Source organism: Herminiimonas contaminans, from assembly GCF_015645465.1.
In the GTDB taxonomy this organism is placed as follows: domain Bacteria; phylum Pseudomonadota; class Gammaproteobacteria; order Burkholderiales; family Burkholderiaceae_D; genus Oxalicibacterium; species Oxalicibacterium contaminans.
This window is the reverse complement of record NZ_JADOEL010000001.1, coordinates 1-57,671: the sequence shown is the minus strand read 5'-3', so window position 1 is coordinate 57,671 and position 57,671 is coordinate 1. Positions and strand designations below refer to the sequence as shown.

The window sequence follows — 57,671 nt, the reverse complement described above, 5'->3', positions numbered from 1 at the left end:
GGCCTTGCGGCGTGCGAGGTCGAGCACCAGGTCGGCGATCTGCAACTGGTCTGATTGGGCGGGAACATTCCTGCGTCGTAACAGGGTTCTGACATGTGCCAGCAATTCAGAAAAGGCAAACGGTTTGATCAGGTAGCTGTCCGCCCCCAGCTCCAGTCCTTTGACGCGGTCATCGACGCTGCCACGTGCGGTCAGGAACAGTACCGGCACCTGGTGTCCGGCATCGCGCAGTGATTTGACGATATGCCAACCATCCACATCGGGCAGCATTACATCCAGCAGTACCAGGTCGTAGGACTCGTTCATGGCCATGTGATGACCGTCGAGGCCATTCCGTGCCACATCAACCACGAACCCGGCTTCCCGCAGGCCTTGCCGGATGTAGTCCGCAGTCTTGTTCTCGTCTTCCACGACCAATATTTTCATTGCTTCCTCTGTTGGTAGTCCGGCTAAGCCGACGCACAGGCGTATTTTTACACGTCAAACCGGCTACTTGATGGAATCCGGCATGAAGATGACATCAACATTACAGGAATGTAATGAAGTGGTAATTTCCCTGACAGTCGTTGCCCCCTAGGATAGCTACCATCGCGTTTTTGATCCGCCGTTTGATTTATTGAGGAATTACACATGTCACGTCGATTACCCATCATCCTTCCTTCTGCCGGCTTGAGCCGCAGACGGTTTGTGCAGGGCCTGGCTGCGGGCGGGGTGCTGGCCAGCCTGTCGGTACCGGTCCTGAGTGCCGTCGCACGGGGGGAGCAGGTGAGTCGCGGCGCAGCGCCGGTACTGCGTGGCAATGAATTTGACCTGGTAGTGGAAGAGTTACCAGTCAATTTCACCGGCAAGCCGGGTCTGGCGGCCACCATCAATGGTTCATTACCCGCACCCACACTGCGCTGGCGCGAAGGCGAGACCGTCACCATACGGGTGCACAATAAGCTGAAAGAAAGCACCTCTATACACTGGCACGGCATTATCCTGCCGTATCAAATGGATGGCGTGCCGGGCATCAGCTTTGCCGGTATCCCGGCCGGCACCACTTTCACTTATCGCTTCAAGGTCCAGCAAAGCGGCACTTACTGGTATCACTCGCACTCCGGTATGCAGGAACTGACTGGCATGTATGGCGCCATCATCATCGATCCGGCAGGTCCCGAGACCATACGCGCCGACCGCGATCATGTCGTGCTGCTGTCCGACTGGACCGATGAAGATCCTATGCGTGTCTTCGCCAAACTGAAGTCGCAGGGCGATTACTACAACTACAACCAGCCTACCGTGATCGACTTCTTCCGCGATGCCGCACGTGATGGATTTGGTGCAGCCTTTGACAAACGCAAGATGTGGAACGAGATGCGCATGAGTCCGACTGACCTGGCGGACCTGTCTTCGAAGACTCTCACTTACCTCACCAATGGCATCACACCCGCCGGTAACTGGACCGGCTTGTTCCGTCCGGGCGAACGCGTGCGTCTGCGCATGATCAACGGCACAGGTAATACTTTCTACGACGTGCGCATACCCGGCCTGAAGTTAAAGGTAGTGCATGTCGATGGTCTAGATGTTGAGCCGGTGACGGTAGATGAATTCCGCTTCGGTCCCGGTGAAACCATAGACGTCCTGGTGGAACCCAAGGACGAGGCTTACACCCTGTTTGCGCAATCGATGGACAGAACCGGATTTGCGCGCGGCACGCTGGCAGTACGCGAAGATCTGCAAGCTCCCGTTCCTGCATTGGACAAGGCTGAATGGCTGACCATGCGCGACATGATGGGGGACATGCAGCATGGCTCGGGCGGTCATGGCGGCATGAATCACGGTGGCATGGCAGGTATGGACCATAGCGGCATGGCTGGCATGGGCGGCATGAACATGGATCACAGTGCGATGTCCGGCATGGATGATGGCGGCATGATGAGCATGGATGGCATGAGCATGATGGATGGCGACTCCAAGTCAGCCAAGTCCGGACTGGCAGTGCCGTCCAAGACCGCGCGGCACGCACGCACCGAGTATGGTTCGAGTACTGATATGCGCGTCGATATGGCGCGTACCAATCTGGATGATCCGGGCATAGGCTTGCGTAACAATGGTCGTCGCGTGTTGACACTGGCTGACTTGCGCACGCCATCAGGACCGATAGATAAACGCGAACCCGGGCGCGAAGTTGAGCTGCACCTGACTGGCAATATGGAGCGCTACAGCTGGTCGATAGACGGGCTGGAATTCGGTAGTTCTACACCCATCCATTTTCGTTATGGCGAACGTCTGCGCGTCATCCTGCATAACGACACCATGATGACGCATCCCATGCATTTGCACGGTATGTGGAGCGACCTGGAAAGTCCCGACGGTGAATTCCTCGTACGTCGCCACACCTTGCCGGTACAACCGGCACAGCGCATCAGCTTTTTGGTGACGGCCGATGCGCTCGGACGCTGGGCCTGGCATTGCCACCTGATGTTCCACATGGACGCGGGCATGTTCCGCGAGGTCGTGGTGTCTGAGAAATGATGGGGAAGCAAATGATATTGAAAGCAAAAAATCTGCAGGTCGTAGTGCTGGTCTGCGCGTCCTTCGGCAGTGTCGCCGCATATGCGCAGAGCACAGACCCGCACGCAGGACATGGCGCAATGCAAATGGATGCTGCTGATCCACATGCTGGTCACGATATGAAAGCAAAGCCGGCAGCGGCCGATCCGCATGCAGGCCACGACATGTCAGGTGGTGCTGCACCCGAGCCTGCGATGGATCACGGCGCTATGCAAATGCAGGGTGGTTCGGCTCCGGCAGATGCGCGTGATCCGCACGCCTATTCCAATGGCATCAAGCTGGGCGACGGCGATTACATGGTGCCTGGTGTTGATCGTCTGATGCTGGCAGACGAACATACATTTGCATCCCTACGCGGTGAGCAACTGGAGCGCAGGTTTAACGACGGTGGCAATGACGCGACCGCATACAGCTTGCAAGGCTGGTACGGCACCACTTACAACCGTTTTGTCATCAAGGCCGAAGGCGATGCGGAAAAACGTCGGATCCAGGAATCACGCACCGAGTTGCTGTGGAGCCGTGCAATTGCATCGTACTGGGATGTGCAGGCGGGTGTGCGTCTGGACTCCAGTCGCGAAGGCCCGGATCGTCAATGGGCTGCGTTTGGTATCCAGGGGCTGGCACCGTACTGGTTTGAAGTGGATGCCACGGCCTATATCGGTAGTGGTGGACGTACCGCATTGCGAGTCGAAGCCAGCTACGAGCTCCTGATCACGCAAAAACTGATACTCGAACCCAAAGTAGAACTGCAAGCATTTGGCAAACGCGATCCGGCACTCAGGCTCGGCAGTGGTTTAGCCGAAGCGTCTGCGGGCTTGCGTCTGCGCTATGAATTCACGCGTCAATTTGCGCCTTACATCGGTGTCGAGCGCGCCGGCAGCTTTGGCGAAACGGCAGATTTTGTACGTGCTGAAGGCGGCAAGCCAGTCAAAACACGCTTTGTTGCCGGTTTGCGTTTCTGGTTTTAAGTCTGGCTTCATTAACTATTAAAAGAAAGGAATACTCATGTCTTTCTCCCGTCTCTCTAGCAAAATTACTTTCGCTGCAGCAGCGATGTTTTTTGCGGCATCGGCCTTTGCGCATCCGGAACTGGTGTCGTCCACTCCGGCTGACAAGTCCGAAGGTGCAGCGCCTGCAACTATCGAATTGAAGTTCAGTGAAACGCTGAACAAGAAGTTCTCCGGTGCCACACTCACCATGACTGAAATGCCGGGCATGGCGGATCACGGTGCGATGAAGATAAGCGCCGGTGTAGCAGGTGGCAGCGATGACAAGACTATGGTGATCACACCGGCTAAGCCTTTGGTCGCTGGTACTTATCGCGTCGACTGGCGCGCAGTCTCTGCCGACACGCATCCGATCAAAGGCAGCATCTCCTTCCAGGTGAAATAAGCCATGGCTGACGACGGACTCAATATCGCATTGCGATTTGGTCTCTACGTCAGCATGGCAGCGCTGTTTGGCATTGCCGTATTCGGACTGTATGCGCTACGGCTAACAGTCAAGTTCGCTTACTTTGACAGGCAGTACGCCATCTTCACAGCGGCCGCCGCTGTGCTCAGCCTGATGCTGTCGGTCGCGTCCATGCTGGTAATGGCCAAGGCGATGTCGGGTGCCGAGAGTTACAGCGAGTTGTCCATGCATATAGTCGGTATGGTCATCACTGGTACCAATATGGGGTTGGCATGGATGCTGCGCATGGTGGCCTTGCTTGCATGTGTCATCGTGGTGGCGAGGTCAGGGACGCGATTCCGTTATGGTTTGCTGGCAGTATTATCGGCACTCGCGCTGGCGACACTGGCCTGGTCAGGTCATGCTGCAATGAATGAAGGCGTGCAAGGCTGGATCCATCTGGTTTCAGATATCGCGCATTTGTTCGCTGCTGGTGCCTGGGTCGGCGCGCTGTTTTCTTTTGTGATACTGGCGCTGATGAATCCCGGATTACATCCCGATGCGCCCGCAGTGCTGAGCAAGACGGCAAACGGATTTGCCCGTTTCGGCACCGTGATCGTGGTGACCTTGATGAGCACAGGTATCGCCAATTATCTATTGATCATAGGGCCATCGATCAAAGGTTTGATCACCACGCAGTACGGCATGTTGCTGTCTGTGAAGCTGGCACTCTTCATAGGCATGCTGGCACTCGCGACGGTGAATCGCTTCTTCCTCGGGCCACGTGTGGAGCAGGCGATGCAAGCGGGCAATCAGGACGAAGCTGTCAGCTTGTTGCGCAGAAGCCTGCTGACGGAGACCGCGCTGGTGGTGCTGGTGATCGCCTGTGTAGCGTGGCTGGGAGTGTTGTCACCTACGCAGCTACGTCCTGTTTAACTTGGGGTATTAGTCCAGTCGGATAGAAGGACGTACCTTTTTATTCAGCTGGTCCACCATCCACAGCAGACTCCCGCGCCAGAATCCATGCAAATTGGATTGATGGCTACGGTACAGCATCGCGTGGCTCAATTGCGCAATCTTGCCGCGTATAAAACCGTTCTTGAAAAGACCAAACTGGCCGAGGGAAGCATAGGCGTCGTATTCGCCCAGCGCGACCAATGCGCCGAGATTACGGTAACGGAAGTCGGGGAATTTTTGTTCGTTCAGTATCTTGCTGAAATGGCGGATCAGATAAACGGCCTGCTGGTGCGCCACTTGTGCGGTTGGCGGTAGCGCCCGCGTTGCACCCGGCAGCGTCAGGCTGGCGCAATCACCCACCGCGTAGATGGAATCATCCAGCGTGGTTTGCAAACGATTATTGACTATCAACTGGTTGTTGCGATTGCACTCCAGTCCGTCCAGCTGGCTCATTACTTCAGCCGCCTTGACGCCCGCTGCCCATACCAACATGGCCGCAGGTATGAAGTTGCCGTCAGCCGTGTTCAAGCCGTCCGCGGATGCAGACTGCACACGTGTATTGGTCAGTACCTTGATGCCCAGTGCTTCCAGCTTTTCCCTGACGGCTTGCGAAATCGATTCCGGGAAGGCATCCAGCAAGCGCGGGCCGCTTTGTATCAAAGTGATGTGGATTTTTGATCCGAGGCCGACGGCGCCGTAGCTCTCTGCAATTTCAGCCAGTTGAATCAACTCCGCCGCCAGCTCAACCCCGGTCGCACCACCACCGACGATGGCGATCGATAGCTCCTGATCCAGACCCAGGCACTGGAACATACGCAGGCGCACTTCGCGATTAAAGGCATCGGCCTGTACTCTGGAGTCGATCATGTAGCAATGTTCCTGCACGCCGGGCGTGCCGAAATCATTGGCCTGGCTGCCAACTGCCAGTATCAGTTTGTCATAGGGAAGCGTGCGTTCCGGGATGAGCAAACGTCCGTCCGGCGCGTAGAGCGCAGCGATGGATATCTGTTTGCTGGCGCGATCCAGGCCGTTCAACTCGCCCGGTTGATAGGCAAAGCTGCAATCCCTGGCTTGGGCTGCGTAGGTAGTTTGTTGTTGTGAGATGTCGCGCGTACCTGCTGCAATCGTATGCAGCATGGGTTTCCAGATGTGTGCTGAATCGCGATCAAGTACGCTGATCAGCGGGGAGTTTGCATGGCCGGATTTAAACTTTCGACCTAATGAACTCGCGATTTCCAGACCGGCGATGCCGCCGCCGACCACTACTATGTTTGCTTGCTTCAAGTTGCTCTCCTGCGCTACACCCGGCCACTGCTACCTTTTTTGCCTATTCCTACAACATGGCGTGCGGGTGGAATTCGCAACAGCGGCTGAAAAATAGTGTGGGTAACAGAAGGAAAGCGGGTGAAATTGAGTAAAATATTTGCACTAAGTGCAAATATTATTGCGCTAAGTGCAGAATTGCAAGGAGCCCTGGTGAATACGAATAAGCAAACTGATACCTCGGCAACGCTCGGATTACGCGAACAGAAGCGGCGCGACACCTATCTACGCATAGTTGATGCGGGTATGCGCTTGTTTGTCGAGCATGGCTATCACGCGACGACACTGGATGCGATCGCGGTAGCGGCCGGAATTTCACGCCGTACTTTCTTTTCTTATTTCGCGGGCAAGGAAGATCTGCTGGTCGCCTGGCACCGGGGCTGCTGGTCACCGTTGCTGGAAGATATCGCTGTCGCGTCGCGGGATGAGATTCCATTCCAGCTCATACGCAGGGTATTCAACGACCATCTTTCCAGGCATGCGAACGATGAAATCGTCGCGATGGAAGAATTGATGCACATTACCGAGAAGTTACGGATGAGTTTCCATGCATCGTTTATAGAGTGGGAGCGCGCACTGCTTCAGACCCTGATCATGGTGTGGCCAGAACCCGAGCGTCGTAGCGAGTTGCGCATGGTGGCAACGCTATGGGTGGCTACCTTCCGATCCGCGATGGAGGAGTGGCAAGCCAATTCCCGGCATGTGCATCTGGCGCAGCATCTCGAAGAAGCTTGTCAGTTGTGTGAGCAGATACTGGCGAGTATGAAGAAGTCATAGTGCAGCATTTGGTGTGATATCACCGCGAGGCTTAATAAGGAAAGGGCGATCAATGATCGCCCTTTTTTATTTGTGTATGTCGCGACCATTGGCCTCGGCCATGCGTTGCCTTATATGCAATATTTTTTAAGTGCATGATTACAAGCACTTATTTCTGAAATCGGATGGGGCCAACTCGTTCTTATTAATAGTGAACGCTGATTTCTATATACGTTTTTCTTCTAACAAAATGCAAAAAGATTCGTTTTCTTTATAACGTCTAAGTGTAATTATTGCAGCCTGTTAGCCATATTTGTAATAAGAGAGCATATGTCAGCCGTCCTTGCCCTTCCTGTCAGGAAACAAACCGCGTCCAGGGTTTTACCCGGATTCAATTTGTCGCTTGGCTTCACGATCTTTTATCTCAGCCTGATCGTCCTGATACCGCTGTCGGCCGTGTTCCTGAAAACATTCACGATGACGTGGGATGCATTCGTGACTGCGGTGACTTCGGATCGCGTGGTGGCTTCTTATAAGTTGAGTTTTGGCGCATCGCTGATAGGTGCGTTCCTGAATGCCGTATTCGGCGGCATCGTGGCCTGGGTGCTGGTGCGTTACAAATTCCCTGGCAAGAAGATTATTGATGCGATGGTCGATTTGCCATTCGCATTGCCGACTGCGGTTGCCGGTATCGCACTGACCGCTTTGTATTCGCCGAACGGCTGGATCGGTCGCTATCTGGAAGCGATCGGCATCAAGGTCGCGTTCACCCCGCTGGGTGTGATCATCGCGCTGACGTTTATTGGTTTGCCTTTCGTGGTGCGTACCGTGCAGCCTATCCTGGAAGACGCGGAACGTGAGCTGGAAGAAGCTGCAGCCAGCCTGGGTGCGAGCAATTGGCAGACGTTTACCAAAGTGATTTTCCCGACTGTGTTGCCAGCCTTGCTGACCGGTTTTGCGCTGGCGTTTGCACGTGCAACCGGCGAATACGGTTCCGTTATTTTCATCGCCGGCAATATGCCTATGGTGTCCGAGATTACCCCACTATTTATTGTGACCAAGCTGGAGCAGTACGACTATGCAGGTGCGACCGCGATTGCGGTGGTGATGCTGACAGCTTCGTTCCTGATGTTGTTGACGATTAATTTATTGCAAGCCTGGACCCGCAAGCGTGGTCAGGCGGAGAAGGTTTGATATGTCCGCTATAGCTCCTCCAGCCAGTGCTGTATTCCCGGCTGCGACCGCACGTGCACCGCGCGTGCCAGCCGCGACGCTGGAACCGGTCTGGGTACGCACCATACTGATTATTGTTGCGCTGGCTTTCCTGACGCTGTTCCTGTTTGTGCCGCTGGCGTCGGTATTTGCCGAAGCATTGAAAAAAGGCTGGGACGCCTATATCGCCGCCATCCTGGATGAAGATGCAGTATCGGCGATCAAGCTGACCTTGCTGACGGCTGCGATTGCGGTGCCGCTGAACCTGGTGTTTGGTGTGGCTGCTTCGTGGTGTATCGCCAAGTTTGATTTCCGTGGCAAGAGCATTTTGCTGACTTTGATCGATTTGCCGTTTTCGGTTTCACCTGTTATCTCCGGCCTGATTTATGTGCTGTTGTTCGGCGCACAGGGTTGGTTCGGTGGCTGGTTGCAGGAACACAATATCAAGATCCTGTTTGCGGTGCCTGGCATCGTACTGGCGACGGTATTCGTGACTTTTCCGTTTGTGGCACGCGAATTGATCCCACTGATGCAGTCGCAGGGCAGCGAAGAGGAAGAAGCGGCGCTGGTATTGGGTGCTTCGGGCTGGAAAACCTTCTGGCATGTGACCCTGCCTAATATTAAATGGGGTCTGTTATATGGCGTGATTTTGTGTAATGCCCGGGCGATGGGTGAGTTTGGTGCGGTTTCGGTGGTGTCCGGTCATATCCGCGGCCAGACGAATACGATTCCTTTGCAGGTCGAGATTCTGTATAACGAATACCAATTTTCGGCGGCATTCGCGGTAGCATCGTTGCTGGCAATGTTGGCACTGGTTACACTGGCGCTCAAATCATTCATCGAATGGCGTTTAAGAGATACACACGAACAGTTTCAGGAGCAGGGATCATGAGCATCGAAGTCAAGAATATTCAAAAGCAATTTGGCAATTTTGTCGCACTTAATAATGTGTCACTGGACTTTCCGGCCGGCGAACTGACCGCGCTGCTGGGACCTTCCGGCTGCGGCAAAACCACCTTGTTGCGCATCATTGCCGGTCTGGAACAACCGGATCACGGCCAGGTGCTGCTGGATGGCGAAGATGCTTCGGCGCGCCACGTGCGTGAACGCCAGGTCGGCTTCGTGTTCCAGCATTACGCATTGTTCAAGCACATGACCGTGTTTGAAAACATCGCTTTCGGTTTGCGTGTACGTCCATCGGCGACTCGTCCGTCGGAATCGCAGATCAAGGAAAAAGTCACCAAATTGCTGGAACTGGTGCAACTTGACTGGCTGGCTGACCGTTATCCGCCGCAATTGTCCGGTGGCCAGCGTCAGCGTATTGCGCTGGCACGTGCACTGGCAGTTGAGCCACGCGTATTGCTGCTGGACGAACCGTTCGGTGCGCTGGATGCAAAAGTCCGCAAGGAATTGCGTCGCTGGCTGCGTCGCCTGCATGACGACCTGCATGTCACCAGTATTTTCGTGACCCATGATCAGGAAGAAGCGCTGGAAGTTGCGGATCAGATCGTGTTGATGAACAAGGGCAATGTCGAGCAGATCGGTGCGCCTAAGGATGTGTACAACAACCCGGCTTCGCCTTTCGTCTACGGCTTCCTCGGTAACGTCAACCTGTTTCACGGTCGTGTGCATGAAGGCATTTTGCAATCGTCGGGTATCGCATTCGATGCACCTGAACATGCAGAAACCCAGGATTCCAAAGGTATCGGCTATGTCCGTCCGCATGACCTGGAAGTGGATCGCTACACGACTGGCGCAGAAGGCATCGTGGTGCAATTGCGCCGTGCCCATGCGATCGGCCCGCTGGCCCAGCTGGAACTGGAGCGCGACGACAACGGTGAATTGATAGAAGCGGTGATCTCGAATGAGCGCTTCGGTCATTTGAAATTGAAAGAGGGCGAAACACTGATTGTTCGTCCTAAACGTTTGCAAGTGTTCGTTGACGAATCGGTATAAGCGATAAACGCTGACCGTTAGTCACCGAGCTATTGCGCAAGTATAGATAGAGGTGCCTGGATATGAATTTTCAACAACTACGATCGATCCGCGAAACCGCACGTTGCGGTTACAACCTGACGGAGGTGGCGAATGTGCTGTTCACATCGCAACCTGGCGTCAGCCGCCAGATTCGCGAGTTGGAGGAAGAGCTGGGCGTCGACATCTTTGAACGCAATGGCAAACGCCTGACCGGCCTGACCGATCCCGGCCGCGGCATCCTGCAAATCATCGATCGCCTGTTGTTGGAAGCAGAAAACCTGCAACGTGCGAGCCAGGAATACGCAGGGCAGGAAATCGGCACACTGGCAGTGGCGACTACCCACACGCAGGCACGCTACATGCTGCCGAAGGTGGTGCAGGTATTCCGTAAAGAATTCCCGAAAGTACGGATCGCCCTGCAACAAAGCACGCCTGAACATATTGCCGAATGGGTATTGTCCGGCAAGGCAGACATCGGTATTGCAACCGAGGGTTTGAGCCAGTTTGAAGACCTGGTGTCTTTCCCTTGCTACCGCTGGCATCACTCGGTGGTGGTACCGGATGGTCATCCATTGCTGGACAAGAAACTGATCACGCTGGCTGACCTAGCGCAGTATTCATTGATTACCTACGACCTCGGCTTTACTGGTCGTGGTCATATCGATGACGCGTTCAAGCAGGCTGATATCACCACCGATATCGTTTTGACCGCGATGGATTCGGACGTTATTCAGCAATACGTGTTGCTGAATCTTGGTGTCGGCATCGTTGCTTCGATGGCACTGCAACAGAATGGCAGCAACGGTCTGAAGGTGATCGATGCGTCGCATCTGTTTGCGCAGAACGTGACACGTCTGGCGGTGCGTCGTGGTGCTTATCTGCGCCAGTACACGTATGACTTCATCCAGCAATTTGCGCCGGAGCTGACACGTGCGGATATCGATGAGGCGATGAAGATACATTCCTGATCGCGTTAAGCCAGGCCAAATAAAAAGGAGCGCATTGCGCTCCTTTTTTATTTCAGGTGCTATCTATTGATCACGGCACCAGGTTTTGTTTCGCCGCCTGCTTGGCTTTGATTTCGCTGACTGTCTTGTCGATCACGGTGATGCGATACGCAGTCGCTGGATGTATCGCGGTGTAGCTATTGGTGACGCTGGCTGGGTACTGTGTTGCCAGGCGTTGCCAGAAGCTGCTGACGCCATCGATGCTGTAGCCGCCACGTACCAGCATGTAGAGCGCGAGGCGATCCGCTGCTGCATCGGTTTCTTGCGGTACCGCCTTGATGCCGCCGCTGCCACCGAGTGGACCTGCATCCGGTGTGATGCGGATCATGTTGTCGATGACGCCGCCTACAGTCGCGCTCATTCTTTGTTGTGCCGGATGACCAAGTGCGTTGTGTGCCAGTTCTTTCGCCAGTACGTAAGCGACTTCATTGTCATTGCGTGCGAAGTTGAGCATGCCGCGTGTGACCAGGACACGGCGACCATCTGCGTAGGCACTGACATTGTCGGTGTTGCCCAGTTCGATGCCGAAGCCGCAGGCGCGGGTCAGCGGTACGGTGACGGCGACGTTGCTGCCGTTACGAATCAGGCCGAGTTTGACGTTGGAAACCGAGTTGACCAATGGGCCGAGCACCGCAGCGGCCTGGCGCTCTGCATTCGGTCCTTGCGGCATAGGTTTGTCTTGCACTGTCGCCAGGATGTCGCCACGTTTGACACCGGCACGAGCTGCGCCGCTATTGTTCAGGACGCCGGTGACTTGCAGGCGTTCATCGAAGCCCAGCGATTGCGCTGCTTCTACATAATCTTCCGAGAATGAATATTTGGTCTTGGCGCTGAAGCCGATCAGGTTGCGCGCATTGCCCTTGCACAATGGCGCATTGTTGACCAGCAGCGGTGCTGCCAGGCGGTACAAGCGATCCTGTTGTGCGGTGACGCTGCGCAAGGCTTGTTTTTGCGCTGATTCGGTAACCGGCGCCGGAGCGACGGTGCCGGGGCGGGCGCTGGGAGTATCGAGCGAGACAGTGCTGCAACCGGCCAGCAATAAAGCGATAGGGAATAAGGCGGTGGTGGCTTTCGTTTTACGTAGTACGGGTTGCAGCAGGGCATGCATAAAAATTCTCCTAGATTCAGTGTTTCCCGGTGCTGCCGAAGCCGCCAATACCGCGTTCGCTTGTATCAAATTCTTCAACTACATTGAAGCCGACTTGCAGGACCGGAACGATGACCAATTGCGCCAGGCGTTCCATAGGGTTGAGCGTGAATTCTGTCTGACCGCGATTCCATGTCGACACCATCAATTGGCCCTGGTAATCGGAGTCGATCAGGCCCACCAAGTTCCCAAGGACGATGCCATGTTTATGGCCCATGCCACTGCGTGGCAGGATCATTGCCGCGTAACCCGGATCAGCCAGGTGGATTGCGAGGCCGGTTGGTACCAGATGGGTTTCGCCCGGTTTGATGACGATAGGTGCATCGAGGCAAGCACGTAAATCCAGGCCGGCACTGCCAGGAGTGGCGTAGGCAGGCAGTTGTTCTTTCATGCGCGGATCAAGGATTTTTACTTCGATAGTCTTCATGGGCTCAGGGAAGGTGAGAGAGTGATTCGGATCAGGGCAGGCGCTGCGCGATTTCATGCACCAGCTGGCGCGCCAGTTTTTGCTTGTCGGCCAGTGGCAAGGCGGTATGGCCTTTATCGTCGAACAGTACCAGTTCGTTCTGGTCCTGGCCGAAAGTCTGATGGCCGATATTGCCTACAAGTAGCGGAATATTCTTTTTCTTGCGCTTGGCTTCGCCGTACTCGAGCAGGTTTTCCGACTCGGCGGCAAAGCCGACGCAGTACGGCGGATTTTGCAGTGCTGCGACGGCCGCGAGGATGTCGGCGTTTTGTTCAAACGCGAGCGATGGTGCATCACCGGCCGCATTCTTTTTCAGCTTCTGCGCGCTGACATTCGCGACGCGCCAGTCGGCCACGGCAGCGACGGCGATGAAGACATGTTGCGAGCTGATGCGCGACATGACGACATCATGCATTTGCTGTGCGGTCTGTACGTTGATGCGGTGTACGCCATACGGTGTTGCCAGTGCGGTCGGACCGGATACCAGTGTGACGTCGGCGCCGGCTTCGCGTGCAGCGCGTGCAATCGCATAGCCCATCTTGCCGGACGAGAGATTGGTGATGCCGCGTACCGGGTCTATCGGTTCAAAGGTCGGGCCAGCTGTGATCAGTATGCTTTTGCCTACCAGCAGATTGGGCTGGAAGGTGGCGATGATTTCTTCGAGTAATTGCTCCGGTTCCAGCATGCGTCCCATGCCGGTTTCGCCGCAAGCCTGTTCGCCGGCGTCGGGGCCGAGTACCGCGATGCGGTCCGCTTTCAGTTGCGCGACATTGCGGCGGGTTGCCGGGTTTTGCCACATCTCTACATTCATTGCCGGTGCCACCAACAGCGGCAGGGTGTCAGGACGGGCGATGCATAACGTGGAGAGCAGGTCATCGCAGGCGCCATGCGCGAGCTTGAAGATGAAGTCAGCGGAGCAGGGCGCGATTACGATAGCGTCGGCATCGCGTGTCAGGTCGATGTGCGGCATGTTGTTGGAAACGCGCGCATCCCACTGGTCGGTGACGACCGGATGACCGGACAGTGCCTGCATCGTGACTGGCGTGATGAAGTGGGTGGCGGCATCGGTCATGACGACTTGTACCTGTGCGCCAGCTTTGCCGAGCTCACGTGTCAGTTCCGCTGCTTTATAGCAGGCGACGCCACCAGTTAATCCCAGTACGATTTTTTTACCGGCAAGATCCATGAAGGACTCCTGAAAGATGTGCGGGCTAGTGTATCAGCTTACGGTTGTGAATCTGTAGATACGCTGGAGATACTGGCTACTTTCCGACACGCCTTAATTCATCGTAGATAAACAATATTGCGCCGATGCAAATCGCGCTGTCGGCGATGTTGAAAGCAGGCCAGTGCCAGCCACCGACATGGACGTCGAGGAAGTCGATGACGTGGCCGTACAGCACGCGGTCTATGACATTGCCTACCGCGCCGCCAAGTATGAGCGCCAGCGCCCAGCAAAACAGGCGTTGACCAGCGTGTTTTTTCAGCAGGTAGATGATGAAGATGGCTGCGCCTATCCCCATGATGGTAAAGAAGTAGCGCTGCCAGCCGGTCTCCGACGCGAGGAAGCTGAACGCTGCGCCCTTGTTATAGACCAGTACCAGATTGAAGAACGAAGTCACCGCGTGTGATTCGCCGTAGACGAAGAGGCGGGTGATCGTGATTTTGGTGATTTGATCGAGCAGGATCAGGATGGCGGCGATGCCTAACCATGGAACCATGCTGCTGGAGGATGAAAAATATCGTTTGTTAGAAGCCATCGCTATCTTTGCCCGTAAATGTCATGGAAATCACTCCGGCCGGAGCCGGAGCGAAGTGTGGCGCAATGATGCCGTGTTACGCAAGTCTTATGCAAACCGACGTGCTTCGCCTTTGCCGAACAAATTGGCGACGCAGCGGCCGCACAGACCTTCGTGTTCTGCATGGCTGCCGACGTCGGCGCGATAGTGCCAGCAACGTTCGCACTTCTGCGCTGCCGATGGTGTGACTGCTACGCTTTCTTCTTCTGCCGTGGCGACCTTGCTGACGCTGGCTTGCGAAGTGATGAGCACGAATTTCAGATCATCCTCAAGGCTGGCCAGTGCATCGAACTTGTCGCCGCTGGCTTGCAATGCCACTTCTGCCTGCAGCGAAGAACCGATGCTGCCTGCCACGCGTACTTCTTCCAGTTGCTTGGTGACGTTGTTGCGCACTTCGCGCAGCAACGCATACTTGCTTAGCAAGGCTGCACCGTCTGCCACTTCCGGCAATTGATAGAAGGTGTGCGTGAAGATGGTGCCGTCGGCATTCATCTCCGGGCTGGCAAATACTGCCCATGCTTCTTCTGCAGTGAAGGACAACATAGGTGCCATCAGGCGCAGCAGGGAGTGCGTCAGGTGCCAGATCGCGCTTTGTGCGGAACGACGTGCATGTGAAGTCACGCCGCTGGTGTAGAGACGATCTTTCAGGATGTCGAGGTAGAAGCCGCCCAGGTCTTCCGAGCAGTACATCTGCAATTTCGATACGACCGGGTGGAATTCATAGACCTGGTAATGCGCCTGGATTTCCGCTTGCAGCGCGTTCATCTGCGCTATCGCATAGCGATCGATTTCCAGCATGTCGGCGACCGGTACCAGATCTTTCGCTGCATCGAAGTCCGAAGTATTCGACAACAGGAAGCGCACCGTGTTGCGGATACGGCGATAGCTTTCGGTCACGCGCTTGAGGATTTCATCCGAGATCGACAGTTCACCGGAGTAATCGGTAGATGCGATCCACAGGCGCAGGATGTCGGCACCCAGCGTGTCCGAGATTTTTTGTGGTGCCAGCGTATTGCCGAGCGACTTCGACATTTTCTTGCCTTCGCCATCGACGGTGAAGCCGTGTGTCAGCAATGCCTTGTAGGGTGCGCGACCATTCATCATCGACGAGGTCAGCAGCGACGAATGGAACCAGCCGCGATGCTGATCCGAACCTTCGAGGTAGAGATCAGCCGGGAAGGCCAGCTCTTCCTTGTGCGAACCGCGCAAGACAGTCTGATGGGTGCAGCCCGAATCGAACCAGACGTCCAGCGTGTCTTTATTCTTCAGGTACATATCTGCATCGGCACCGAGCAATTCTTTCGTGTCCAGTGTCAGCCATGCTTCTATACCGTCTTTTTCCACGCGTTGTGCGATCTGTTCCAGCAACTCGGGTGTGCGTGGATGCAGGTCGCCGGTTTCCTTGTGCACAAAGAACGCCATCGGTACGCCCCACTGGCGTTGGCGTGACAGTGTCCAGTCCGGACGATTCGCGATCATGCCGTGCAGGCGGGCTTTGCCCCAGCTCGGGAAGAATTCGGTTTCTTCGATGGCTTGCAATGCGGTTTCACGCAGGGTTGCGCCCTGGTTCTTCGGCATCACATCCATACCGGCAAACCACTGCGACGTAGCGCGGTAGATGATAGGTGTCTTATGGCGCCAGCAATGCATATAGCTGTGGTCAAACATTACCAGCTTGAACAGCGAGCCGACTTCATCCAGCTTGGCGCAGATCGGTTTCGATGCTTCCCAAATGGTCAGGCCGCCGAACAAAGGTAACCACGATGCGTATTTGCCGTCGCCCATGACCGGCGCGATGATTTCATCATCGCGCATGCCGTGCGATTTGCAGGAAATAAAATCTTCGATACCGTAGGCCGGTGCCGAGTGCACGATGCCGGTACCGCTGTCAGCAGTGACATAGGTGCCAGTGTAGATCGGCGACAAACGGTTGTAGCCCGGATCGACATCTGCAAACGGATGCTTGAACTTGATCATGGCCAGCGCTTCACCGACGCAGGTTGCGATGACAGTACCGCTCAGGCCGTAGCGTTGCAGCGTGGCTTCGACCAGGTCGGCGGCGAGGATCACGAGGATGGTTTCGCCATTGCGTTCGGTTTGCACCAGCGCGTAGGTGAATTCAGGATGGACGTTGAGTGCCTGGTTGGCCGGGATGGTCCACGGGGTGGTGGTCCAGATGATGGCGTAACCTTTGTCGGTCGGCAGCTTGGCCAGCCCGAATGCTTTCGCTACTTTTTCCGGTTCAGCAAACGGGAAGCCGACGTCGATCGCCGGATCGCGCTTGTCCTGGTATTCAACTTCCGCTTCAGCCAGTGCTGAGCCGCAATCGAAACACCAATTGACTGGTTTCAGTCCGCGATAGACATAACCTTTTTCCATCAGATTGCCGAGCGCGCGCAACTCATCGGCTTCGTTGCCGAAGTCCATGGTTTTGTATGGCTTGTCCCATTGACCCAGTACGCCGAGACGGATGAAGTCTTTCTTTTGGCGTTCGACTTGTTCATTCGCGTAAGTGCGCGCCTTGGACAAGACTTCTGCGGTTGGCAAGTTTTTGCCGAATTGCTTTTCGATCTGGATTTCGATCGGCATGCCGTGGCAATCCCAGCCTGGTACATACGGTGCGTCAAAGCCAGCGAACTGGCGCGTCTTGACGATCATGTCTTTCAGGATCTTGTTGACGGCGTGTCCGAGGTGGATGTCGCCATTCGCATACGGTGGGCCGTCATGCAGGATGAATTTCGGGCGGCCTTTGGAAGCCTTGCGGATTTTTTCGTAAACCTTTTGTTCTTGCCATTGCTTGACCCATTGCGGTTCGCGTTTGGCGAGGTCACCGCGCATAGGGAATGGTGTGTCGGTCATATTGACCGGGTATTTACTTTGCGGCTTTGCTGCTGGCTTGCCAGGTTTGTTTTGATTGTCGGACATAATATTTTTTCGAGGATGATCGGTGTAACAACGGTCGTGATACTTCAGCGGGCCATCGTCAAATTCGGTCGGTCGCGGAAGTGGCCGCGTCGGTCAGTTGCTTGAAATAGGCACGTGCTTCCACGGCGTCGCGGTTGATCGCGGCGGTCAGCGTAGGCAGGTCTATGTATTTCTCTTCGTCGCGCAGCTTCTTGAGGAATTCCACGCGGATCAGGCGGCCATAGCATTGTTGCGAGTAATCGAACAAATGCGTCTCCAGCAGCACGCGGCCGCTATCGTCTACCGTTGGGCGCACGCCTATGCTGGCCACGCCGGGCAAAGGATGGTCATCGAGGCCATGCACTTGCACTATATATATACCGGACACGGCCGGGTGTTTGTGCGCGACGCGTACATTCAGTGTCGGGAAACCTATGGTGCGACCCAGTTTCTTGCCATGGATGACATGGCCGGACATCGCATACGGATGGCCGAGCAATTCTTCGGCACGGGCAAAGTCGCCTTGCAGCAAAGCCTCACGCACCGCCGATGAAGAGATACGGGTGCCGGCGCTGCTGGTCACGGTAGGCTGCGATTCGACGTGGAAGCCGTATTGCTTGCCCGCCTCGATCAGCGTCGCGACATTGCCTGCGCGTTTGGCGCCGTAGCAAAAGTCATCGCCGACGATCAGCCATTTGACGTGCAAGCCCTGCACCAGGATTTTTTCGACGAACTCTTGCGGCGACAACGAAGCGAAGTGCGCATTGAAATGTTCGACGATGACGCGGTCGACCCCGGCTTTTGCCAACGACTGTAATTTGTCGCGCAGGGAGGCGATGCGGGTAGGGGCCTTGGATGGATCACCGGCACGCGCGGCAAAGAATTCACGCGGATGTGGCTCGAAAGTCATCACGGCTGATTCCAGCCCCATTTTCGACGCGACTTCGCGCAGGCGTCCCAGCAGGGCCTGATGCCCGCGATGCACGCCGTCGAAATTGCCGATCGCCAGCGCGCAGGGCGCACGGGATGCAGCATTGGGAAGTCCGCGAAATACCTTCATGTAATGAGTGAGTGAAACTGTCGCAAAACCTTGAATTATAAATGCTTTCGTCAGGTTTCCCTGCGACTAAGATGGCAGAAGGGGACAAACCGGCCTGTGATTAGCTGATTTTCCGCATAAGGGGCTGGCGGAAATGCCTGTTACATCTCGCCCCAGACCGCATTCAGGGCGGCCAGCGCCGACAATCCGGCGGTTTCGGTGCGCAGTACACGCGGCCCCATCGCCAGCATTAATACGCCCTGCGCCAGCGCCAGGTCTTCTTCCTTCTCGGTAAAGCCACCTTCCGGGCCTATCATGATCGCCACCGATTGCGGCGGGTGATGGCGCGCCCAGTCAGACAGCGACTGCTCGGCACGCGGACTGAGCAGGATGCGCTTATGTAAATCCTGCTGCTGTATCCACTGATTGAAATCGACCGGCTCTGCCAGTGCCGCCAGGCGATTACGCCCGCTTTGTTCGGAGGCGGCGACGATGACACCTTGCCAATGCTGCATCTTTTTGGCGGCGCGTTCGGCCGACAGCCGCACCACGCAACGTTGTGCTGCCAGCGGCTGGATCGCATGGACGCCGAGTTCGACCGCTTTTTCGATGATCCAGTCCATTTTGGATGCTTCCGGCAGTGCCTGTGCCACGGTCACTGCGTAGGGCAGCTCGACTTCACGTGGCTCAAACAGTTTGATTTCAGCTGTCACCCGCTTCTTTTCTATGGTGGTGATGGTCGCGGTGTATTCGCCGCCTTCGCCATTAAACAGGGTGATATGGTCGCCGCTACTGAGGCGCACCACCTGGATATGGTGGGCGACATGCTCGGGCAGGGTGATTACCGCGCCGATGGCGAGCGGCTGCGGGCAATAAAAACGAGGCATCTGTGATCCGTTGCTTGTCTTTTCGACATGGTTTTGCGACACAATTGGGCATCGCAATGTTTAATTTAGGTGAAACTTCGACCAAAGGCCGGAATTCGATTTTAGTCTGAGCGCGCCACTCTGGTAAAATATGCGGCTTCGCAGCAATAGGTTTTTTATTTGCTGGTGCACCAGTATTTTGTTCTGGGTTTGATTCTATTCCATTCGACTCGCCATCTACACAAATCACATGACTTCCACGCTCCCGACTACCAAAATGGCCAACGCAATCCGTGCGCTGGCAATGGATGCAGTACAAAAGGCCAATTCCGGTCATCCCGGTATGCCTATGGGGATGGCAGATATTGCCGTCGCTTTGTGGGCGAATCATTATTCGCACAATCCGGCCAACCCTAAATGGGTCAACCGCGATCGCTTTGTGTTGTCGAACGGTCATGGCTCGATGTTGCACTACGCTTTGTTGCACCTGACCGGTTACGACCTGTCTATGGATGAAATCCGCAACTTCCGTCAATTGCACTCGAAAACTCCGGGCCACCCTGAAGTTGACATCACCCCAGGTATCGAAACCACCACTGGTCCATTGGGCCAGGGCATCACCAACGCCGTCGGTATGGCATTGGCAGAAAAACTGCTCGCGGCTGAATTCAATCGCCCGGGTTTTGATGTCGTTAACCACCACACCTATGTTTTCCTCGGCGACGGCTGCCTGATGGAAGGCATTTCGCACGAAGCATGCTCGCTGGCTGGCACCTTGCGCCTGTCCAAGCTGATCGCTTTGTATGACGACAACGGCATCTCGATCGACGGCCACGTAGAAGGCTGGTTCACCGACGACACCCCTAAACGTTTTGAGTCCTATGGCTGGAACGTGATCCGCGCAGTGGACGGTCACGACGTTAATGCAGTCGATGCAGCGATCAAGCAAGCCAAAGCATCCGACAAGCCAACCCTGATCTGCTGCCGTACCGTGATCGGTAAAGGTTCGCCGAACATGGAAGGCACACACAATGTGCACGGCGCAGCGCTGGGCGACAAGGAAATCGCAGCAACCCGCGAAGCAATGGGCTGGACCTATGCGCCGTTCGACGTGCCTGCTGATGTCTACGCAGCATGGGACGCGAAAGAAAAAGGCCAGGCGCTGGAATCCAACTGGGATACCTTGCTGAAATCGTATAGCGAAAAATTCCCGCAAGAAGCAGGCGAGCTGGCACGCCGCATGGCTGGCGAATTGCCGGGCGACCTGAACAAGGCGGTTGATGCTTACATCGCTGCATGCGTAGAGAAAAAAGAAACCATCGCGACTCGTAAAGCGAGCCAAAACGCGATCCAGGCACTGGCACCGGTATTGCCGGAATTCCTCGGCGGTTCGGCTGACCTGACCGGTTCCAACCTGACCAACTGGAAAGAATGCGTGGCAGTCCGCGCTGACCAGGCCGGTAACCACATCAACTACGGTGTGCGCGAATTCGGCATGAGCGCGATCATGAACGGTATTGCCCTGCACGGCGGCTACATCCCGTTCGGCGCAACCTTCCTGACCTTCTCTGATTACAGCCGTAACGCATTGCGCATGGCGGCATTGATGAAGCTGCGCTCCATCTTCGTATTCACGCACGATTCGATCGGCCTGGGCGAAGACGGTCCTACCCATCAATCGATAGAACACGTATCCAGCCTGCGCCTGATTCCTAACCTGGACAACTGGCGTCCATGCGACACCGTTGAATCCGCGGTGGCATGGGAGCAAGCGGTTAAACGCAAAGACGGTCCAAGCACACTGATCTTCTCGCGCCAGAACTTGCCGTTCCAGGAACGCACAGCAGAACAAATCGCCGACATCAAGCGCGGTGCTTACGTCTTGCGTGATGCACCGAACGCCAAAGCCATCCTGATCGCAACCGGTTCCGAAATCGAACTGGCGGTCAAGTCGGCAGACGAGTTGGCCAAGCACGGCGTGGCAGTACGCATCGTTTCGATGCCATCGACCGACGTCTTTGATCGCCAGGATGCAGCATACAAAGCCAGCGTCTTGACCAAAGGCGTGCCACGTGTCGCGATCGAAGCTGGCGTCACCAGCTTCTGGTACAAATATGTAGGCCTCGAAGGTGGCGTCATTGGTATCGATACCTTTGGCGAATCGGCTCCGGCTGGCGTGCTGTTCAAGCACTTCGGCTTCACCGTCGAGAACGTCATCGCTGCAGTCAAAAAGACACTGGCGTGACCGAGATCACTTTCCGCCGCGCGACGGCTAGCGATGCCGAGGCCATAGCGGCCTTGCGTGTAGAAAGCTGGCGCACGACTTATCGTGGCGTGATGCCGGATGCTTATCTGGACAGCATGCGCGCGGAAGAAAGTACGGCCATGTGGTCGCAGGTATTACAGGCCGATTTGCCGACGATTTCGATCTTCGTGGCGGAAGCAGGAACCGAGCTGGTTGGTTTTGCCGCCGGTATGTTCCTGATGCCGGAGAAGTTTGATATGAATGCCGAACTGACGGCCATTTATCTCAAACCTATCGCGCAGCGTGGTGGCGTCGGCCGTCGTTTGCTGTCTCTGATTGCTGAAGCCTTGCAAAAGCAGGGCGCGCATAGCCTGCTGGTATGGGTAATCGCCGGTAATCAGGGCGCGCGTCAGTTCTACCAGCAACTGGGCGCTGAACTATTGGTCGAACAACCGTTCACATGGGACGGGCTGGATTTGATGGAAGCCGGTTACGGCTGGCGTGACTTGCCTGCATTGCAGCAAGCGTGCGCTGTATAAGTACTGAATATTTTTGTTTGCTGTTGAATTTTTCTGGAGAAAAAGATGACCATCCGCGTTGCAATTAATGGCTACGGCCGTATCGGCCGCAACATCCTTCGCGCACACTACGAAGGCGGCAAAAAGAATGACATTCAAATCGTTGCGATCAATGATCTTGGCGATGCAAAATCGAATGCACATCTGACCCGTTACGACACCGCGCATGGCAAATTCCCAGGCACCGTTGAAGTAGACGGCGATTACATGGTCGTCAATGGCGACAAAATCCGCGTCTTCGCACAACGCAATCCTGCTGAAATCGGCTGGGGTGAACTGAACGTCGATGTCGTGCTGGAATGCACCGGCTTCTTCACCACCAAGGAAAAAGCATCGGCCCACCTGAAAGGCGGCGCCAAGAAAGTCATCATCTCTGCTCCAGGCGGCAAGGACGTGGACGCAACCGTGGTCTTCGGCGTCAACAACAATGTGTTGAAAGCGACGGACACTGTAATCTCGAACGCATCGTGCACCACCAACTGCCTGGCACCGCTGGTCAAGCCCTTGAACGACAAAATCGGCCTGGTTAATGGCTTGATGACTACCGTACACGCTTACACCAACGATCAGGTCCTGACCGACGTGATGCACGAAGACCTGCGTCGCGCACGTTCGGCTACCCAGTCGATGATCCCGACCAAAACCGGTGCAGCTGCAGCGGTAGGCCTAGTCTTGCCTGAACTGAACGGCAAACTGGACGGCTACGCGATCCGCGTTCCGACCATCAACGTCTCCATCGTGGACTTGTCCTTCATCGCTGCACGCGACACGACCGTTGAAGAAATCAACGCGATCATGAAGGAAGCGTCGGAAGGTGCTTTGAAAGGCATCCTGACTTACCAAACCGAGCCGCTGGTTTCAGTCGACTTCAACCACAACCCTGCGTCGAGCAACTTTGATTCGACTTTGACTAAAGTGTCGGGTCGTTTGGTGAAGGTATCGTCGTGGTATGACAATGAGTGGGGATTCTCTAACCGTATGTTGGATACTACGGTTGCATTGATGACTGCCAAGTAATTTAAGGTTTTAGCCTTATAAAAACGCCCCGAGAGATTGGGGCGTTTTTTTATTGTGTGTCTGGTTTCGTATTTTTGTTGGTGATGATGTTCTCTCTTCGTGGAGAGTTGGGTTGCCGGGTGTGGCCCGGCAGCCACTCACTTTCTTTGCTTCGCCAAAGAAAGTAAGCAAAGAAAGGCGACCACGGCGCCGCTGCCCCTGCGGGGTCCCCGTTTGTGCGGGACAAAAAATGGGAAGTGGGCGAAACTCGCTACGCTCAAACACACCCACTTCTTTTTCCATTTTTTGTCCCGCACAAACGGCATCGTCACAGTGGATGAACGACCACAGCCTCTTGGCTTCACGTTGGTGCGCAGTTCATGCAACGTGATGTGTATAAGTCCTAAAGTTATCCCCGTTTTTTGTGCACAGCCTTGTGGATAAGCTCAGGGCAAGTCACTTATGTCATTGATAGATAAGCGATTTCATTTCATGCTCAAATGTGGGCATGCGCTGACATGAGTGAGCTTATTAACTAAATACTGCGCTCCACAAAGCCTCAACATCAGCAATCTCAACAGCAACCCGCTCAGTCTCTACCCGAGCCCGTTCCGCTCCTTGCAACCGTATCTGATGCTGCATTTTGCGGAAGGTACGATAAGCATCGGCCACTTTGCCTGACAGCGTCTGATCTATCAGTCCCAGTTCACCGCAGAGCTTGAGCAGGGCGATGTTTCCGATGTCACCGGTCAGTCGTGCATGCTGTGCCGAGTCGCGCAGGACCAGGAATTGCACGATGAATTCGATGTCTATCATGCCGCCGTTATCGTGTTTGAGATCAAACAGGTCGCTGCGGTTCGGATGGGCGTCGTGCAGTTTCTTGCGCATGTCCAGCACGTCAGTTTTCAGTTTCACCGGATCACGTTGCTGGCGCAGGACTTCGACGCGTATCGCTTCAAAGCGTGCGCCTATGTCGGCATCACCGGCGCAGTAGCGGGCGCGGGTGAGGGCCTGGTGTTCCCAGGGCCAGGCGGAGGTGGTCTGGTATTTCTCGAACGACGACACCGTGGAGACCAGCAAACCACTGGCACCGTCAGGACGTAGCGCGATGTCGACGTCGAACAGGATACCGGCTGGTGTGTGTGCCGTCATCCAGGTGATGAAGCGTTGCGCCAGTTTGGCGTACAGGCCCGGTGCTTCCTGGTCATCGTCATCGTAGAGGAAGATGACGTCGAGGTCGGACGCGTAGCCTAGTTCCTTGCCGCCCAGCTTGCCGTAGGCGATGACGGAGAATTTGGGTTCTTCGCGATGGCGTGTCGGCAGGGTTTTCCAGATCGCGTGTATGGTTTCCGCGACCAGTTTGTCGGCCAGTTCGGACAGGTGGTCAGCCAGGCGCTCGACGCTGAGGTCGCCAACCAGATCCTGTGCCAGCAGGCGGATCAGTTGCGCATGATGCATTTCGCGCAGCGCGTCCATTTGCCGTTCGGTATCGCCCGGCGTTTCGTCCAGGCGGCGACGGCAGTCACGGGCGAAGGCGTTCCAGTCTGGAGCGGCCTTCAACGTGCGGTCGTCCAGCAGTTCGTCCAGCAGGATAGGGTGGCGCGTCAGGTATTGCGCGGCCCATTCGCTGGCGGCAATCATGCGGATCACGCGTTCCAGCGCATGCGGGTATTCGGTCAGCAGCGCCAGGTAAGCCGCGCGGCGTGCAATTGCTTCAAAGAAATTCAGCAGGCGATTGAGTGCCAGCGAGCGTGTTTCCGTGACTTTGGCGACGATGGGCAATGATGCATTGACCAGTGCGACCAGCTTGTTGCGACTGGCTTCCGGCAGCGATTGCAGGCGTGGTGAGTGCCAGGTTGCGAGCAGGCGCTGCGCGGCATCGGCGGCATGGTCGAAGGAGAGGGTGTTGAGATAGGCTTCTATCGCACCTGCATTGTCGGTGTCGCTCAGGACGGCACTCAGTTCTGCATCAACATTTTCTTCGTTGTTGTCATTGGCTTTGTCGCTGAAGATTTCATCGAATTGGGTGGCGACCAGTTTGCGCTGTTCTTCCAGTGCAGCCAGCAGGGACGGCACATCCTGGTAACCCATCATGTGCGCGACGATCAGGCGATCGGCTTCATTTGCAGGCAGGGTGTGGGTTTGCGCGTCATCCAGGTATTGCAGCCGATGTTCCAGATTACGCAGGAAGGTGTAGGCATGCAGCAATTGGTCGACTACTTCGGGCTTGAATAATTGTTTTTCGGCCAGGATGCGCAACGTGCGGCGGGTTGAGCGGTCGCGCAGTGCGGCGTCGCGGCCGCCGCGTATGAGCTGGAATACTTGCGCCAGGAATTCGATTTCGCGGATGCCGCCACGGCCCAGTTTGACGTTGTTGCTGCGATCCGGGTGGCGTGCTTCCTGCCGTGTAACCTCGGCGCGGATTTGCGCATGCATGTTGCGGATGGCATCGATGGAGCCGTAGTCCAGGTAGCGGCGATAGACGAAGGGGCGGATGATTTGTTCCAGCGCTTCGATATCGGCCGGTTTACCGGTCAGCGCACGTGCCTTGACCCAGGCATAGCGCTCCCATTCGCGGCCTTGCACGATCAGGTATTCCTCCACCATGCCGAAGCTGGCGGCCAGCGGGCCGGATACGCCGTTCGGGCGCAAAGCCATGTCGACGCGGAAGGTAAAGCCGTCTTCGGTGATCTCGGATAGTGCTGCGATCAGCTTCTTGCCCAGCCGGGTAAAGAATTCATGGTTGGACAGCTGACGCTGTTCCGGCGTGGTGGTGACGGTCTCGCCATCCTCCGGATAGACGAAGATCAGGTCGATATCTGAAGAAACGTTCAATTCTCCGCCGCCCAGCTTGCCCATGCCGAGCACGATCATTTCCTGGGTTTCGCCCGATTCCGCGCCTACCGGCGTGCCGTGGATGGCGACCATGTCCGCCATGACGGCGGCCAGGTGGCGCTGTACCGCGAAGTCGCCAAAAGCGGTCATGGTATCGACCACTTCCGCCAGGTCGGCCTGGCCGCTGAGGTCGCGCCGGATCAGGGTCGCGATCACCAGATTGCGCAAGCGGCGCATGGCGGCCGGGAGCGAAGCACCCGCATCTGTTTCGTTTTGTAAAATCCGAGCGAAAACCTCGGCGTTCAGGGATAATTTGCCGACTTCGGCTACCTTTTGTGCGCGGGTTTCATCCGCGTTAATCCATCGGGTATAAAACCGGGATGCAGCAACTTGGGTCAAAGGTATGTTCGTCACGGGCTGGGAGAGAGTATCCTAGGGGTTCTTGATGATTGCGGTGTAAGTCCGCGCTGTTGTCGGCTAATGTCAGTTTTTTGCATGCCGACTGTTTTATTCTACGCGAAGTCGACTCACCGACCTTTTTGATTGATGCCTACAGACCCACGTCCACCAGAACAGTCCCCAACAGGCAATCAGCTACAGGCAGGCTGGCGCTCGCTGCAGGCTACACTGCGCTATGCCAATCAGGCCAGCTTCAATGCCTTATGCTGGCTGGGCAAGCTGTTGCTGGTGGCTTACTTCGTTTTTTGCGCGCTGTTCCTCAGCTTGCGCTATGTGGTCCTGCCACAGATTTCCAATTACCGGGTTGATGTAGAAAATGTCGCAACCAAGGCCATAGGCCGTCCGGTCACCATAGGCGCGATCGATGCGTCCTGGCATGGCTTGCGTCCTTACCTGTCGCTGGACAATGTCGCGATTTACGATCAGGGCGGGGATGTTGCCCTGCGCTTGCCTAAAGTGTCAGCCACCGTTTCGTGGTGGTCAGTCATGGTGGCAGAGCTGCGCCTGCACAGCCTGGAGATAGACCAGCCGAATATGGACATAGAGCGCGATGCCGATGGCAAGTTCTACGTCGCCGGGATGCTGGTTGATTTGCAAAAGGATGGCGACGGCAAGGCCGCTAACTGGATCCTGTCGCAACGCGAAATCCGGATCAAGGATGGCCAGTTGCGCTGGCAGGACAAGGCGCGACAAGCGCCAGATCTATTACTGAGCAAGGTCGATGTGGTCTTGCATAATGAAGGTCGCCGTCATCAGTTCGCATTCAAGGCGACGCCGCCAGCCGAGATCGCCGCGCCGCTGGATGTACGCGCGACTTTTGACCATCCCTATTTCTCCAAGAAAATTTCCGACGCCTCGCGCTGGACCGGCACTATTTATTCGGCGCTGCGTGATACCGAGCTGGGGAGCTGGAAGCCTTATATAGACTTCCCGTTCGATTTGCAGCATGCCAAGGGTTCGCTGCGCGCCTGGCTGGCGTTTGACCATGCACGTATCGCCGACCTGACTGCCGACCTGGCCTTGTCCGATGTATCGGCGCAATTGCGCAAGGACCTGGTGCCGCTGGAGTTGACGTCTGCAAATGGCAGGGTCGCGATCAGCGAGCCGCTGGATGGAAGTCCGCGTGACGGCACACTGACCTTTGGCGCGCAGGGTTACACGATTTCGCTGATGGATTTTTCCTTGCAGACACGTGATGGCCTGACTTTGCCCAGCACGACATTCAGCAAGCGCTATGTGGCAGCGAAGAAAGATGCGCCCGAGCATGCCGAAATTTTGGTGAAACAACTGGATTTGCAGGCCTGGGCTAATTTTGCCGGACGCCTGCCTTTGCCGGAAGAACAGTTACAGATGATCAGCGATTTTGCGCCGCGTGGTGTGTTGAAGGATTTTTCGGCGCAGTGGCAGGGTGCGTATCCAGAGATTGCTTCTTACAAGCTGAAAGGTGATTTTTCGCATCTGTCCATGAATGCACAGCCTGCACGTTCGGCTCGTGCAGCGACCAAGACTGCGCCAGCGCAAGCGGCAGTACCGGCGATTCCGGGTTTTGAGAACCTGTCCGGACGCATAGATGCCAACAGCCAGGGCGGCAATATCGTGCTGGCTTCGGATCAGCTCAAGCTGGCTTTGCCGACTTATTTCTCCGAACCGGAAGTGGCATTTGATACCTTCAATATGGATGCGCAGTGGGCGTTCCAGAAGAACGATCAATTCCTGCTGACCGTGAAGGGTTTGAACTTCGTGCAGCAGGGTTTGACGGTAGGTTTGTCCGGCAGTCATTTGATGCCTTTGCATAAGCGGGCCGGACATGACCTCGGCACGATCGATGTGACCGGCACTATCTCCGGACTGGAATTGAACAAGATAGGAAATTATCTGCCGACCGCGATGAACCAGGACTTCCGTACCTGGCTATCGCATGCGCTGATTGCCGGTACCTTGCGCGATGCGCGTATCAAGCTGAAAGGCGATCTGGCGCATTTCCCATTTCATACCAGCAAGCCGAACGAAAAACCAAAAGGCGAGTTCACTTTTGGCGGCAGGATAGAAGACGGTGGCCTGAACTATGCACCGGATTTATTCGCGAAAGATGGCAAGGCACCGATGTGGCCGCTGCTGGAAAAAGTGCAGGGCACCATCCTGTTCGACCGCACCCGCATGGAAATCAAGGGTGAGACCGGCAAGACCAACGGTGTCGATGTATCGAACGTGAAAGCCGTGATTCCTGATCTGTTGGCAGATGCGCCGGTACTGGACATCGATGGCAGTGCGGCCGGTACCCTGCAAAACCTGGTGCAGTACACGCTGGACAGCCCGGTTGCTACCTGGATCGATCACTTTACAGATGAAACCAAAGCGAGCGGCAATGCAACGCTGGGGCTGAAACTGCATCTGCCGCTGCACAAGATGATAGATGCCAAGGTCAAGGGCATACTGAAATTCAATAACAATAATGTGACCTTGCAGAACGTGATCCCGATGATGTCAGGTACTACGGGGCAACTGGAGTTTGATGAAAAAGGGTTGACGCTGAATGGCGTCAAGTCGACTTTCCTTGGCGGCCCGCTGACAGTTAGTGGTGGCACGCAAAAGGACGGCAACATCCTGATCAAGGCGGATGGCACGCTCACTGCATTGGGTTTGCGTAAAAACTATCCGTCGCCTGCGATGCAAAAACTGACCGACAAGATCAACGGCAGTACGCGCTTTGGCGTCAGCATCGGTGTGCGCAGCAAGCGCGTAGACATCGTGGTCGATTCCAATCTGCGCGGCCTGGGGCTGGACTTCCCGGCACCGCTGAACAAGGCGGCCAAAGATGCGTTGCCACTGAAGTTTGAACAGTTAGGCTTGCAGTCCGATAGCGCGACCATGATGCGCGACACCATCAAGGTGGCACTGGGGTCTTCGATTACAGCGAATTACGCACGCGAGAAAAATACCTCGGCCGCCAATCCCGAATGGCGTGTCGTCTATGGCGGTATCGGTGTGAACACACCTGCACCGGTACCCAACAGCGGCCTCGCGCTTAATCTCAGCATGCGTAGCCTGAATGTCGATGACTGGCTCAAAGTGATGTCCAAGGATGTGCCTGATCCGAAGAAGAAAGTGGCAGCAGATCCGTTGAGCGTCGTTAATCTGTCGCAGTATGTTGATCCGACCAGCATTGCAGTGCGTGCGACGGAATTGAATTTGCTCGACAAGAAATTCGATAACGTGGTGCTGGGGGCAACGCATGATAAAGGCGCGTGGCAAGCCAACGTCGATGCGGCGCAAATGTCCGGCTATATCACCTGGATAGAATCGTCATCCGGACGTGGACTGGGTAAAGTGACGGCCAGATTGTCGTCACTGACGGTGCCGAAAACAGCGAATACCGAAGTCAAGAACCTGCTCGATGGTGTAGATACTGCAACTGAGATGCCTGCGCTGGACATCATCGCGGATAATTTTGAATTGATGGGTAAGAAGCTGGGCCATCTCGAATTGCTCGCACACTATGTGCGTGCCACCGAAGGTCGCGAATGGCGTATCCGCAATCTGTCGCTGAGCAATCCGGATGCGAGCCTGAAGGCGAGCGGTAGCTGGCTGGCCAAGAAGAGCGGAAATAGCTCCAGCCTAGACTACAGCATGAACATCAATAATGCCGGTAACCTGCTGGGTCGTTTCGACTTTGCAGATGTGGTGCGTAACGGTAAAGGAAAAATGGAAGGCACTATCAGCTGGAAGGGTTTGCCATTCTCCATCGATTATCCGAGCTTGTCCGGCAACATCAACATGGACATAGCGTCTGGCCAGTTCCTCAAGGTAGAACCGGGTGCTGCCAAGCTACTCGGCGTGCTGAGCCTGCAATCGATTCCACGTCGCCTGACGCTGGATTTCCGCGATATCTTCTCTGACGGCTTTGCTTTCGACGGCATCACCGGCAGTGCGAATATCAATAACGGGGTAGCATCTACTACCAACCTGAAAATGCGCGGCGTCAGCGCGACCGTATTGATAGAAGGCTCGGCCGATATTGACAAGGAATCGCAAAACCTGCGCGCTGTGGTGATCCCGGAAATCAATGCCGGTGCGGCCTCGGTTGCTTATGCGCTGGCAGTGAACCCGGTCATCGGTGCAGGGACCTTCCTGGCACAATTGTTCCTGCGTGAACCATTGGCGCGCGCGTTCACATTTGAATACAAGATTACCGGGCCATGGAAAGATCCTACGGTGACCAAGGTGGACCGCAAGAATGAACAATCTTCAACGCCTGCACCAGCGGCGACGCCGGGCTAGGATGTTGAAACCAGGCGAACAGAAAGCAGAATCATGACGAACTCCCTCTCGCGTGTAGCCGCGATCCAGATGATTTCCTCTCCTTCGATAGAGGAAAATATTGCGACGGCCAGACGCCTGATAGCCGATGCCGCACAGCAGGGTGCGCAACTGGTGTTATTGCCTGAATACTGGGCAGCGATGGGTATGCACGAAACCGACAAGCTGGGCTATGCCGAGCAAGTGGATGTCGGCCCTATCCAGGAATTCATGGCAGCGACCGCGCGTGTACATCAGATCTGGCTGATAGGCGGCACCCTGCCGCTGGCGGCGCAGGTCACCGATAAAGTGTTGAACACCATGATGGTGTACAACCCGGCCGGTGAGCGTGTACAGCGCTACGACAAAATCCATTTGTTCAGCTTCACCAAGGGTGAAGAATCCTACGACGAAGCCCGTACCATCGTCGATGGTCATGATGTGACCACCTTTGAGGCTCCGTTTGGCAAGGTCGGTTTGTCGGTTTGCTATGACTTGCGTTTCCCCGAACTCTATCGCGCGATGGGTGATTGCACACTGATCGTGGTACCGGCCGCCTTTACTTATACAACCGGCAAGGCACACTGGGAAATCCTGCTGCGTGCCCGCGCCATAGAAAACCAATGCTATGTGCTGGCAGCAGCGCAGGGCGGACGCCATAAAAACGGCCGCACTACCTGGGGCCACAGCATGCTGATCGACCCGTGGGGCGAGGTGAAAACCGTGCTGGCAGAGGGGGAGGGGCTTGTAATCGGCGACATTGAACCCCATTATTTATCAGGTGTTCGGGAAAATCTTCCTGCATTGAAACATCGCAAGCTGTAGTAGTTGGGGGCGAAGGAGCCATTTGCTCTACAATTCGCCTATCCGAATCAATTTTTGCGCTTGACGCGTGAATAGCAAAGACACAATGACTCCATTCGAACCAAATCTCAAAACGCTAGCCGTCGCCCGCGATGTACTGTTGACGCCTTTTGGCCTGGATGAATCTGTCCTGATCAAAACGCTGGGGTCGATGTTTACGCATCGCGTCGACTATGCAGATTTGTATTTCCAGTTCACCAAAAGTGAAGGCTGGAGTCTGGAAGAAGGCATCGTCAAGACCGGCAGCTTCTCCATCGACCAGGGCGTCGGTGTACGCGCTGTCTCCGGCGACAAGACTGCATTCTCGTATTCGGATGAAATCTCCGAACGTGCTTTGCTAGAAGCAGCACAGGCGACCCGTACCATCGCGCGCCAGGGCGCAGGCAAGATCAAGGTGGCATCGGCGATCCAGCCGGCCGGTGGTCGTTCGCTGTACCTGCCGCATGACCCGCTGACTTCGCTGGATGCAACGGAAAAAGTAAAACTGCTGGAAAAAATAGAGCGTATCGCACGCGCCAAAGATCCGCGTGTGGTGCAAGTCATGGCGGGCCTCGCCGGAGAATATGATGTGGTGTTAGTAGTGCGCAGCGATGGCGTGCTGGCTGCCGATATCCGTCCTTTGGTACGTGTTTCGATTACTGTCATTGCTGAACAAAACGGTCGTCGCGAAATGGGTTCCAGTGGTGGTGGTGGTCGCTATAGCTATGCTTACTTCGACGATGAATTGCTGGAAAAATATGCGAGCGAAGCCGTTGCTTCGGCACTGGTGAACCTGGACTCGCGTCCGGCGCCAGCAGGTCCGATGACCGTAGTGCTGGGCCCGGGCTGGCCTGGCGTCTTGCTGCATGAAGCCATCGGTCACGGTCTGGAAGGTGACTTCAACCGCAAAGGCTCCAGTGCATTCTCCGGTCGTATCGGTGAACGCGTTGCGGCCAAAGGCGTCACCGTGGTGGATGACGGTACGATCGCCGATCGTCGCGGTTCGCTGAATATCGATGACGAAGGCAATCCGACGCAATGCACGACGCTGATCGAAGACGGCATCCTGAAAGGCTATATCCAGGACACCATGAATGCGCGCCTGATGAAAATGCCGGTGACGGGTAATGCACGTCGCGAATCGTTTGCGCACCTGCCTATGCCACGCATGACCAACACTTATATGTTGGGCGGCGATAAAGACCCGGCTGAAATCCTGGCATCGGTGAAGAACGGTTTGTATGCGGTGAACTTCGGCGGTGGTCAGGTCGACATTACCAACGGTAAATTCGTATTCTCGGCCAGCGAAGCGTACATGATAGAAAACGGCAAGGTAACTTACCCGGTCAAAGGTGCAACCCTGATCGGTAATGGTCCTGACGTACTGAATCGCGTTTCGATGATAGGCAATGACATGCGCCTCGACAGCGGTGTCGGCGTTTGTGGCAAAGAAGGCCAGAGCGTGCCGGTAGGCGTTGGTCAGCCTACCTTGCGTATCGATGGGGTGACAGTGGGCGGTACGGCCTGATAGTGTTGGTATTCAGGCCATAATTGCCATATCTGTCACGCCTTTTAACCGTTTTACTTGCGAAACCCGCGGATTTATTGCACTATTGCTGACAGATAACCGCATTACACGTGAAAACATGACTTCCTCGCGCTTCCAATTTTACTTTTACTTTAGCTATTCCAGCCCAACGGCGGTGGAGAAGCGGTAAGCGCGCAGGTAAAAAAAGCTTAGACCGAAATTCTTTAAAAAACCGCCCGCGATGGCGGTTTTTTATTTTTACAGAACAGATTTTGACTGGAGAAAAACATGCCACGCACAGATGATTTACGGATTCGAGAAATGAAAGAACTGACGCCACCATCTCATTTGATACGTGAGCTGGGTATTACCGAAAAAGCAGAAACCACCGCAGCCAATGCGCGCGTTGCCCTGCATCGTATTTTGCATGGCCAGGATGACCGCCTGATGGTGGTGATCGGACCTTGCTCCATCCACGATCCCAAGGCCGCGATGGAATACGCGAACCGCCTGATCAAGGAGCGTGAGCGCTACGCTGGTGAGCTCGAAATCGTGATGCGCGTGTACTTCGAAAAACCACGTACCACGGTCGGCTGGAAAGGCCTGATCAACGATCCGTACATGGACAACAGCTTCCGCATCAATGACGGTTTGCGCATTGCACGCGAATTGCTGTTGAACATCAACGAACTGGGCCTGCCTGCAGGTACCGAATTCCTCGACGTAATCAGCCCGCAGTACATCGCCGACCTGATCAGCTGGGGCGCGATTGGTGCGCGTACCACCGAGTCGCAAGTACACCGTGAACTGGCATCCGGCCTGTCGTGCCCGGTCGGTTTCAAGAACGGTACCGATGGCAATGTGAAAATCGCGGTTGATGCGATCAAGGCTGCTTCGCAGCCGCATCACTTCCTGTCGGTGACCAAGGGTGGTCACTCCGCGATTGTCTCGACGCTCGGCAATGAAGATTGCCACGTCATCCTGCGCGGCGGTAAAACGCCTAACTACGATGCCGCCAGCGTTGAGCAGGCATGCAAGGACATCGCTGCCAATGGCCTGGCTTCACGCCTGATGATCGACACTTCGCACGCGAACAGCTCGAAGAAACCGGAAAACCAAATCCCGGTCTGCGCTGATATTGCCAAGCAAGTTGCTGGTGGTGATACCCGTATTGTTGGTGTCATGGTCGAATCGCACCTGGTGGCAGGTCGCCAGGATCTGATCCCGGGCAAGGAACTGGTCTATGGCCAGTCCGTCACCGACGGTTGCATCAACTGGGAAGACAGCCTGGGCGTACTGGAAGGCCTGGCGGAAGCGGTCAAACAACGCCGTCACGTCAAGGATCCGGACGCGTAAGAGCGCTAAGCTGAAATAAAAACGGGTACTGCATGCAGTGCCCGTTTTTTATTATCTGTTCGTTTGATTGCTAAAACCGTTTGGTCAGCATCATTTGCTCGCCTTCACGTCGCATCTCGGTACGTTTCAGGAAAGACATGCCGAGCAGGGCGAAGCCGAGATTGTTTTCCTGCACCAGTGCATCGACCTGATTGAGGACGATGTCGCCGACTTTTACTGTGTTGAGCACGACGTGGTACGCAGGGATAGTGCCGTTGGCGGTGTTGACGTAAGTCTGGCGACCTTTGCGGTAGTCTATGCCCAGTCTTTTCGCATCGGCGGCGGACAGTGCGATCATTGATGCGCCGGTGTCTACCAGCATGCGCATGCTGCCGCCGTTGATTTGTCCCTGGACCAGGAAGTGGCCTTGTGCGTCGGCTTGCAGCGTGACGCTGCTGGAGCCGGACGGCGCGATGCGATTGACGTGGCCGCCTATCTCTATGCGCTGCTTTTTGCCATTGCTGGCTACCGTCGCGGTGGTTTGGTCGACGTCGACCAGTGTGATGCCTGTTGTGATGGGGTTGCCGACCGAGTAGGTCTTGGGTGCGCCGCCGTTTATGACCAATACCGCTTTGCCGGGAAACAGGCCAACCACGCTAATGTTGGTGGCTGAGTCCGTTGCATGTGCCTGCCAGCTGAGCAGGAACAAGAAAGTTGCAAGCAGTGTAGTTTTCATGGCGCTGGCCTGAGTGTGCTCGGACTGCTTGCGAGCGGGATGTTTAGTCGCGGAAATTGTTGAATTCCAGTGGCAGGTCAGCGACTTCCTTGCGCAGCATGGCCATCGCCGCTTGCAAGTCGTCACGCTTGGCACCGGTCACGCGCACGGCGTCACCCTGGATGCTGGCTTGCACTTTCATCTTGCTGTCTTTGATGATGCGCACGATTTTCTTCGCCGCTTCGGTTTCGATGCCGTTTTTGATTTTGATGACTTGCTTGACCTTGTCGCCGCCGATTTTTTCAATCTTGCCGCGGTCGAGGAAACGTACGTCTACGTTGCGTTTTACCAGTTTGTTGGTCAGCACATCCAGTACCTGATTCAACTGGAATTCGGAGTCGGCGTAAGCGGTCAGGTCACGGTCTTTTTGTTCAACGCGGGCATCGCTGCCCTTGAAGTCGAAACGGGTAGTGATTTCCTTGCCAGCCTGGTCGACGGCATTTTTTACTTCGACCATATTGGCTTCGGATACGGTATCAAACGATGGCATGATGATTTCCTTCTTGCTGGGCTCGCGGCAGGGAGCCGGCGTAAGCCTGTGGTTGATTCGGTTTGGCTGCCATTCTAACGGACAAAAAACCGGGCAGCTAGTGCTGCGATTATAATCGCCCACTATGACTCAATCTTTGCCCGTACAGCACCATTATTCCTTGCGCCACCTGAATACCTTCGGGGTAGCGGCGAGTGCGCAAGCCTATCTTCCTGTCACCGACCCAGCGCAGCTGGAGCAGGTGCGGCAGGATGCCATGCTGGCTGCCTTGCCACGCCTGGTGCTGGGCGGCGGCAGCAATATCCTTTTGACACGTGATTTCCCCGGCCTGGTGCTGCATATGGGCATCAAGGGGATAGAAATCATTGGTGAAGATGAGACCGCCACTTATGTACGTGCTGCCGCCGGGGAAAACTGGCATCAGTTTGTCCTATGGACGTTGGAACACGGGCTGGGCGGGCTGGAAAACCTGTCGCTGATACCGGGTAGCGTGGGGGCGGCACCTATCCAGAACATCGGTGCGTATGGCATAGAGATCAAGGATCGATTTCACGCGTTGACACTGTTTGACTTCGCCACCGGTGAACAGCGCGTGCTGGACAAGGCAGCCTGCCGGTTTGCTTACCGCGACAGTGTCTTCAAGCACGAGTTGCGTGACCGGGCAGTGGTGCTGGACGTGACCTTCGCCTTGCCCAAGCAATGGCAGCCCAATGTGCGCTATGCCGATGTGGCGCATGAACTAGCCGCACGTTTGATTACCGAACCGACAGCGCAGGACATCAGTGCAGCCGTGATCGCCATACGCACGCGTAAATTGCCCGATCCTGCCGTCATCGGTAACGCCGGTAGTTTCTTCAAGAATCCGGTAGTAACGCCGGCACAGCGCGATAGCTTGTTGCAGCGTTATCCGCAGATGGTCAACTATGCGCAGCCGGATGGCAGCGTCAAGCTGGCCGCTGGCTGGCTGATAGACCAGTGTGGCTGGAAGGGCAGGACTGCCGGTGCAGCCGGGGTCTATGAAAACCAGGCGCTGGTGCTGATCAATCGTGGTGGTGCCAGCGGTGCCGATATTGCACAACTAGCCGCAGCAATACAGGCCGACGTGGCACAGCGCTTCGATGTGCAGCTGGAACCTGAACCGATTTTTCTTTGAGTTGCTGGAACGCATCTCAAGGATATTCACGAAATGAGTTCTAAATAATGGATAGCAAGATTTTATTGCAGGTGCTGGGTAGTTATTTCACGCTCAGTCTGCTGAGTTTTGCCGCGTATGCGATCGATAAATCGGCTGCGCGCAAAGGCACATGGCGTATCAGCGAAAACAATTTGCACGTGCTGGACTTCCTCGGCGGCTGGCCGGGCGGGTTTATCGCACAAAGATTGTTGCGGCATAAAACCAGCAAGCCTTCATTCCAGCGTATTTACTGGGTGACGGTCGTGCTGCATTGCGCGTTGGTGGGATGGTTGCTGTCGCCGTATGGCAGTGATGTCTTGCGCACCTTAGGCTGATTCATACAGGCAGTGTCGGCTGCCTGAAACTGCAACCGACACTGTATCTACTCTCTTCAGAACCTCTTACTTGGACAAGTAAATATCCTTGTCCTTGTCTTGCAGGAAGACTTGCGTGTAGCGTCCGGCAGGTGCATTCGCATATTGCTCTTCACCATAGCTACGGCACGGTGCGCACGCATAGCGTGGGATTTGCACCGCCAGGATGTGGTTGCGCGTATCGTTGCAACGCGAATCGATCACGACCGTACCACCGCAATCCGGGCAGGAACGCACGGTTTCGTTGATGTTTTCACGTATGCCGTCGGTGTCGTAATACACATCCATGCTGCGCTTGTGGAATTCCTGTTCCGGATACACCTGTTCACGCAATTCATGTCGGTTGTTCCAGTGATGGAAGGTCGCGTCTTTCAGTTTTTCCAGATAGGCGGTGATGTTGGCCGGTTGCTTCTGGCTTTCCGCATCGTAGTCTGGTTCCTTGATGTGGCTGAAGTCCATGCCTGCCATCGCCAGGATGATGCCGGTGTTGATGTAAGGCAGCGCCGTTTCGATCGAGTAGCCACCTTCCAGCACGGCCAGGTCCGGTGCCAGCCGCTGATTCAGCACTGCATATCCACGCGCGGTGAATTTCATATTGGTGATCGGATCGGAGTAGTGGTTATCCTGTCCGGCCGAGTTGATGATGAGGTCGGGTTTGAATTCGTCGAGGATAGGCATGACGATTTCATCCAGCACATACAGGAAGCCTTCTTCGCAGGTGTCCGGCGGCATAGGTAGGTTGATGGTGGTGCCGAAAGCATTCGGGCCGCCGAGTTCGTCAGCAAAACCGGAGCCAGGGTAGAGCGTACGACCATCTTGGTGCATGGAGATGAAAAGGGTATTCGGATCGTGCCAAAAGATGTCCTGCGAACCATCACCATGATGGCAATCGGTATCGACGATGGCAATCTTCTTCACGCCATATTTGTGGCGGATATACTCGACCATGATGGCTTCCATGTTCAGCGTGCAAAAGCCACGGCTGCCATGGACCACGCGATAGGAGTGGTGGCCGCAAGGGCGCACCAGTGCAAATGCATTGTCGACTTCCTTGGTCATCACCTTGTCTGCTGCCGTGATGCAGCCACCGACTGCGATCAGGTGCGAGGCATGCACGATTTCATCGATGCCAGGCACGCAGAAATGCACGCGCTGGATATCTTCGACGGTAGCAACGCCGGGTTTGAATTCCTTGATGTTGTCGAAATCCAGCAAGCCTTCTTCAAAGACCTGATCCTGCGTGTACAGCAGGCGCTCTTCACGCTCCGGATGTGTGGGTGAGATCGCATAATCAAATGCGGGGAAAAATACCAAACCTGTTTTTTTAGTCACGATGTGTTCCTCACGCTTTGCTTATTGCTGTTGCTTGATAAGTCCGGGTTTGATCTGCAAGCGGACACGTATGTTTTTGCCGGTAGTGGCGTAGCCATGAATGACGTTGAAGGATTGCAGGTCAGCGACTTCGACTTCGAGGTCTTCATCGCGTGCACCGGCAGCCCGGGCGATTTCCAGCAATCGTTCCTTGCCGATCTCGACGATCTCATCGACGCTGGTGCGCGACGAAATCTTTTGTTTACGGCCATCTTCGGCGAAGCTCAGTTGCTGCGATTCGGTATCGGCCAGCAGATTCAATTCGACCGTGGTGCGTGCCATCGCTGCACCGCAGGCATTAATCACTTCTGAATCCTGCGGCACGATGGCGGGCAGGGCTAGCAATGCGCCGACCTGCTCGGCGATATAAGGAGCAGGACCACCGACTGCGATCAATTGTTGCGGTTGCAGGACCTTGCCTTCCAGCAGTTCATGGATGGTGTAGACCGGCTTGCTGTTGACCTCTGCAATCATTTCATTGACCTTGGCTGCAATGCGACCACACATGATGTCGACAATCGCTTGCGCCACCTGTTGTGGTGTTTGCTGCAGGCTGGTCGCCAGGCCTTCCATCGCGCGTAACGCTTTGGCCTGGTCGCCGATGTTGGCGCGGCCAAGTACGATCAATGCATCGGTAGGCGTCGGGAATGGGCCATCGAAAGCCATCGCCGAACCTTTGCGTTCCGGACCGATCTGCAATGCGCCATTGACTACCTGTACCTGGCTGTCGCCACCGAGTGCCATCGAATGCGTGAGCAAGCCGCGTATCAGAGTTTTGTGTCCTTCGATCTCTACGCCTTGTGGTTCCAGCAGTGGAGCGCCATTGGCGAACAAGGCGATGTCGGTGGTGGTGCCGCCGACGTCTATCGATACCGAGTCGGCTGTCGAGCTGACGAAAGGTAGCACGCCCATGATGGTGGCAGCCGGGCCGGACAAGATGGTTTGCACCGGATACTTGCGCGATGGTTCGACACCTATGGTGCCGCCGTCCGCCTTCAGGATGAAGAGCGGGACATCAACGCCCAGGCCTTGCAGGTAGCTGGCCAGTTGATCAACCATGCGGCTGTGCAGACGCCAGATCGCCGCGTTGAGATAAGTGGTGGCGATGCGACGCGGGAAGTTCAGCACGCCGGATTGATGGTGACCCAGCGACACATGGCTGGCCTGGCTATCAAAGTAGGCACCGACTTCCTGTTCATGCACCGGATTGCGGGTAGAGAATTTGCCGATCACGGCCAGGTTCTCGATCTTGTCCTTGCTGAATTGCTGTTTCAGCGCAGCCAGCTCATCGTCGTCCAGCGCCTCTGCTTCTATGCCGCGGTGATTCATATAACCGGCGATCAGCGTAGTCTGGTCAGCCAGCGGTAAGTCCTTGGGCGACACGCCAGGGCCGTTCATGACGATCAGGCCGACCGGATCGAGCTGGTTCTGTGCCACGGCATTGGTCGAGATGGTGGTGCTGAGGACGATGCGATGCAGTTGCTTGATATCTTCAGGTGTAGCGACAGCCTGGGTGGCGCGCATGACGCAACCGAGGATATCGTTCTTGTCGGTCAGTACTTTGGATTTGCGGATAATTTTGCGGTTTTGCATCAATACCGAATCGGTATGGGTGCCGCCGACATCAATTCCAAGAATCATGCTTTTCTTTCTTAGTTAAAACACAGCGGCTAAGTCGCGCGATGTAAGTTAATTCAAACTGGCAGAGAGCTATCCTTAATGCGCCATTATGGTGGAAGGCATGCAAGGCCGTCCAGACCGAACCTTTTATGAAAAAGCCCGGCTTCATGACAAAGTCGGGCTTTTTTGTTGGCTATGCAATCAAACGGAATGCCTTAGTCAAAGTAGTTCAGCCCCATCGAAGCATTGACTTCAGACAGTGTTTTGGCTGCGACTGCACGTGCACGCTCGGTACCGCGTTTGAGCATGGCGAGTACTTCGCCTTTGTCTTGTGCATATGCTTCACGACGCGTGCGTATCGGCTCTATCATCGCTTGCAGCTGCGCTTCCAGGCGACGCTTGACCACGCTGTCACCCAGACCGCCGCGGCGATAATGTGCTTTCAATTCTTCCACTGCCGCCTTGTCATCATCAAAGGCATCGAGGAAGGAAAACACCACATTGCCATCGACCTGGCCCGGATCTTCCACTTTCAGGTGATTCGGGTCGGTGTACATCGCATTCACTGCTTTTTTGATCTCTGCGGCGGTTGCGCCCAGCGCAATGGAGTTGCCGAGTGATTTGCTCATCTTGGCCTTGCCATCGATGCCAGGCAGGCGGCTGGTGGCCGACAGCAGTTCCTTGCACTCAACCAGGATATCTTTGCCGACCACGCTGTTGAACTTGCGCACCAGCTCATTGGTTTGCTCAATCATAGGCAGCTGGTCGTTACCGACTGGTACCAGCGTCGCCTTGAACGCTGTAATGTCAGCGGCCTGGCTGACCGGGTAGGTCAGGAAGCCGGCAGGGATATCGCGTTCGAAATTACGCAGGCGGATTTCTTCCTTGATGGTCGGATTGCGCTCCAGGCGCGATACCGTCACCAGATTCAACAGCACCATCGACAGTTCATACAGTTCAGGGATCTGCGACTGGATGAAGATGGTGGATTTCTCCGGATCGATGCCGACCGCCAGATAGTCGAGCGCAACTTCGAGTACGTTTTCGGTCACGCGTTGATGACGGCCGACGTTATCGGTCATCGCTTGCGTATCCGCCAGCAGGATGAATTGCTTGTGGGTGTCCTGCAGCTCCAGGCGCGACTTCAATGAGCCGATGTAGTGGCCGAGGTGCAGGGGACCAGTTGGGCGGTCGCCGGTCAGGACGATCGCAGGGGCGTTCGAAGACATGTTTACTCCGTGATATGCAGCTATGCGTCCTGCAAGAAAAACACAAAGACCGGTAGCTTTGTCCGGTCTTTGTCAGTTGTTTGCGTCAGACGGAATTTTTTAGACGAAGTGGCAAACGTAGTCCAGGGTATCGATGGTTTCGATATCGAAGCTGGAGTTGGCCGGTACATTGAATTGCTGACCACCTTCGTAGGTTTCCCAGTCAGTTGCACCAGCCAGGCGGATGCGGCATTTGCCTGCATTCAATTCCATGATTTCTGCTGCGCCAGTGTTGAACTTCAGCGTCGATGGGAAAATCACGCCTATGGTTTTCTTGGTGCCATCAGCAAACAGGACGCTGTGCGATACGCATTTGCCGTCGAAGTAGATGTTGGCTTTCTTGATGACGCTGACTTGATCGAATTGTGTGCTCATGAGTTGTGCTCTGATAGGGAGATAAATTAAAAATTATTTGTCGCTGTCTTTGGCGATGCGCGGCAGGGATACCGAGGTGTTACCGGTCAGCAGGCCGACATCGTTGTAGATGCCGAGTTTTTGACGGGTGTCAGTGATGTCCAGGTTGCGCATGGTCAGTTGACCGATACGGTCAGCAGGCGAGAACGGCGCGTCTTCGACTTTTTCCATGGACAGGCGTTCCGGCGCATAGGTCAGGTTGGCCGATACGGTGTTGAGGATCGAGTAATCGTTACCGCGACGCAGTTCGATGGTGACTTCACCGGTCACTGCACGTGCCACCCAGCGCTGTGCTGCTTCACGCAACATGATGGCTTGCGGATCGAACCAGCGGCCTTGATACAACAGGCGACCGAGACGACGACCGCTTTCGCGGTATTGCTCGATGGTGTCTTCGTTGTGGATGCCGGTAACCAGGCGTTCGTAAGCAATGAACAGCAAAGCCAGGCCCGGAGCTTCGTAGATGCCGCGGCTCTTCGCTTCGATGATGCGGTTTTCGATCTGGTCGCTCATGCCGAGGCCGTGACGACCGCCGATGCGATTGGCTTCCAGCATCAATTCCACCATATTGGTGTAAGTCACGCCGTTCAAAGCAACCGGACGACCTTCTTCGAAGCGCACGGTGACTTCTTCACGTTTGACTTCGACGTCGTCACGCCAGAACGCGACACCCATGATAGGTTCAACGATCTTCATGCCGCTGCTCAGTTCTTCCAGGTCTTTCGCTTCGTGCGTAGCGCCGAGGATGTTGGAGTCAGTCGAGTAGGCTTTTTCTACCGACATTTTGTAGTCGAAGCCGGACTTGATCAGGAATTCCGACATTTCCTTGCGGCCGCCCAGTTCCTGGATGAAGGTGTCATCCAGCCATGGTTTGTAAATGCGCAGCGCCGGATTCATCAACAGGCCGTAGCGGTAGAAACGTTCGATGTCATTACCCTTGAAGGTGCTGCCATCGCCCCAGATGTCGACGTTGTCTTCTTTCATCGCAGCGACCAGCATGGTGCCGGTGACAGCGCGACCCAGCGGGGTGGTGTTGAAGTAAGTCACACCTGCGGTCGAGATATGGAAAGCGCCGCTTTGCAGGGCTGCAATGCCTTCGGCTACCAGTTGTTCACGGCAGTCAATCAGGCGCGCCAGTTCGGCACCGTAAGCTTTTGCTTTTTGCGGAATCGCGTTGTAGTCGGTTTCATCAGGCTGACCCAGGTTAGCCGTGTACGCATATGGAATCGCGCCTTTTTGACGCATCCAGTGCAAGGCTGCGCTGGTATCCAGGCCGCCGGAAAAGGCGATGCCTACTTTTTGATTGACGGGAACGGATTGGAGGATATTCGACATGGTGTGTGCTTCGCGTACTTGGTGTAGTTAGGTCAGTGGTGACTGAGCGGGGAAATGGTTAGGTGGTATCTGATTAATCTAGCCGACCGAGGACGAGGTATTCGAGCAAGGCCTTTTGTACATGCAGGCGATTCTCTGCTTCGTCCCAGACCACGGATTGCGGTCCGTCTATGACTTCGGCGGCAACTTCTTCGCCGCGATGTGCCGGCAGGCAGTGCATGAACAATGCATCCGGCTGCGCGCGTTTCATCTTGGCGGCATCGACGATCCAGCCGTCGAAGGCTTTCAGGCGTGCTGCGTTTTCTTCTTCAAAGCCCATGCTGGTCCAGACGTCGGTCGTGACCAGGTGCGCCCCGGCACAGGCGTCCGATGGTGAGGCATGCAGCGTGTAATGCGTGTTGTCCATCGCGACTAGCGACTGGTCGATTTCGTAGCCTTTAGGCGTCGAGACATTGACGTGGAAGTCGAATACCTGCGCTGCCTGCAGCCAGGAGTAGAGCATGTTGTTGGCATCGCCGACCCAGGCCACGGTCTTGCCCTTGATCGAGCCGCGTTGTTCTATATAGGTAAAGACATCGGCCAGTACCTGGCAGGGATGATGTTCATTGGTCAGGCCGTTGATCACCGGTACGCGCGAATTCGCAGCGAAACGCTCGATGATTTCCTGGCCGAAAGTACGGATCATGATGATGTCGCACATGCGGGACATCACTTGTGCTGCATCTTCTACCGGTTCACCGCGACCAAGCTGGCTGTCGCGGGTGTTGAGGTAGATCGCTGCGCCGCCGAGCTGGTGCATGCCGGCTTCAAAGGACAGGCGGGTGCGGGTGGAATTCTTTTCGAACACCATCACCAGCGTACGGTCGCTGAGCGGATGGTAGGGCTCGTAGTTCTTGAATTTGCGCTTGATAACACGGGTACGTTCTATGACGTGCTCGAATTCATCCAGCGTTAAATCGGAAAACTGCAGAAAGTGTTTGATTGCCATAATTGAAAACGGCGGCTAGGTTGGCGCCTGCCGCCGATTGTTGTAACTGCTTCAATTATAAGGGATTTCGATCTAAAAGCCAGCTTTAAGGCCGGGTACTACCCTTCCTCTAGTACAGCTTTTGTGATGATTCATGCAATAACTGCAGGTAGAGCGCATGGCGCATAGGGGCTATCGCACCATCGGCAACCGCAGTGCGGATCGCACATTCCGGCTCATTTGTATGATGGCAGTTATAAAACTTGCAGTGTCCCAGGTAGGACGCGAATTCAGGGAAAGCGCGTTCCAGCATGCCTTCGGTCAAATGATAAAGACCGAATTCCTGGAAACCTGGTGAATCGATGATCGCTGTTTCGTCATCAATTGTGTACAAACGGGTAAAGGTCGTCGTGTGCTTGCCGGTATCGAGCGCGGCCGAAATCTCACGCACGGCAATGTCGGCATCCGGCACGATCAGGTTGATGATGGACGACTTGCCCATGCCGGACTGGCCGATCAGGATGGTTGAATTACCTGTCAATAATGGCAATAGCGTAGCGCAGGTCGCTTCCGGCTGTGTGGTGGCCGATACTTCATGCACCGGATAGCCAAGGCTGGCATAGAAGGCGACGCGCTGCCGGGTTTTCTCCAGCGAGGCGACCACGTCTATCTTATTCAGGATGATGTGTACCTTGACGCCTGCTGCTTCGGCTGCGACCAGCGAACGCGATACCAGGTCATCGGAAAAGCCCGGCTCGGTTGCCACCACGATGAAGAGTTGCGACACATTCGCGGCCAGCAGCTTGGATTTGTACTGGTCGGACCGGTACAGCAGGGTGTCGCGTTCGGTGATTTCTTCGATCACGCCCTGGTTGGCCGAGGTCAGTTTCAGTTTGACGACGTCGCCGACGGCGACATCACTCTTTTTGCCACGCGTCACACATTGCAGTTTCGCGCTATCGGTTTGCACTAGATAGTGACGGCCATGTGCGGCTATGACGATACCGGTAATGAGTGTAGTCATCAGGATGCAGTCCGTGCTACTGACTGCGCGTAAATCGCGTCCAGCTTGGCAGCGCAAATGAAATCGTTGAGTGACAGGCCACCTTGCCCGTTATTGACTGAGTGGGTGTCGTATTTCACTACGCATTGCTTATAGGTGATCACCAGTTCCGGATGATGGTCTTCCGTGTGTATGGTGTAGGCGATGGCATTCACAAAGGCTAGCGTCCGGTAGTAATTCTGGAAGGTATAGACCCGTACGATTTTGCCGTCTTGCAGCTGCCAGTCAGGCAGCGCCTGCAAATAAGTCGCGACTTCCGCTGCCGACAATGCCGACGTTTGTGGTCGGCATGTTTGCAGGCGTAAGTCGGCGGCGCTGCTCATGGTGTCCAGGCTCAACCTGCCGCCAGCAGTTTGTTGATACGTACCGTAGCAGGCGGGTGCGAATCGTAGAACGCCGAATGCAGCGGATCAGGCGTCAGGGTCGACGCATTGTCTTCATACAGTTTGACCAGTGCCGATACCAGGTCTTGCGAATTGGTATGTTGCGCGGCGAATGCATCGGCTTCGAATTCATGTTTGCGCGAGCTGAGCGAAGTCAGTGGCGAGAACAGGAAGGAGAAGACCGGCAAGACCAGTGCAAACAGGATCAGTGCCATCGCATCATTGCTGGCGCCCATCATCGGTTCAACGCCGAGGCCGGTGTAGAACCAGGTCTGGTTTTTCAGGTAACCGAGCACGGCGAGGAAGGCGAGCGAAGCGGCAAACATGACGACGATGCGCTTGACGATGTGCTTGAGTTTGAAGTGGCCGAGTTCATGGGCCAGTACCGCTTCGATTTCATGCGGTGCCAGGCGTTCCAGCAGGGTGTCGAAGAAAACGATGCGTTTCGCCGCACCGAAGCCGGAGAAGTAGGCGTTGCCGTGTGCGCTGCGACGCGAGCCATCCATCACGAACAGGCCGCTGGCCTTGAAGCCGACACGCTGCATCAGGTTTTCGATACGGGTGCGCAGGTTTTCATCTTCCAGTGGCTGGAATTTATTGAACAGTGGTGCGATGAAGAGCGGTACCAGGACCAGCATCAGCATTTGGAACGAGCACCACAGTATCCATGCATACAGCCACCACAGGTCGCCGGATTTTTCCATCAGGATGATGGTGACCCAGACCAGGCCGAGACCGAGTGAGAGGGAGATGACAGTGCTTTTCGCCAGATCGGTGAAGAACAGGCGCGGCGACATACGGTTGAAACCGAAGCGCGCTTCCAGCACGAATTGACGGAAGTAATCAAACGGCAGCTCAATCAGGCCGGAGATCAGGGCGAAGGCCAGTACCAGCGCCAATTGATAGCGATAGCCGGGGCCGAAGACAAACAGCGCGCTTTCCGACAACCATTGCAAACCGCCCATCAGCGTAAAGCCGATCAGGGTGGCGGCGTTCAGGATCACGATGAACAGGGCAAATTTGGTTTTCGCGACCGAGTAATCAGCCGCTTTCTGGTGTGCTTCCAGCGGTATTTTCCCGACGAATTGTGGCGGCACGGCAGCACGATGCGCCTGGATGTGGCGAATGTGGCGCGAGGCCAGCCAGAAACGTACCAGCAGGCTGATAAGCAGAAAAGTGACAAACAAAACGGTAAACGCGAGCGATGACATTCTTTTCCTGTGAGAAAATGGCGGATTGAGCAGGCTAAAGGAAAACAATTATGTCACAAGCTACTGAATTAGAGTCGTCATCTGCCACCCCATTGCGCCCGAATGAGTTCAACCTGATCTGGGTCGATATGGAAATGACCGGACTCGATCCAGACAATGACCGCATTATCGAAGTTGCCGTGGTGGTAACTGATTCCAACCTGAATATCCTGGGCGAAGGCCCGGTATTTGCCATCCATCAATCGGATGAGGTGCTGGACGGCATGGATGCCTGGAATAAGGGTACGCACGGCCGCTCCGGTCTGATCGACCGCATCAAGGCATCCACCGTGACCGAAGCCGATGCCGAAACCGCCCTGATCGAATTCCTCAAGAAATACGTCCCTAGCGGCAAATCGCCTATGTGCGGCAACACTATTTGCCAGGACCGCCGCTTCATGGCGCGTGGCATGCCTAAGCTGGAAGCCTTCTTCCACTATCGCAACCTCGACGTCTCGACCCTGAAAGAACTGTGCCGTCGCTGGAAACCTGAACTGGTCAACGGCTTCAAGAAACACCAAAAGCACACCGCGCTGGCCGACATCCTCGAATCGATCGAAGAGCTGCGCTACTACCGCGAGCATTTCATCAAGGAATAATGCAGGCCATGCCTGACGTAAAAAAGCCGGCGAGTGCCGGCTTTTTTGTTGGTCGCTTACTTATTTAATTACTCTGCGCTAGCCGCGCCGCAGCATTTTTTATACTTTTTGCCGCTGCCGCACGAGCAATCGTCGTTGCGGCCGATTTTCGGTTCTTCACGCTGCACGGTTTTGACCGCAGATTTGCGATGTGGCAACCAGAACTTGTGGATTTCCGGAATCGCGGATTCGATTTCTATGGTCAGCTTGTGGCATTTGACCGGATTATCGACCAGCACCATTTCTTCTTCTTCGATTTCTTCTGCACCCAGCAAATAGATAGGGCGCATCAGCGGTGCGATGTTCGAGCTATTGATAGGCTCCCATGCTTCGGCACGCAGACTCATGCCGAGGTTGAAACCCCAGGCCCAGGCTTCACCGTCCAGTACCGGCTTGCCTTCCCATTCGTGTTCGCAGAACAGTGGTTCGTATTCTTTGGGTGCGACTTCCAGCGTAATCGCAATTTCATTCATGAAACGTGCGATCAGGCCGACGATGCGGTCGTATTCCTTGTCGTTCTTGAACTTCGGTACCGCTTCGGCGTTTTCGCCCCAGACATGTGGCAACCATTCGATCAGTGGCACTTCTTCCGGACCGACCACCAGTGCGGTCAGGTAGCCGTGCAGCGAATCCATCGCCATGCAGTCATCTGCAGTGCGGTCGGAAAGCAGGAATTTGTCGAGTTCGTCGAATTCCTTGTCGGATAGGGGCTGGTCGAGATGCATGGCGGGATTTTCTTCAATGATGATCAGGGCGACAGTGTACCAGCACCCCTTAGCCTAAGCGATGGCCGGGCGGCAATGAAATCTATTGATATTGAGTAAGGGTCTATGGGGTGCGGCACCGTACAATAGGCAAATGAATGATTCCACCCCTTTGTCTTTTTCCACGTTGACACCTGATTGCGTGCTCGACGCGCTGGAAAGCGTCGGCCTGTATAGCGATGGCCGCTTGCTGGCCCTGAACAGCTATGAAAACCGCGTCTACCAGGTCGGCATGGAAGATGGTCCGCCGCTGGTGGCCAAGTTTTATCGTCCGGCACGCTGGACCGACGCTGCCATCCTGGAAGAGCACGCTTTCGTCCATGAGCTGGTGGAAAGCGAAATCCCGGTGGTACCGGCCACCGCGCTGGCAGACGGCAAGACCCTGCATGCGTTTGCCGGTTATCGCTTTGCCGTCTTCGCCCGTCATGGCGGACGCGCACCCGAGCTGGATGATCCGGCGACGCTGGAATGGCTGGGGCGTTTCATAGGCCGCATCCATGCGGTGGGCGCCTTAAAGAACTTCGAGCATCGTCCGGCGCTGAATATCCAGACTTTTGGCAGTGAGCCACGCGATTACCTGCTGGCCAATAATTTCATCCCGCCTGACTTGCTCGACGCCTATCGCAGCGTAGTGACGCAAGCGCTGGATGGCGTGCAACGTTGCTATGACCGTGCTGGAGATGTGAGCACCTTGCGCCTGCACGGCGACTGCCATTGCGTTATATGATGATTTAAAAATACAATAGTTATTAACAGTTTTAGATATTTTTGCCCAATATTTGAGTATTTTTGCTCTAAATTGTAGGTCTCTGATATTGATATATGATTACATATGTTAACAACATACATAGTTTTGGTATGTAGTACTACAAAGGTTCAGTTCACCTAATTAGTCTCATTGAAAGCGCATGGAAAAGTTAATCGAGCTGGTTACCGTTCGCGCAAAGGTTTTATCAGACGCGACAGGTGCGATCTCTGAAATCCCTGTAATTCTCACTAGTGATGGTCCATTCCTGCCTCTTGTTGATTACATCCTATGGCGTCAACATGATCGTAGTCTGTCCTGGATGCGCAAAGTCGTGCATGACGTCGCACTACTGCTCAGATACATTAAAGCTAACGCGTGCCTTCCCGTAGATTCTGAAAGCCTATTTCACAGTTTTATCCAGCGTCTTTACTCTGGCACTGTCGGGCCTGACGGGAGTGACCCAAGTGGTCTGTACTGGAAGCCCGAGAATCATCGCGTTATCGGCAATATTCTTACTCGCCTGACGGATTTTTCTTGTTGGTTAGCCGATCGACAGGGCGGCAATGTACTCAACCCTTTACGCTCCGCCAGTACTTACGACGAAATGGTCGCTATTGCGGCCTCAATGGCTCGCAAGGATCGTGCGTTCCTCGGTCATATCAGACGCAGCATATCTCCTGCTCAAGCTGAGGCAAGTCGCAGCACTCTGGCACGACGATCTCCCAAAGTCAGCGTATCTGATGACGCGGTAGCATTTCCAGAGAAGCACTTTGAAGATCTATTGTTACGCGGCTTTCGCCTTGTTAGAGGTAGTGGTCATGACCCTCTACAAAGTCGTCTGAATATCAGAGACTGCCTAATCACGTTATTGATGCACGGTGCAGGTTTTCGTTTGTCTGAGTGCTTCCATTTATGGGTTAATGATGTGAAATCTAATCCACTTGACCCATCATCGGCTCAGGTACGGATCCACCATCCAAGCTTAGGAGAAGCGCCTGACGACTGGCTTGACGAGCGGGGTCGCCCAATTAAGTGCAATCGTGCAGCTTATCTTGCCGGTAAGTTTGCAATGAAACCTCGTAATGAATTAATGAATACGAGTTATGCAGGTTGGAAAGACCCAAATCTCGATGGTAATTACTATATGGAGGCATATTGGTTTCAACCCGAGTTGGGGAAACTGTTTTTGCTTTTATGGAAAACGTACCTGAACGAACTCATACATTTACCTCGTGTTCATCCATATGCATTCGTCGTTCATAAAAACGGCACGGCAGGCGACATGTACAGCATCGACAACTACAAGCAAGCTCATCAACGGGCTATAAGTCGCATTGGGTTAATTCCATCTAAGGCCTCGGGTACAACACCGCACGCACATCGCCATGCCTATGGGAGAAGACTCATGCGCAGTGGAGTGTCTCCACAAGTCAAGCAAAGAGCTCTGCATCACAAATCCATTGCATCTCAAGCAATCTATACCGCGCCAAGTGCAACAGACGTAAGTAACGCTCTCAATGCGGCCACACATACACTTGACCTCCTAGCGGCGGAGGGGCGTCATGTAGAGCCAGCATTCGATCTCAAAAAATTATTGGCGTATGGATTCGAAGACGTTGATCCTGACGGGCTTCTATCTGGCCCTAATCCAAAACTTAGGTAATTTCTATGCCAAGAAGAAAAAGAAGTATTCGTACGCCTGTTGCAGCCGATGTGAACTTTGAGTGGATGATCCGTGAACTCGGTCCTGAATTCTCTGAGTGGCAAAAACTGGCTGTCACTTGGTTGGCAACTCAACACTTGGGATTGCCTGATCGTATTAACGGTTTACGTCGATTTTTCAAAAACTATTTGCACGAATTAAGTCTTCCTCTCGCACCCTCCATCCTCATGCGACGGAACCAGCCACTCCCTGACTTCTACACGGTCGCTTTGCCGCAATCGCATGGTGGAATCAAATGGAATAATAAGGTTCGTATCTTTCTCGATTGGGTGCTAGAGAATCATTTCTCGGAGCCTGATGATGATGGACATCCTGTGGTCAGTCCTGCATTTTGGAATCCAGTTCCTTATCGTAGTCAAAAGGGAGCGATTCGTCCCAATGAGTCAGTACATTCGCCACTACCCTACCGATATATCGTTGAGTTGCGCGAGTGCCTTGCATCGGGAAAAACATTTCGTGAATGGGAGTGGGCACACACGGTGAAACATGGCCACCACGGAGTGCGTAACGATTGGTTTGAGGTGACTGAAGACAAGATTGATTACAAAGATCCTGATTGTGTTTGGCGAACTCGACGAACTAGCTATAAGCGCGGAAACAGGCAAATATTTGAATTGTGGAGCCCAGCTCGCTCAGTGGCTTTGCTTACCAAACTTATTATTCCCTTGCGCACGCACCAAGTTCGTATGCTGGACTCAGGAGAAGCTGACACTTTGCGTTACACCTCAAACGGCTGGCTTAATAATCGCGGGCTACATGCTGAGGGGACCAAGAAAAAACCGATTGAACGCGGGATATTTCGACAGCAGAGTGATCTCGATCTTGGGGAAATCCGTACATCGCTTTACATCAACACTAACAAGACTGCGGATGTAACCAAGCAAGGGGAAACAGGCTACGTGATTCCCTGGCAGCATACCGAACTTCTATATTGGCTAGAGAAGCTGCGCAATTGGCAGGAAAAATATAACCCTCTTCCACACGCAATTAGTTGGCATGATCTTGATCATCGACACTTGAAAGGCCCGCGATCTGACTATCAATTATCTCGCATGCCGAATACATGTTTTTTGTTTCGAGATGCGGCCGCTGAAGATGATGATCGCTATAAGCCTATTATTGACGAAACAATGTTCTCGTTATGGTACCGGCTCCTCAAAGAACTGGAATTACGTTGTGCAGCGCGCGGAGAAACAGCTGGAGAGGGGAGACCGTTAAAATTTGTGGTGGAAGACAAAACACGAACGACACTCTATCCATTGCATAGTCTGCGCGTGTCACTGCTGACCTGCCTTGCCGTCGATGCAGAAGTGCCCCTTGTTGTTCTTGCCAAATTGGTTGCTGGACATAGTCGCGTCATCATGACCCTTTATTACACGAAGATTGGGGTCGTGAAAATGACACGCATACTCGATGATGCGAGTAAAAAATTACAAGAAACTGCTGAGATAGGTCTCCGAGATTTCTTGCTCGAGGCAGAATACAGCGAACTAAGCAAAAAATTAGTAGCAAACAACATCGAAGGGATTAAGGCTGCATTGGCCATACGTCCAGAGGACCGAAATCCTGCTGGCTGGATGGGGCGGAGTTACGGAATGTGTTTAGTAGGCGGTAATACTTCGCCAGATGAATTCAACGGAAAAATCGGAGGTTGCCTAAACGGTGGCGAGCTTCTTCGAAGCAATACCAAAGATGCCTCCAACAACATTTATGCTCCTGTGCCTGGTGGCGCAGGTAACTGCGTACGTTGCCGCTGGTTTATTACCGAACCACACTATATCGATGCACTCCGAGCTCATTTTAATAACCTGAGTTACCACCTTGTTGAAGAAGCAAAGGTTGCCAAGAAGCATGAAGTTTCTATGGAGTCGCTAAAAGCTCAGCGTTATCAGGCCGAATTGGCTAAAACGCCATTTACGGGACAGGCAGATCTGGTAAGAGCCTCCACCCATTGGGAGTCAGCAATTACAAAAACGGACCAACTAGGACATGATCTAATCGCCACTTTTAGACTTATCAAGCGTTGCTTCAGTTTAATAGAGAAAGGCCCTCAGGAAGGAAAAGATAAACAACAACTCATTGCTGTCGGAGGCATGCAAGATTTGAAGTTGGTTTTTGAAAATACGCAATCGGAGCTACTACAACTATCCGGCATTTGTCAGGATGCTGAGTTGTATCCTGACGAAAATCCAGGCGAGGCAGTTTTCCGTCGATCGCAATTACTTGATAGTGCTCTTTACCGGGACGGCTACCAACCGGTGTTTGCACAATTATCACGTGACGAGCAGCTGCAATTGGGAAATCGTTTTATGGATCACTTGGCAGTGCTTGCACAGCCCGACGATGTCGGAAACGGATTGCGGCGCGTTGTAGGTATGATCGAGACCGGACAGAGTCTGGCTGCCTTAGGTCTAGAGGATGACTGGACCTCACGCTTCGAATTAGAGCTAGACCGGCCTCATGCGCGACTATATGACTTGGCAGCTAGGACGAAAGCTTTGCCGCATCCATCGGATATCTCTTGATGACAGCCATAGATCCCACCCAACTTTTCGACGCCCTTTGCGCTGAATCTAGACCACAAAAACAGCATAACCTGCAAATTATGCAAGAGGTGTGTGCCGAGCTCCATCGACTTGGTAGTAGGGACTTTTCTTTATCGACGGTAGGAATGATGTCGCAAGAGCGTGGAGGGTTATCTAAACGGGCTCTATACAATTCAACATCTCAAGACTTCAAGACCCTCATTCGATCTTGGGCAACCTTCGCTACCATTGGTACTCAGCGAACCAGCGAACGCAAATCACGAGATTCAATTCCGGATGATCGGAATCTGCTCCTGAATATAAGCGATCCGGCCATGCGAGCATTAGTGGGATACGTTATCGCCGATAGGGATCGCCTGCGTGGAGAAGTTAAGCTGCTTCGCTCTCAAGCCAGTGTTGTAATTGACCGTCGTGTTCTCCCTGGCCACATCAACATCACTGCTGAAGGTCAAGTAATTCAAGTTATGAGCAGCGTTGATCTGTCTGATACGGAAAGGCAGGCGCTTGATCTTGCAATTTCTAGAGAATTTCTCGAGCAAGAAGGATGGACCGAAGGGAAGAATGGCGAAATTTTGAATTCGCGTGGTCGAAAGATTTTTGACATCGGATTTGCTAATGCTATTCGAAAAGTTTTAATGTCATAACCATAATCGACATATCAGGATTTCAGTGTGGAGAATCGCTTAAACTGACGCATCGTTGTAGTGCCACCTCCGGGGGCAATTCTGGGCGATCGTCAACAGATTACGATCAAGAGGACGTTCCGTCGGCAAGTTGGCTCCGTGCCCCTTACCTCAAACGTTGGGTATCTCAATAGAATAGGCCGCATATGATTGGATCAAGAACCCGCTATTCGTTGGCACAGTTTCTCGAACTCCAACAAAAAGATTTCTGCGTGGCGTTGGTGAACAAACACGGCATGCGAATTTCTGAGATAAATCCGCAACAGGTCTCGGATCTTACCAATTGCTTGCTTTCTGCGAATGATAAAAACTTGCTTTCTCTTGTCAAAGAAGTTGCTCAAACAGGAGGAGACCTTCGTTCCCGTGTAAGCCCAAAATATTGTTACGACGAACGATTTTCGGACATGTGCCGTTGCTTGCAACTCGATGGGTATTTTATTGAAGGCAGAAACATTACGCAGACTGACCCATCAATCAGTGATTCTCCTTCACTCGACGACGACCTTCTTATTGAGTTGAATGCTTCCGGCTTGCCTGACGCCGAGGAGATCATATTAAAAATTAATTCGGCGTCTGAGCTATTTCGTACATCGCCGCCTAATTACAACGCCTGCCTCAACGACATTCGCGTCGCTCTAGAAACGTTGGCAAAGGCAATCGCTGTTGCCATGCAATCGAATAGTTCTCCGCACTACGACAATACCAAGTGGGGTTCTGTTATTGGATTTCTCAAGATTGTAGGATTTATCACCCCGGAAGAGGAAAAGGGTCTTGCCGGCGTATACGGTTTTGTTAGCCCGGGATCGCATCGACCAGTTGGTATCTCCGAGGAACAAATGGCTCGTCTTGGCCGCTCCCTAGCACTCAGCATGTGCTGGTTCCTGATCAAGAGCCATAAAGCAGCACAGTGAAACGACGCCCAACTCTTCAGTCAACCGGAACCACACATTGATTCGTATTAGTCAGTTCTCTTATGTAATCTCAGCAGCACCGAACTCTAGTCCAACCGGCACCACATTCCCCCACACTTCATTACCCAACTGAAGAGGGTCAAAATCCTGCAACGATGCCTCTAGCCGTTTCGTTTCATGAGGCATCTGCTGGTACCCTGCAGCTCGGCAGATGAAGCAGAAATAAAAATGTCTTTTCTTAACTCTATTTTTCATGTCGGTCCCGTTGTTACTGGCTCGTGGTTCTTAGCTGATGCAAACTTGCTTTAGTAGGAGGTCCGAGATCAAGATCAGGGCCAATCAATGGTTGAAAGAATTCGCGTACCGAAACTGATGAAGTGTGGATCAAGAAAGTTCGTGAACTCTGTGTCTATAAATACATTCATTTAACTTCTCATTGATCGAAATGAAGGTCGACTTTTTCCTCACCGGAAGCGACTACAGCAATCATTCATTAGTCTCTTGGAGGCGCCGGACATAGTTTTCGAAAAATGCATTGAAGCTGTATTGCTCGATAACATGGGCGCGGTAATCTACCGTGAAAATCACCGGTAACGACAATTTAGAGGATGGTAGATTGACACCCAAAATAACATTTTCAACTTGTGAACCATACAAGTGCGCAACTACTCCAATTTGCAAATGTCCATTCGGCATCGGCACTTCAGCAATCACAAACATATGGTGCCCTTCAGGGACCATAGCAAATACTGGAAGCATGTCTGCCCTCATTTGCTCAGGAACAATTGGAAGTTCCGGAGTCCCCGTAACGATCGTTTGCTTGATCTGATCGAATTGGCTGATACGCACGTAATCCGGTCCTGTTAAATAAGCCAAGAGATTAAGCCCAATCTTTGCGATCATTCTTGGAAAAATATCGATGCGAAAACTCGCGGTCACACTGACAAGTGGGTTTTCAATATTTTTCTCTTTAATAGAACCAAGATCAATCTGCTCAAAACATTTTCGAAAAAAAGTCAGCACCTTTTCGATGTCTCGATCTGCCCCAATTTTGATAACAAGTTGACCATTTCGTCTCTTAAATAAGCGTGCATAAGAAGGACCGTTCTTATCACTGACCACCTCCATTTCCGCTTGCCATAGATATTTTTTGGGAAGCTTCGTAACTACTTCTGCTGCGCCGGCAGTCACATACTGTTTGTTCGACCAAATGTAATTAGTGGCAAGCATATTTGAGCCCTCATCATCTGACATCTTCCGCACACAGGTCAACGAATCATCCATTATGGTTTGAGCATCCTGCACAAAAATTCTGAACGAATCGATGTCAATACTGCTTGAGTTATACGTCTGATCATCGCTTTGCACGATTTGAGGAAGAATGATTGGACGGCCGTACATGCCAAAATCAAATTCTTTAAAACGTCCATCGGCGTCCAATAGATGCTTTGAACTACCACCGAATTTTGGTGCGTTGGATTCACCGTTTCTTTTTCTTCCGGACGGCTGCATGAAAATACGCCCCAAAGCAACAGTAGAGTTGCGCAAAAAATCCGCCTCTAAAGGTGAGAATACTTTTGTATTGCAATCACCACAGACCATTTTTTTTAAAAGGAAACGCTTGTCGTCTCCACCAAGTCCAGCGGGGATGACATGTTCTATCGTAAATGGCCCAGCACCTGAACAATAAATGCACGTAGTAGGAGTGCTAGATTTACTCATCAATGAGCCTTTTCGAGTTTGAGTACTACCATTTACCAAGGTGCGAGCTGGTTATTAGTAATCATATTTTGGCATTGAACTCTTTTTGTGACGTTCTATATTGCGCGTTGAATTAAGAAAATCTCTATCAGCCTGAGCTATTCCCAGTCCGGACATATCCGCCTACAATCCAAGCACAATAAATAGGGGGAGGGGATTATGCGTTTCTTTAAGGGTGTGCTTTGGATATTCGGTTGCTTCGTAGCTTTGATAGGAGTGATTTTAGCGTTTAAATATTTTATGGCAGGAGTAGTTATTTTTATTTCTGGAGTTTGCATTACCCCCGCGTCACCCCTTATTAAGCTTTCTGCGAGATTGCAATCTCGTTATAAAGGCGGTCTTAACAAATTTTCTTTGAAGGTACTGCCTTTTCTTTTGCCATTGTCATTGTTTTTTGTTGGCATGCTTTTGATAGGCGTTTCTGAAGAAAGCACCACGAATCCAGATCATGCGATCGAATCTGCGCCAGCGTTTACCAAAGAAGAAAAAATGGCAGAAAAAGCAGCCGCAGTAAAGGCTAAAGAGGATGAACGCCAAGAGAAGGCTACCCGTGAGGCAAAAGAAGAACTTGAAAAAGTTGCTGCAAATGCGCGTCTTTACGCTATTAGCTTTGGACAAACTGCTGTGAAAGAATCGCTGCGTGACCCGGACTCAGTCCAGTGGAAATGGAAAGCTGTAAATCTAGATAATGGAGCGCTCTGCTACCTGTACCGAGCCAAAAACGGATTCGGCGGTTATACAGACGATGGAACTGTTATACACAACGGTAATGAAGCGCCCCGGTTTTCGTGGAGGCCGGTTGGTTTAAGTTAGACCTCGACGGCGACCTTTTCAGTCAGCTGCCGGTAATAGTTTTCTTCAGCCTCCGCCGGTGGAATATACCCGATGGGAGCCAGC

General features: G+C 54.1%; 49 protein-coding genes and 1 pseudogene (1 of these 50 running past the window's edge). 25 read left to right on the top strand and 25 right to left on the bottom strand.

Going from position 1 to position 57,671, the window contains the following annotated elements; translation table 11 throughout:
* Positions 1-426, bottom strand: the 5' portion of a protein-coding gene (locus IXC47_RS00250) for a heavy metal response regulator transcription factor (RefSeq protein ID WP_175625279.1). 258 nt of this gene lie to the left of the window's left edge; the window shows 426 of its 684 coding nt (coding positions 1-426); the start codon lies at positions 424-426; its stop codon lies beyond the left edge, outside the window.
* A 204-nt stretch (positions 427-630) separates the two neighbouring features.
* Here IXC47_RS00250 and IXC47_RS00245 point away from each other — a divergent pair, with 204 nt between their 5' ends.
* The 4 genes from IXC47_RS00245 to copD are packed head-to-tail and all read left to right on the top strand — an operon-like array spanning position 631 to position 4,884.
* Positions 631-2,517, top strand: a complete 1,887-nt coding sequence (locus IXC47_RS00245) for a copper resistance system multicopper oxidase (RefSeq protein ID WP_195874360.1) — start codon at positions 631-633, stop codon at positions 2,515-2,517.
* A gap of 11 nt (positions 2,518-2,528) precedes the next feature.
* A complete protein-coding gene (locus IXC47_RS00240; RefSeq protein WP_230089315.1) occupies positions 2,529-3,524 on the top strand; it encodes a copper resistance protein B in 996 nt (331 codons plus the stop codon).
* Positions 3,525-3,561: 37 nt separating this feature from the next.
* Positions 3,562-3,948: a copper homeostasis periplasmic binding protein CopC gene (gene copC, locus IXC47_RS00235; RefSeq protein WP_175625281.1), complete on the top strand. Its 387-nt coding sequence runs from the start codon at positions 3,562-3,564 to the stop codon at positions 3,946-3,948.
* Positions 3,949-3,951: 3 nt separating this feature from the next.
* Positions 3,952-4,884, top strand: coding sequence for a copper homeostasis membrane protein CopD (gene copD, locus IXC47_RS00230; RefSeq protein ID WP_195874359.1), 933 nt, complete (start codon positions 3,952-3,954; stop codon positions 4,882-4,884).
* Between the two features lie 9 nt (positions 4,885-4,893).
* On the opposite strand, the gene IXC47_RS00225 is transcribed toward copD, so the two are convergent.
* The gene (locus tag IXC47_RS00225; RefSeq protein ID WP_195874358.1) at positions 4,894-6,189 is read right to left on the bottom strand and encodes an NAD(P)/FAD-dependent oxidoreductase; all 1,296 of its coding nucleotides are present in this window, start codon (positions 6,187-6,189) and stop codon (positions 4,894-4,896) included.
* A gap of 192 nt (positions 6,190-6,381) precedes the next feature.
* Between IXC47_RS00225 and IXC47_RS00220 the strand changes: the two genes are divergently transcribed.
* The 5 genes from IXC47_RS00220 (at position 6,382) to IXC47_RS00200 (ending at position 11,141) form a co-directional block, all read left to right on the top strand.
* The gene (locus IXC47_RS00220; RefSeq protein ID WP_326838339.1) at positions 6,382-7,005 is read left to right on the top strand and encodes a TetR/AcrR family transcriptional regulator; all 624 of its coding nucleotides are present in this window, start codon (positions 6,382-6,384) and stop codon (positions 7,003-7,005) included.
* 309 nt (positions 7,006-7,314) lie between these two features.
* Positions 7,315-8,178 carry a sulfate ABC transporter permease subunit CysT gene (cysT, locus tag IXC47_RS00215; RefSeq protein WP_195874357.1) on the top strand — a complete coding sequence of 288 codons (864 nt, stop codon included), beginning with the start codon at positions 7,315-7,317 and terminating at the stop codon, positions 8,176-8,178.
* A 1-nt stretch (position 8,179) separates the two neighbouring features.
* A complete protein-coding gene (gene cysW, locus IXC47_RS00210; protein ID WP_175625285.1) occupies positions 8,180-9,088 on the top strand; it encodes a sulfate ABC transporter permease subunit CysW in 909 nt (302 codons plus the stop codon).
* Positions 9,085-10,152 carry a sulfate/molybdate ABC transporter ATP-binding protein gene (locus tag IXC47_RS00205; RefSeq protein WP_175625286.1) on the top strand — a complete coding sequence of 356 codons (1,068 nt, stop codon included), beginning with the start codon at positions 9,085-9,087 and terminating at the stop codon, positions 10,150-10,152. The genes cysW and IXC47_RS00205 overlap by 4 nt, the downstream gene beginning before the upstream one ends.
* 62 nt (positions 10,153-10,214) lie before the next feature.
* The gene (locus tag IXC47_RS00200) at positions 10,215-11,141 is read left to right on the top strand and encodes a CysB family HTH-type transcriptional regulator (protein WP_175625287.1); all 927 of its coding nucleotides are present in this window, start codon (positions 10,215-10,217) and stop codon (positions 11,139-11,141) included.
* A 70-nt stretch (positions 11,142-11,211) separates the two neighbouring features.
* Here IXC47_RS00200 and IXC47_RS00195 read toward each other — a convergent pair whose 3' ends face one another.
* The 7 genes from IXC47_RS00195 to IXC47_RS00165 form a co-directional block, all read right to left on the bottom strand.
* Complete coding sequence (locus IXC47_RS00195; RefSeq protein WP_175625288.1) at positions 11,212-12,288, bottom strand: M48 family metallopeptidase; 1,077 nt, start codon at positions 12,286-12,288, stop codon at positions 11,212-11,214.
* A gap of 16 nt (positions 12,289-12,304) precedes the next feature.
* Positions 12,305-12,754 carry a dUTP diphosphatase gene (gene dut / locus IXC47_RS00190; protein ID WP_175625289.1) on the bottom strand — a complete coding sequence of 150 codons (450 nt, stop codon included), beginning with the start codon at positions 12,752-12,754 and terminating at the stop codon, positions 12,305-12,307.
* A gap of 31 nt (positions 12,755-12,785) precedes the next feature.
* The gene (gene coaBC, locus IXC47_RS00185; protein WP_195874356.1) at positions 12,786-13,979 is read right to left on the bottom strand and encodes a bifunctional phosphopantothenoylcysteine decarboxylase/phosphopantothenate--cysteine ligase CoaBC; all 1,194 of its coding nucleotides are present in this window, start codon (positions 13,977-13,979) and stop codon (positions 12,786-12,788) included.
* A 76-nt stretch (positions 13,980-14,055) separates the two neighbouring features.
* The gene (lspA, locus tag IXC47_RS00180; RefSeq protein WP_195874355.1) at positions 14,056-14,553 is read right to left on the bottom strand and encodes a signal peptidase II; all 498 of its coding nucleotides are present in this window, start codon (positions 14,551-14,553) and stop codon (positions 14,056-14,058) included.
* A gap of 87 nt (positions 14,554-14,640) precedes the next feature.
* Positions 14,641-17,517 carry an isoleucine--tRNA ligase gene (gene ileS, locus IXC47_RS00175; protein WP_195874354.1) on the bottom strand — a complete coding sequence of 959 codons (2,877 nt, stop codon included), beginning with the start codon at positions 17,515-17,517 and terminating at the stop codon, positions 14,641-14,643.
* Positions 17,518-17,575: 58 nt separating this feature from the next.
* On the bottom strand, positions 17,576-18,556 hold the full coding sequence (locus IXC47_RS00170) for a bifunctional riboflavin kinase/FAD synthetase (protein WP_175625293.1): 981 nt from the start codon (positions 18,554-18,556) through the stop codon (positions 17,576-17,578).
* Positions 18,557-18,696: 140 nt separating this feature from the next.
* Entirely contained in the window at positions 18,697-19,422 is a 726-nt protein-coding gene (locus IXC47_RS00165) for a 16S rRNA (uracil(1498)-N(3))-methyltransferase (protein ID WP_175625294.1), read from the bottom strand.
* 229 nt (positions 19,423-19,651) lie between these two features.
* Here IXC47_RS00165 and tkt point away from each other — a divergent pair, with 229 nt between their 5' ends.
* Genes tkt through gap form a run of 3 tightly spaced genes read left to right on the top strand, consistent with a single transcriptional unit; the run spans position 19,652 to position 23,241 of the window.
* Positions 19,652-21,646 (top strand): transketolase, encoded by a 1,995-nt coding sequence (tkt, locus tag IXC47_RS00160; protein WP_195874353.1) that lies wholly within the window; start codon positions 19,652-19,654, stop codon positions 21,644-21,646.
* The gene (locus IXC47_RS00155; RefSeq protein WP_195874352.1) at positions 21,643-22,185 is read left to right on the top strand and encodes a GNAT family N-acetyltransferase; all 543 of its coding nucleotides are present in this window, start codon (positions 21,643-21,645) and stop codon (positions 22,183-22,185) included. The genes tkt and IXC47_RS00155 overlap by 4 nt, the downstream gene beginning before the upstream one ends.
* 45 nt (positions 22,186-22,230) lie before the next feature.
* The gene (gap, locus tag IXC47_RS00150) at positions 22,231-23,241 is read left to right on the top strand and encodes a type I glyceraldehyde-3-phosphate dehydrogenase (protein WP_175625297.1); all 1,011 of its coding nucleotides are present in this window, start codon (positions 22,231-22,233) and stop codon (positions 23,239-23,241) included.
* A 15-nt stretch (positions 23,242-23,256) separates the two neighbouring features.
* Here the strand turns inward: gap and IXC47_RS00145 are convergent, their stop codons facing one another.
* Both IXC47_RS00145 and glnE read right to left on the bottom strand, forming a co-directional pair.
* Entirely contained in the window at positions 23,257-23,523 is a 267-nt protein-coding gene (locus tag IXC47_RS00145) for a hypothetical protein (RefSeq protein ID WP_195874351.1), read from the bottom strand.
* Positions 23,524-23,751: 228 nt separating this feature from the next.
* Positions 23,752-26,454 (bottom strand): bifunctional [glutamate--ammonia ligase]-adenylyl-L-tyrosine phosphorylase/[glutamate--ammonia-ligase] adenylyltransferase, encoded by a 2,703-nt coding sequence (glnE, locus tag IXC47_RS00140; RefSeq protein WP_230089314.1) that lies wholly within the window; start codon positions 26,452-26,454, stop codon positions 23,752-23,754.
* Between the two features lie 147 nt (positions 26,455-26,601).
* Here glnE and IXC47_RS00135 point away from each other — a divergent pair, with 147 nt between their 5' ends.
* The 4 genes from IXC47_RS00135 to aroG all read left to right on the top strand — a co-directional run bounded on the left by IXC47_RS00135 (position 26,602) and on the right by aroG (position 34,537).
* Positions 26,602-30,792, top strand: coding sequence for a YhdP family protein (locus IXC47_RS00135; RefSeq protein WP_195874349.1), 4,191 nt, complete (start codon positions 26,602-26,604; stop codon positions 30,790-30,792).
* Between the two features lie 33 nt (positions 30,793-30,825).
* Positions 30,826-31,635 (top strand): carbon-nitrogen hydrolase family protein, encoded by an 810-nt coding sequence (locus tag IXC47_RS00130; protein WP_175625301.1) that lies wholly within the window; start codon positions 30,826-30,828, stop codon positions 31,633-31,635.
* 85 nt (positions 31,636-31,720) lie between these two features.
* Positions 31,721-33,181 carry a metalloprotease TldD gene (tldD, locus tag IXC47_RS00125; protein WP_175625302.1) on the top strand — a complete coding sequence of 487 codons (1,461 nt, stop codon included), beginning with the start codon at positions 31,721-31,723 and terminating at the stop codon, positions 33,179-33,181.
* Between the two features lie 288 nt (positions 33,182-33,469).
* Positions 33,470-34,537: a 3-deoxy-7-phosphoheptulonate synthase AroG gene (gene aroG / locus IXC47_RS00120; protein WP_175625303.1), complete on the top strand. Its 1,068-nt coding sequence runs from the start codon at positions 33,470-33,472 to the stop codon at positions 34,535-34,537.
* Between the two features lie 70 nt (positions 34,538-34,607).
* Here aroG and IXC47_RS00115 read toward each other — a convergent pair whose 3' ends face one another.
* Together IXC47_RS00115 and IXC47_RS00110 are read right to left on the bottom strand one after the other, a co-directional pair.
* Entirely contained in the window at positions 34,608-35,252 is a 645-nt protein-coding gene (locus tag IXC47_RS00115; protein WP_195874348.1) for a retropepsin-like aspartic protease family protein, read from the bottom strand.
* 43 nt (positions 35,253-35,295) lie between these two features.
* On the bottom strand, positions 35,296-35,781 hold the full coding sequence (locus IXC47_RS00110) for a YajQ family cyclic di-GMP-binding protein (protein WP_195874347.1): 486 nt from the start codon (positions 35,779-35,781) through the stop codon (positions 35,296-35,298).
* Positions 35,782-35,905: 124 nt separating this feature from the next.
* Between IXC47_RS00110 and murB the strand changes: the two genes are divergently transcribed.
* Both murB and IXC47_RS00100 read left to right on the top strand, forming a co-directional pair.
* Complete coding sequence (gene murB, locus IXC47_RS00105) at positions 35,906-36,934, top strand: UDP-N-acetylmuramate dehydrogenase (protein WP_195874346.1); 1,029 nt, start codon at positions 35,906-35,908, stop codon at positions 36,932-36,934.
* Between the two features lie 47 nt (positions 36,935-36,981).
* The gene (locus tag IXC47_RS00100) at positions 36,982-37,290 is read left to right on the top strand and encodes a DUF1294 domain-containing protein (protein WP_195874345.1); all 309 of its coding nucleotides are present in this window, start codon (positions 36,982-36,984) and stop codon (positions 37,288-37,290) included.
* Positions 37,291-37,356: 66 nt separating this feature from the next.
* Here IXC47_RS00100 and IXC47_RS00095 read toward each other — a convergent pair whose 3' ends face one another.
* The 9 genes from IXC47_RS00095 to IXC47_RS00055 all read right to left on the bottom strand — a co-directional run bounded on the left by IXC47_RS00095 (position 37,357) and on the right by IXC47_RS00055 (position 46,961).
* Positions 37,357-38,661: a histone deacetylase family protein gene (locus tag IXC47_RS00095; protein WP_195874344.1), complete on the bottom strand. Its 1,305-nt coding sequence runs from the start codon at positions 38,659-38,661 to the stop codon at positions 37,357-37,359.
* A 21-nt stretch (positions 38,662-38,682) separates the two neighbouring features.
* The gene (locus IXC47_RS00090; RefSeq protein ID WP_195874343.1) at positions 38,683-40,341 is read right to left on the bottom strand and encodes a hydantoinase/oxoprolinase family protein; all 1,659 of its coding nucleotides are present in this window, start codon (positions 40,339-40,341) and stop codon (positions 38,683-38,685) included.
* A 194-nt stretch (positions 40,342-40,535) separates the two neighbouring features.
* Entirely contained in the window at positions 40,536-41,549 is a 1,014-nt protein-coding gene (trpS, locus tag IXC47_RS00085; protein WP_195874342.1) for a tryptophan--tRNA ligase, read from the bottom strand.
* A 99-nt stretch (positions 41,550-41,648) separates the two neighbouring features.
* A complete protein-coding gene (gene ppnP, locus IXC47_RS00080; RefSeq protein ID WP_012078710.1) occupies positions 41,649-41,963 on the bottom strand; it encodes a pyrimidine/purine nucleoside phosphorylase in 315 nt (104 codons plus the stop codon).
* Between the two features lie 33 nt (positions 41,964-41,996).
* Positions 41,997-43,337, bottom strand: coding sequence for an argininosuccinate synthase (gene argG / locus IXC47_RS00075; protein WP_175625311.1), 1,341 nt, complete (start codon positions 43,335-43,337; stop codon positions 41,997-41,999).
* A 73-nt stretch (positions 43,338-43,410) separates the two neighbouring features.
* Complete coding sequence (gene argF / locus IXC47_RS00070; protein WP_175625312.1) at positions 43,411-44,325, bottom strand: ornithine carbamoyltransferase; 915 nt, start codon at positions 44,323-44,325, stop codon at positions 43,411-43,413.
* 109 nt (positions 44,326-44,434) lie between these two features.
* Positions 44,435-45,328 carry a ribosome small subunit-dependent GTPase A gene (rsgA, locus tag IXC47_RS00065; protein ID WP_195874341.1) on the bottom strand — a complete coding sequence of 298 codons (894 nt, stop codon included), beginning with the start codon at positions 45,326-45,328 and terminating at the stop codon, positions 44,435-44,437.
* Entirely contained in the window at positions 45,328-45,690 is a 363-nt protein-coding gene (locus IXC47_RS00060; RefSeq protein ID WP_195874340.1) for a 4a-hydroxytetrahydrobiopterin dehydratase, read from the bottom strand. The genes rsgA and IXC47_RS00060 overlap by 1 nt, the downstream gene beginning before the upstream one ends.
* Positions 45,691-45,701: 11 nt before the next feature.
* On the bottom strand, positions 45,702-46,961 hold the full coding sequence (locus IXC47_RS00055) for a M48 family metallopeptidase (protein ID WP_175625314.1): 1,260 nt from the start codon (positions 46,959-46,961) through the stop codon (positions 45,702-45,704).
* A gap of 50 nt (positions 46,962-47,011) precedes the next feature.
* Here IXC47_RS00055 and orn point away from each other — a divergent pair, with 50 nt between their 5' ends.
* Positions 47,012-47,599 carry an oligoribonuclease gene (orn, locus tag IXC47_RS00050; RefSeq protein ID WP_175625315.1) on the top strand — a complete coding sequence of 196 codons (588 nt, stop codon included), beginning with the start codon at positions 47,012-47,014 and terminating at the stop codon, positions 47,597-47,599.
* A gap of 68 nt (positions 47,600-47,667) precedes the next feature.
* Here the strand turns inward: orn and IXC47_RS00045 are convergent, their stop codons facing one another.
* Positions 47,668-48,363, bottom strand: coding sequence for a UPF0149 family protein (locus IXC47_RS00045; RefSeq protein WP_195874339.1), 696 nt, complete (start codon positions 48,361-48,363; stop codon positions 47,668-47,670).
* Between the two features lie 133 nt (positions 48,364-48,496).
* Here IXC47_RS00045 and IXC47_RS00040 point away from each other — a divergent pair.
* The 5 genes and pseudogenes from IXC47_RS00040 to IXC47_RS00020 form a co-directional block, all read left to right on the top strand.
* Positions 48,497-49,117: pseudogene (locus IXC47_RS00040) on the top strand (serine/threonine protein kinase); the annotation flags it as partial.
* 193 nt (positions 49,118-49,310) lie between these two features.
* Entirely contained in the window at positions 49,311-50,813 is a 1,503-nt protein-coding gene (gene gmtY, locus IXC47_RS00035) for a gamma-mobile-trio recombinase GmtY (protein WP_195874338.1), read from the top strand.
* 5 nt (positions 50,814-50,818) lie between these two features.
* A complete protein-coding gene (gene gmtZ / locus IXC47_RS00030; RefSeq protein WP_195874337.1) occupies positions 50,819-53,398 on the top strand; it encodes a gamma-mobile-trio integrase GmtZ in 2,580 nt (859 codons plus the stop codon).
* Positions 53,398-54,063, top strand: coding sequence for a gamma-mobile-trio protein GmtX (gene gmtX / locus IXC47_RS00025; protein WP_195874336.1), 666 nt, complete (start codon positions 53,398-53,400; stop codon positions 54,061-54,063). The genes gmtZ and gmtX overlap by 1 nt, the downstream gene beginning before the upstream one ends.
* Positions 54,064-54,248: 185 nt before the next feature.
* Positions 54,249-55,013, top strand: a complete 765-nt coding sequence (locus IXC47_RS00020) for a hypothetical protein (RefSeq protein WP_195874335.1) — start codon at positions 54,249-54,251, stop codon at positions 55,011-55,013.
* A 60-nt stretch (positions 55,014-55,073) separates the two neighbouring features.
* Here IXC47_RS00020 and IXC47_RS00015 read toward each other — a convergent pair whose 3' ends face one another.
* Positions 55,074-55,268, bottom strand: coding sequence for a hypothetical protein (locus IXC47_RS00015; protein ID WP_195874334.1), 195 nt, complete (start codon positions 55,266-55,268; stop codon positions 55,074-55,076).
* Between the two features lie 231 nt (positions 55,269-55,499).
* Complete coding sequence (locus IXC47_RS00010) at positions 55,500-56,735, bottom strand: hypothetical protein (RefSeq protein WP_195874333.1); 1,236 nt, start codon at positions 56,733-56,735, stop codon at positions 55,500-55,502.
* 198 nt (positions 56,736-56,933) lie between these two features.
* Between IXC47_RS00010 and IXC47_RS00005 the strand changes: the two genes are divergently transcribed.
* Positions 56,934-57,587, top strand: coding sequence for a hypothetical protein (locus IXC47_RS00005; protein ID WP_195874332.1), 654 nt, complete (start codon positions 56,934-56,936; stop codon positions 57,585-57,587).
* Positions 57,588-57,671: the final 84 nt, after the last annotated feature.

Coding starts and splice junctions, on each gene's coding strand:
- IXC47_RS00245 (WP_195874360.1), top strand. CDS start 631: ATGTCACGTCGATTACCCATCATCCTTCCTTCTGCCGGCTTGAGCCGC.
- IXC47_RS00240 (WP_230089315.1), top strand. CDS start 2,529: ATGATATTGAAAGCAAAAAATCTGCAGGTCGTAGTGCTGGTCTGCGCG.
- copC (WP_175625281.1), top strand. CDS start 3,562: ATGTCTTTCTCCCGTCTCTCTAGCAAAATTACTTTCGCTGCAGCAGCG.
- copD (WP_195874359.1), top strand. CDS start 3,952: ATGGCTGACGACGGACTCAATATCGCATTGCGATTTGGTCTCTACGTC.
- cysT (WP_195874357.1), top strand. CDS start 7,315: ATGTCAGCCGTCCTTGCCCTTCCTGTCAGGAAACAAACCGCGTCCAGG.
- cysW (WP_175625285.1), top strand. CDS start 8,180: ATGTCCGCTATAGCTCCTCCAGCCAGTGCTGTATTCCCGGCTGCGACC.
- IXC47_RS00205 (WP_175625286.1), top strand. CDS start 9,085: ATGAGCATCGAAGTCAAGAATATTCAAAAGCAATTTGGCAATTTTGTC.
- IXC47_RS00200 (WP_175625287.1), top strand. CDS start 10,215: ATGAATTTTCAACAACTACGATCGATCCGCGAAACCGCACGTTGCGGT.
- IXC47_RS00195 (WP_175625288.1), bottom strand. CDS start 12,288: ATGCATGCCCTGCTGCAACCCGTACTACGTAAAACGAAAGCCACCACC.
- dut (WP_175625289.1), bottom strand. CDS start 12,754: ATGAAGACTATCGAAGTAAAAATCCTTGATCCGCGCATGAAAGAACAA.
- coaBC (WP_195874356.1), bottom strand. CDS start 13,979: ATGGATCTTGCCGGTAAAAAAATCGTACTGGGATTAACTGGTGGCGTC.
- lspA (WP_195874355.1), bottom strand. CDS start 14,553: ATGGCTTCTAACAAACGATATTTTTCATCCTCCAGCAGCATGGTTCCA.
- ileS (WP_195874354.1), bottom strand. CDS start 17,517: ATGTCCGACAATCAAAACAAACCTGGCAAGCCAGCAGCAAAGCCGCAA.
- IXC47_RS00170 (WP_175625293.1), bottom strand. CDS start 18,556: ATGAAGGTATTTCGCGGACTTCCCAATGCTGCATCCCGTGCGCCCTGC.
- IXC47_RS00165 (WP_175625294.1), bottom strand. CDS start 19,422: ATGCCTCGTTTTTATTGCCCGCAGCCGCTCGCCATCGGCGCGGTAATC.
- tkt (WP_195874353.1), top strand. CDS start 19,652: ATGACTTCCACGCTCCCGACTACCAAAATGGCCAACGCAATCCGTGCG.
- gap (WP_175625297.1), top strand. CDS start 22,231: ATGACCATCCGCGTTGCAATTAATGGCTACGGCCGTATCGGCCGCAAC.
- IXC47_RS00145 (WP_195874351.1), bottom strand. CDS start 23,523: ATGGAAAAAGAAGTGGGTGTGTTTGAGCGTAGCGAGTTTCGCCCACTT.
- IXC47_RS00135 (WP_195874349.1), top strand. CDS start 26,602: ATGCCTACAGACCCACGTCCACCAGAACAGTCCCCAACAGGCAATCAG.
- IXC47_RS00130 (WP_175625301.1), top strand. CDS start 30,826: ATGACGAACTCCCTCTCGCGTGTAGCCGCGATCCAGATGATTTCCTCT.
- tldD (WP_175625302.1), top strand. CDS start 31,721: ATGACTCCATTCGAACCAAATCTCAAAACGCTAGCCGTCGCCCGCGAT.
- aroG (WP_175625303.1), top strand. CDS start 33,470: ATGCCACGCACAGATGATTTACGGATTCGAGAAATGAAAGAACTGACG.
- IXC47_RS00115 (WP_195874348.1), bottom strand. CDS start 35,252: ATGAAAACTACACTGCTTGCAACTTTCTTGTTCCTGCTCAGCTGGCAG.
- IXC47_RS00110 (WP_195874347.1), bottom strand. CDS start 35,781: ATGCCATCGTTTGATACCGTATCCGAAGCCAATATGGTCGAAGTAAAA.
- murB (WP_195874346.1), top strand. CDS start 35,906: ATGACTCAATCTTTGCCCGTACAGCACCATTATTCCTTGCGCCACCTG.
- IXC47_RS00100 (WP_195874345.1), top strand. CDS start 36,982: ATGGATAGCAAGATTTTATTGCAGGTGCTGGGTAGTTATTTCACGCTC.
- IXC47_RS00090 (WP_195874343.1), bottom strand. CDS start 40,341: ATGATTCTTGGAATTGATGTCGGCGGCACCCATACCGATTCGGTATTG.
- trpS (WP_195874342.1), bottom strand. CDS start 41,549: ATGTCTTCGAACGCCCCTGCGATCGTCCTGACCGGCGACCGCCCAACT.
- ppnP (WP_012078710.1), bottom strand. CDS start 41,963: ATGAGCACACAATTCGATCAAGTCAGCGTCATCAAGAAAGCCAACATC.
- argG (WP_175625311.1), bottom strand. CDS start 43,337: ATGTCGAATATCCTCCAATCCGTTCCCGTCAATCAAAAAGTAGGCATC.
- argF (WP_175625312.1), bottom strand. CDS start 44,325: ATGGCAATCAAACACTTTCTGCAGTTTTCCGATTTAACGCTGGATGAA.
- rsgA (WP_195874341.1), bottom strand. CDS start 45,328: ATGACTACACTCATTACCGGTATCGTCATAGCCGCACATGGCCGTCAC.
- IXC47_RS00060 (WP_195874340.1), bottom strand. CDS start 45,690: ATGAGCAGCGCCGCCGACTTACGCCTGCAAACATGCCGACCACAAACG.
- IXC47_RS00055 (WP_175625314.1), bottom strand. CDS start 46,961: ATGTCATCGCTCGCGTTTACCGTTTTGTTTGTCACTTTTCTGCTTATC.
- orn (WP_175625315.1), top strand. CDS start 47,012: ATGTCACAAGCTACTGAATTAGAGTCGTCATCTGCCACCCCATTGCGC.
- IXC47_RS00045 (WP_195874339.1), bottom strand. CDS start 48,363: ATGCATCTCGACCAGCCCCTATCCGACAAGGAATTCGACGAACTCGAC.
- gmtY (WP_195874338.1), top strand. CDS start 49,311: ATGGAAAAGTTAATCGAGCTGGTTACCGTTCGCGCAAAGGTTTTATCA.
- gmtZ (WP_195874337.1), top strand. CDS start 50,819: ATGCCAAGAAGAAAAAGAAGTATTCGTACGCCTGTTGCAGCCGATGTG.
- gmtX (WP_195874336.1), top strand. CDS start 53,398: ATGACAGCCATAGATCCCACCCAACTTTTCGACGCCCTTTGCGCTGAA.
- IXC47_RS00020 (WP_195874335.1), top strand. CDS start 54,249: ATGATTGGATCAAGAACCCGCTATTCGTTGGCACAGTTTCTCGAACTC.
- IXC47_RS00015 (WP_195874334.1), bottom strand. CDS start 55,268: ATGAAAAATAGAGTTAAGAAAAGACATTTTTATTTCTGCTTCATCTGC.
- IXC47_RS00010 (WP_195874333.1), bottom strand. CDS start 56,735: ATGAGTAAATCTAGCACTCCTACTACGTGCATTTATTGTTCAGGTGCT.
- IXC47_RS00005 (WP_195874332.1), top strand. CDS start 56,934: ATGCGTTTCTTTAAGGGTGTGCTTTGGATATTCGGTTGCTTCGTAGCT.